The following is a 56,966-nucleotide window of genomic DNA, read 5'->3' on the forward strand; positions in this document are numbered from 1 at the left end:
AATCCATATATCCCTCTTTACGGTAAATTAGCGGCCAATCACTAAAAGTATCAACGTCGCTAGAAGAGGCAGTTAAACCGCGTAGCGGTTTTGCTGTCCTTCTTGCTTGCTTTGTTAAATGACGATCTCGCGGACCTCGTCATTCTCATTTATATATTGAATACCATTGTATGTTCTTTTTGTACCAGACCATTTTGCTTTAGCGACTACTGGCAATTTTAAACCTTCACTAGATAGAAATTCAGATAGCCGTTCAATATCTTCAGATTCAGGCTTCGCAATGCCATACCACAAGGAATACCACTCTGACGGAGTAACGATATTGAAAGATTCCAAGCCATCGTAAAGCCCCCAGACCACCTTTCCGTTTGAAAACTCGAACTCCGCATACTCCAGCTCTAAAACATCTTCTGAGAAATCAGGATGCTCACCGGAAATTACATGTTCGAACGCATCGTAGCCTTCCTCATCGTTTTGATAGAAGCACCAGCGATGAGTTTCCAGATCCTCTATCGTAATATCTTCAATCCGTTTAACTTTGCTCATAATTCTAGTCATTTAACACCCGGCTCTGCGAGCAAATTTTTGATGGCGGCTTTTTTGCGTGTTTTTGCAAAAAAGGTGACAGCGGAAATTTGTCCGCAGCAGCCGCTGGTTAAGTGCCGCCTACTCAAAGCCTAGACTTCCTTTTGATGACAGCATGGTTTTAGTTGGCGTGATCAGCGCCCATTCAGGATCTCCTTCGACTGTAGAGAAGGAGCAAACCCAAATATTTTCACTTAGCTCTAGTACTAATTCTGGTAAACGAGATTGAAACGAAATGCGTTGAAGAGTTAAACCATTTAGCTTTTTTAGTAACACAGGAAACTCTGAATCTTCAGACCAACTACCAAATTCTATTTCTTCTTCGTTTTCTACACGCCAACTCCACTCAATCATGGCTGTAAGCTCACCTTTATTTTCAGTTAGCTCTCCAAACTCAAGAAATATGGCACTACCATTACCCTGCCAAACACGACTAACTCTTTTGCCAATGAATGGCTCAGTGAATTTATTCGCTACTTCAATTGAGATTTTTTGCATACTTCCCTTAGGCATTTAACGCCCGCATTTGCGGCTGGTTTGGAGCACAGCGGAAAGCCAGTCCGACAACATGCGCTTGTTAGCCTTAGCCACACTGCCAGAAAAACCAACCTTCTGGCAACGCTTCTGTTTTTCTAATAAATAGATAGGCGATACCTCCGCCACCGTAATTTGGCCCCTCGCCGTAGTACGTTCGCCCTTCCCAGCGTTCTCCATCTTCGGAAACCCAGCCAACGTTATTCCGTGGTGGATGAATAAAACTATGAGTACTATCCAGCTGGCCGATGAACTCCCAATCACCCGATAGAGCCTCCGATGGGCTTTGTATCCACTCAGGGACGCTACCTAATTTTGTGCCCGATGTAGCGCTCTCAACGATGTCATCGGGAAGGTCATAGAATAATCCTTCATCGAGAAAGCCTGAGTATTGGAAGCAGAAATGCCATCATCGCGCTCTAGCCAACCTACTACACGAACCTCTTTCTCGATCAATGTATTCTCTCCCGATGATTTGCATAGCTCGTCTACTAGTTTTTCAGGTTCGAGGATAAAGCAAGCATTAGCACCGGAACCGCCTTCCCAAGTCGAACACATACCGGGGTCATGATTACACTGAAATATATAAACAACTCACCCCTCTCTTCCTAAATTGAGTCTGTTGGAATCATGCTGAAATTGCGCAAGGAAGCTCTGAGGTTTTTTACATTCTGAACAGGTCGGCCAACGAGACTCTTCTAACCGCCAAGGCAATCCTCCAAATTTATCTTGGTAGGAATTCTGTTGATCAAGATCCTCATTAACTCGAATATCTGGGACAAAATACTTCAAAGCACAAGTACTCCTTTTTGAGGCTAACGCTCTAAATAATGGACTGACGCAAAGCGGCAGAGCCCGTAGGGCGATCATTAATTTTTTTGTTAGAAGGCTGCACGAGTGAATTCCACAACTCTACCACTCACAACAAAGCTGTCTGTGTAAATTAACCATTCAGACCAATCATCGGGTTGCCAGAAGCCATCAAAATGAAAGTACTCCTCTTTCTGAGTTCCGTGCATAACTTCATTAATTGGTGAGCTAGGATTTGGGTGGCAGATTGGGGATTTATCGTCATGCCAAATTAAAGCTTTCTCAGCCTTAACCTTGTTAAATATTACCCTTACTTCCCTTAGTTCGATGACATTGTCCTTTGCGGCCGGATGCTCTGGAGCTACCACCACAAAATCGAACATGATCTCAACGCAATCAGCTTCCCTGCGTACTGATTCGACAGTCGCATCATGAAAGCTTAACTGATTAAAATTATTCGAGATTTCCATCTTGCCTTCTAACGCCCGCATAAAGCGCGCGAGATACGAGCGTCGCCTTTGATGCGATTGTTAAGCTCTGATTTTGGTAGTGCTTGTGACTTCATGAATTATTACTTTCTTGTTCGATCAGCTCGCGAACTGCCTCTTTAGCATAGTGAGCAGTATACTCAAACTGTTCAGTAACCATGTCGTAGTACTTGCTCCCTTTCCCTGCGTACTCCTTCATCATTTTCTTTCGGTCTATTGCTCCAGCTTCTTCTAGTGCATTCAACGATCGATTGAAGCCAGCAGTCATTGCTCCAACCAGTATACCTTCAATTTTTTTGTCCAGATAATCATTCATAGTCTTACTACTTTTTGAAGCTTAACGCCGCGCTTTACGGCTGGTTTGGAGCGCTGCGGAAAACCAGTCCGACAACAACGCCTTGTTACATTTTGCCACGACTAAAGCCCAAATAACGAAAGGACGCGACTGGAATATAACTGTGAATTAACCTTAACCAATTCTTTCACAGTGCTGCCGGTATTGCCAACTTCACTTTCATGTGAAGCACCACTTTGTAATAGTAGTGATATAATTTCCGGTTTATCCGCGACTTTATTGTATGCATGACACGCCGGCCACACAGCGTCTGATGGATTAGCACCTTGCTGTATAAGCTTTTTAGTAAAGCTTAGCCATTTATCGAAATTTGGATTCAGACCATGACCAAATTTTACAGCTAGTTGAATTACGTTAGACTCAGGCCCTACTGGCATTTTGGCACTTACGTTTGCACCTAACTCTATGAGTCTCTCTGAAAGCTCAAAATCCTCACATTGCATAGCAAACATTAACGGGGTTTTGTCTCTGCAATTAGCATTATGGTGACCAACTGCTTCCATTGCATCCTTATCCGTTTCAAGAATGCCAAGCACCGTATCGTGGTCGTGCTTTTCAATTGCAATAAACAGCTTCTTAATTTCTTCTTTGGTCATGCTAACTCTCAAGAAATGTAACGCCCAATTAAGGTGTGAGCCACACCACCACGACACTCAATTTGAGCACCGTAAACATTAAACTTAACCCAAACCAAAAATGCCAAGCGTGGGGGAATCACTCTTAAATTGTTTGTTATGCGTTTTCTAACTTGGCAATGAGATTAGTTTGTATTGTTCTCCATTTTTCATTAACTCCGCCTTCTTCCCAGAGTTCTTGAAGTTCAGAGCACGAGAGTACTTTTTGAACTGCACTTAACGCTTGTTTTGCATGTTCTGCTGTTATTTGAGGCTTACGACCAATTAACCAACCTTGCTTGCGATTAAGCCAATTTCGGGCTTCATCTGGCAACACAGCTTGATCGTTTGTGATCGCCGCCGCAATGACTTCCGAGGCAGCTAAAGCTTCGGAGCAAATATCTGCTTCCAAGTACTCATTCTCATTTAACACCGATTGTATCGGTGACAGTAGAGTATTCAATCCTTTTGACTTCTCCAACTCCCATATCCAATCACTGGCATTATCATTGCCAAAATTGTCTTCACTCCATGCACCCAAACTAAAATTCCTCTTTTACGCATAACGCCCACATTAAGGGGCTAAAAATTGTTTGCTAAAGTGTGTAGAGAAGCGAAACTGAGCAAGCTGTTTTTAGTCCCGCTTAAATTGCTTGTTAGGTAATTTTTACCCACTGACCAAACCTTACTATTTGCTGAGGTGCATATTCCATCACCCACGCTTTATTTGACGCGATAATTAGAACATTTTCTTGGTCTAGGTAAAACTCTAAATTTAACAATAATTTAGACCAATTTATATACCTTAAATTTGACCAAGCTTTATCGGTGATAATTATTTCAAATGCATCCGGAATATTCTTACTCTTTAGCCAAGAAGTTAGTTTCTGTTTATGAGTACTATCTTCGAATGATGCAATAACCCATTCGCTAGTATCGTCAACACCGCGATCCCAGCTTACTTCATGTAGGATAGGCTCAACTAGTTTTCTTAGATCCCTCACTCGTAATGCTGGATTTAAAAGATTGACCATTCGTAGTTACCTAACATTCTTAATAACAGGCCGGCTCGTTTTGTCGCCAGCCTAGGTTTCAATCAATCTATCATAACTCTATTAAAAAAAAACATATTAACCTTGTTTTTCATTTCACCATTACATGAAAACGAGCCGGCCTGTTATCTTTTTTAACATGGCTCGTTATCTTGAGTGCCTTCAAAATAAATACATTGATTAACAATGACTTACTAATTTATCTTTAGACAAAACGAGCTATCACTTCCGACAAAACAAGCCATTTTCCATACTCAAACGGCGTTGTTTCCTAAATAACTGAACTTTTCCCATTCCTAGCGATCAGATCTCTCGTAGGTCAACTAGGGTAACGACAATGGACAAGGATAAACGCAGAATCACCAACTGGAAGCAATACAATCAAGCGCTTGTAAACAGAGGCTCGGTAACCTTTTGGCTCGATGAAGCAGCGTTCAAAGCATGGCGTAGCAAGGAACATCATGGTCATCGCGGACGAGGGTTTCAGTTCTCAGATATGGCCATTGAAACGGCGCTGATAATAAAAGGTATCTTCAAGCTGCCACTACGTGCTTTAGAAGGCTTCATTAACTCCCTATTTTCGTTGATGAAAGTGCCACTCACTTCACCATCCTATAGCTGTTTTAGCAAAAGGGCGAAAACCGTTGAAGTGGCGTATCGATTACCTAGCCGAGGCCCTGTCACCCATGTAGTGATTGATGCCACTGGCTTAAAAGTGTTTGGCGAAGGCGAATGGAAGATGCGTAAACATGGGAAAGAAAAGCGTCGGGTCTGGCGAAAGCTTCACCTAGCTGTCGATGCGTCTACGCATGAAGTGATTGCTGCAGAAGTCAGCTTAGATTCTGTTGGCGACAACGAGGTGCTTCTCATTTTACTTAACCCATTACGTCGAAAGATAAAGCAGGTCAGCGCTGACGGCGCTTATGACACAAAAGCCTGTCACCGATTACTGAAAAGAAAGGGATATCGCCGACCATCCCGCCACGAAGTAATGCAGGGTACTGGGAAGAAGGGCACCCTCGTAATGAAGCGGTTCGTGCGTTAAAAGCGGATAAGTTACCGGAGTGGTAACGCGACAGCGGGTATCACAAATGGTCGCTGTCCGAGACGGCTATGTACCGATACAAACAACTGACCAACGCCAAACTCACCTTGCGCCTATACAACGGTCAAGTCGGCGAAGCGCTGGCTAACGTAAAGGCAATGAACAAAGTCATAAAACTAGGTATGCCTGTTCGTCAGCCAAAGTAAGTGTTACGAAGCAAGGGGATCAGAACGTTGATTTAGGAAACAACGCCTACTCAAACCACTTTCAAACTTAATCAACTGCATAGATACACAGAAAAAAGGAAGTAAAGATGGCAACAAGTTTTTAGACGAAATAGGACGACGAATGCGAATGCGAATGCGAATGCGAGGCTACAGTCTCAAAACAGAAATAGCATACTCGTATTAGATAAAATACTTCATTCGTTTCCACAAACTAAGGCACCCAAGAGATATGGGAGCAAACGAAGTTACGGACTTTCTTTCCACTTGTTGCCTTAGATCCACTTTTGGCACCACCTCTACAGCGGTGGATAGCTGCACTTCATTCCCGGCCAACTCACTGACATCAACTCCTGCCAAATATTTACCTGCTGGCACAGTGTCATGGAAGGTGTAGGGTTCTTTGTCACTCGTCGGGGCTGTAATCGAAGAGGGTGAGAAGAACTACCCACTTGTAGCGAGACTAGCGATCCGAACGAGAGATTAGTCATCTAACGCCACCAATTCTGCATATCCCTCTATTTTGGATATACTTATGACTAACCTAGTCTGTAGTAAGAGGCTCAATGGCACAGATAAGGAACTCTCGGTGGCGATAAATGAAGTGAGTAAGAACAAAGTGTTTGGTGGTTGGCACATGCAATATAGCCATCAGTCCACCTCACTCAAATGTGAAATGCGCTTTGCCGTATTTATTCCTCATTGTGCTGCCCCATTTCATCGTGTTCCTGTGCTTTATTGGCTATCCGGCCTCACCTGCACCGATGAGAACTTCATGCAGAAATCTGGGGCGTTCCGCACCGCTTCACAACTGGGCATCGCTATTATCGCTCCCGACACCAGCCCAAGAGGCCAATTCGTTGCCGACGACGACAGCTACGATTTAGGCCAAGGCGCTGGGTTTTATGTCAATGCAACCGAGCTACCTTGGAGTAACCATTACCATATGTATGATTACGTTGTTTCTGAGCTCCCTCAAATCGTTGAGCAAAACTTTCCAGTCTCGCTCGATCGTTCTATTGCAGGACATAGCATGGGCGGACATGGCGCGCTGACCGTAGGCCTGAAAAACCCTAAACGCTATCAATCTATTTCAGCCTTCAGTCCTATTTGCCACCCTACCAATGCTCCATGGGGCATAAAAGCGTTTTCTGCGTACCTTGGCCATGACAGAGAAACTTGGAAAGCACACGATGCGGTGGAATTGCTTCGCCAAACCTGCTCCCCACTGCCTATCCTTATCGACCAAGGAGAAAATGACTGCTTTCTCACAGAGCAGCTGCAAACCGATACTTTGGTTGATGCCGCCAACCAACAACACTCCCCTGTAGAGGTTAGAATTCAGTATGGCTACGATCACAGCTATTTTTTCGTGGCCAGCTTCATTGACGAACACCTCCGATTCCACGCTAAGCACCTCTTTAACCAGCATTATTGAGGTCTTTACTTACCACTGAATAGATTTATAGTGATGCTAAGAGAATATGACTTAACAGCGATAAAATCATGGATCTAACCAAACTCACAACCGAACAGCGCAATCCAGCAAGCGAGAAAATCGACACACTTTCTACCATTGATATGTTACGTGTCATCAACCAAGAAGATCAAAAAGTTGCCACCGCTATAGAAAGAGTTTTGCCTGAAATTAGCCAAGCGGTTGATCTCATCACACACGCTTTCGCTCATGGTGGCCGTTTGGTTTATCTAGGCGCGGGGACCTCAGGTCGACTTGGCGTACTCGATGCAAGCGAGTGCCCACCCACTTTCGGGAGCGATCCAGAGCAAGTGGTCGGGTTAATCGCAGGCGGCCACCCCGCGCTACTCAAAGCGGTAGAAAATGCGGAAGACAAATCTGAACTGGGCGCGCAGGATCTACAGAGCATCCAATTTTCTGACCATGATATTCTTGTCGCGATTGCCGCAAGCGGCCGGACGCCTTATGCAATTGGTGCAATGGAATACGCGCGCTCGCTCAATGCCCAAGTCATTTGTGTGACCTGTAACCCAAACTCACCGATGGCGAATTTCGCTAATGTCGCCATTACCCCTATCGTGGGCCCTGAAGTTGTTACTGGGTCTTCACGTATGAAAGCCGGCACGGCCCAAAAGCTGGTACTGAATATGCTCACCACTGGGACGATGATTCAGTCGGGGAAAGTCTTTGGTAACTTGATGGTCGATGTGGAAGCCACAAATGCAAAATTAATTGAGCGACAAAAACAAATCGTAATGAGCGCCGCTGACTGCACTCACCAACAAGCGGAGTTCACTCTCAAGCAGTGTGGCAATCATTGTAAAACCGCAATTGTCATGCTGCTAACACATTGCTCACCAGAGCAAGCACGAAAAAGTCTGTCAGATCACAATGGCAAGATCCGTCAGGCGCTCAGCTGAACCGAGCACCCAGCGACGACTTATAGAAATCTAGGTAACGTACTACGCCTGAAGCGACTTACGCATAGGGACACAATCAAGGCTTATCCCGCGTGGTGAATAATACGTTGAGATAATGTCACCAACGAAGCCACACGTTCGATAAAACGCAGCAGCATTAAGAGTGGCTTCTAAGTGCAATTGTGTAAGACAGTGTTCGTGGGCAAGCTTTTGTAAATGTGCCAGCATACACGTCGCGACGCCTTGCCTCAGGTAATCCGGGTCAACGAAAATAGCATCGACCATGCCTGTCTGCATATTCAGTTTTCCTGAGCCCACAATTTGTTGATTTTTCTCAGAAACATGAAAATTCTCTTCAACATCTATTAGAAAACGTTCACTCATGCCGCCCTCGGTCCAGAGTGACAACTGCTGAGGTAAATAATGCGCACTGCATTGATCGATAATAGCTCGATTTCGAAGCTCAATAATCGCCTGTGCGTCCTCTCTCATTGCTTTCCGTATACTGACCATAGCGATTCCTCATACCTGATTGAATTTTCTAAACTTATACGCTGTCATAAGTACACTCTCACAAGCCATTTGTGCTCGCAACGAAAAATTAAACATGAGCTAGAACCATTCTTAGCTCAGTGGTGTACAATCGGAAACACAAACAAAAAAGCCGAGTTAAAAAACTCGGCTTATCAAAGGCTATCACGCTGAGTCTACGCGGCGAGTGGCTCTTGTGAGGTCGGGCCTTGCTTTGCAAAGGCTCGCCATAGTCCAAGCATCGCCAACACAGACATCAATAACATAAGACCACCGACGGGTAATTGGTCTTGCGCAGGAATAACAGACGCCACCAAAGTAGCAATGCCCGCCCCTAAGTTTTGCAAACCACCAAGTAAAGCACCTCCGGTCCCCGCATGATATGGGAACGGGCTTAGTGCTCCCGTCGTAGCTGCCGGATATAAAATACCTGAGCCCAAGAAATAAACACTTGCGCCGCCCACCAATGTTACCGCAGTTGTTAGCCCCATTAGACCCGGAACCAACACTATTAAAGAACCAAGGATAATGGCAACAACACCGACATTCATCGACATTTTTTCATTAAAACGTCTCGCAATAGAATTAGATAAGCTCGCGCCGATTAGGTAACCTGGGATTGGCAACACAAACAGTAAGCTAACTGTGGTTGCAGGCAATTTCAAAACCCCACCTAACAATACTCCCGAGGCCGCTTCAAATACCGCCACACCAGAAAAAGTGGCCACCAAGCAAAGCAAATAGCCTTGGAATCGTTTATCCGACATCACGTACTTGTAGCTCTGCATGACCGGCTGAGGGTTCCGGCGCTCTTTTGGCAACGTCTCCATCATATTAGTCATCATCGCTATAACGACAGCAACAGCGAATAAAGCTAAAAATAGATAGCTCGAGCGCCACCCAAAATGCTCAGTTAAAAATCCGCCTAGCATAGGGGCAATTAAAGGAGAAAAAATCACACACATGCTAATCAGTCCATTGGCACGGTGCAGCTCCGCGCCAGAAAAACAGTCGCGAGTCAGCGTACGGCACATCACACCGCCGCAGCCAATACCTAAGCCTTGAATAAAGCTAGCCGCTAAAAACCATTGATACTGGTGAGCAAATAAGGCCATCACAGTACCTAGCATATACACACATAAACCAACTAAAATAATAGGCTTACGTCCAAGTCGGTCTGATAGAGAGCCATAAATAAATTGCGAAAAGCCGTAGGGTATCAAATAGCACGCCATAACTGCCTGTAATGCTGCTGGTGATACCAAGAATTCACTGGCCATACTTCCAATAGAAGGCACATACATGGTTTGCGTCATTTGACCGACAGCCGTCAGAATTGCGATCAAAAACGTCAACTTCACCAGTGGGAATTTTTCAGACATCGTTATCTCCATGAGAAACAGAAAACAAATACTTAATATGAATTTATTCAATGAATAGCGGCAATGAAGCAGTAGGCTCATTATGCGCGAGATGGTAGTGGTTGGAAGCACTTTAAGCAATGATAAATTCACCGATATAGCGGGATATATTTCTATCTATTGGATTAGAAAAACTAATCTGAAGGGAAAGGTGTAAATCGTAAAAAAGTACTGACACATTGATGTGTTTTTGTGCACTTATTGATACACAAAAGTTGAATAACTCTAAGCTGTGAATTCAGTATGATTCTGATTGAGCGACAAAGAGGAGAGAATAAAGAGAAATTATAAAATGAAACAGACTCAGGACGAGAGCCCTCACCTTAGAAGATAGTGCAAATTAAACAAGAACTAGACGAATCGAAGCTTCTCAAGGCGAGTAATACAGATCGCATGAGAGTGCTTTTGCAAATATTGATCATAATATTGGCACTCTGCAACGCCATTTTCGTTGTCCACAAAAACAACATTCATAACGGGCCTGTCTGCAATCCTACTTTGCTGACTCACATCCTGCACAAGATCACCAATATTCAATATCACTGGCTCTGCCATACCCTCAACCGATAATTACACTTGTCTACTAAGTGTACTACAAATTTTATGCATTGCTAAAAAATATACGCACATAGTTTCTCAAGAAAAAAGAGCAACCACTTATCACTGGTTGCTCACAATCGAAATGTTTGAGAATTACATTTTTATTTTAAATAACAAATTATTAGATGCACTTCCTTTGTTGAAAATAGAACGGCATCATTTGACTCATATGCGAGTTAAAGCTTATAACAATACCCTAAACAGTAGTCATCGCCTGTTTTTGCAATAAACTCTTTATCTTCGCTGCATGCTTTTGGCTGTCCGCTCTTATCACCTTTAATTAAACTCACCCAATGGCGCATGGCTGTCATGGTTTGCGTTTCTGTTCCTTGCGGCAAAGTAGTACAGGTTTCCAACTGAATATCATCGATATCAATAAGCTCAACACAGCCTGTGCCTTTATGACAACCAAACAGCACTTCTACATGGCTACCGGCACCATCTTTAAATAGAATTGATGATGGGTCTTCTTTTTCACCATTGTAAGCCACGAAATGCTTTGGATGTAGCAAGCCACTATGTGTACCATCTTTAAAGTACGCCATTACATGGCGATAATCGATAACATAGGCAGAGACTTCTTGGTGAGAGCCATGTTCCAGAGGGAACAAAGTATCCAGTAGCTGTTTTGCTTTTTGTTGCTTCTCTTTTGTCTGATTCGCACTGATTGTTTCGACAGCAAAAATCTCTTCAGCGATGATCGGCTTTTGCTTTTGAAGCGGTTGGGTATTACCGAAAGTCAGCATATTCATAGATAGTCCCTCGAAAAATAATTCTCAAAATTTGTTTTGAAGCAAATATTCCACAGCGAAATAAAGATACTTCTTAAATTTGTGATTTTGCTTACTATCTAGACTAGCTAATTTTTTACTACAATTTCACAACAAAAATTTTACAGTGTGAATTTTACAAAATGTCGCTATCAAAAAGTCTGGTCCGCCAATCGCATTTCTTAGGTACCAAAATTCGCAACCTAAGAAAACGAAACCATTTAACAATGGAAGATTTGTCTGCTCGGTGTATTCGTTTAAACCCCGACTACGCCCCCTCTGTCTCCTATTTATCAATGATAGAAAGAGGTAAGCGAGTCCCGAGTGTCGACATGTTAGAAGTCATTGCAGAGGTTTTTCAAAAAGACCCTAGATGGTTCCTAGATGATGAGCCCGAGGCACAAGAGCTAACGCCAGACAAAGGCAATCGCGGCGGCATCAGTGGTATGGCTTTAGAGCCGAATTTTTTATTTTCTAACGACATACTCCAGATCGCCATCCCAGAAATGCTTTCTCAAGCAGGCATCACTGGGAGGCAATTCGCACACTTACTGATTCGAGCCCACCAAGAAAGCAATAACAATCACTTCCCAGATCTAGAGCGAGCCGCGGAAGAAGTGGGTCACAAGCGTCTTAACCTGGCCGTTGAGGATCTTGTCGATATCGCTAAGAGTTCAGGGCTGACAATACGCTGGGTAAAGCGAACGCCGCAAGATGTCGTCGATGAGATGGGCATTAGCGCCAAGCAGCTTGTGACGTCATTTTTTGAACCACCAAACACCATTTATCTCAATGAAATTCTCAAGCAATACCCAACTCGCCTGAAATACGATCTCTCGGTCTACATTGGACACAGTATTTTACACAGTAAGGAAGGTTTAAAGAGTGTGCTATCTATCGGGCACACCAATAGCTGGGAAGATACCAATCAAGCACCTTCATCTTCCGAGCTCAACTCCAAAGACATCTTGCAGGCGTGGCGAGATTTCGAATCGAGTTTCTTTGCTGGTGCACTGCTCTGCCCTAAAGTGCCTTTTCGTCAGCTGCTAGACCGTTCTGGCTACGAAATCGCTGTACACAAAAAAGCAGGGGTGTCGCCATCAGTGGCGATGAGGCGCATGACTGTCGTTTCACCTTATCCGCACTGGCACTATTTCGATGCATACGGTCAAAATAAACTAAAAGCCGTATATCGAGGAAATGGTATTCCTCTTCCTTGGGGTAACATGCGTAAAGTCAACGACCCATGCCAACACTGGGCAGTGTTTCGTAAACTCTCAGAGCCTCAGCAACAAAGCTCAGCGCAAATATCTATCCTAAATGTCGGCAATGAACCAAGAATTTATTGCTGTGAGTCGGTCAATATCTCGGATCCTGCAGGCAATAGCCGTGTTCTATGCGCTGGTATCGATCTAAACCCCGCCATCGACGCACAGGGTGGCGATTCTCGCCAAATCGCCGAAGAGTTAAAAAATTCTTGCGTGTCTAACGGGGGGAGCACGACGATTCCACGTCACATCAAGAAAGAATTTACCACTATTGCCAAAATATTGAATATCAATTGGATAGAAAGAGGGATAGAAACAGAAGCCAAATTAATATGCGCGCGAGGCACTGTCTGCCCGAGAAAACCGAGTTGCTATCACAACTGCGAAGTGCAGAGCTACTGAGATTAGAAACTAGTCATACATCTCGAATATAAATAAAAGGACACTAAAAGAGGGATTAGGAAGCAGAAAAAAGAAAGCCAACCACAAAATAGGTGGTTGGCCGATATAGATGTGAACAAATTGGTTCACTAACAACGTCAGTTGGCTAGGTAACCCTCGGCTTAATAAGGGTTGATGTATATAAAGCACAAAGCGTGCCAACATGAATTCTCGCTAAACAACCTGTTATTTGGTGATTTCCATCACAGTACCTCTCGATGCATATGCATTATGCAATTGCATAATGCAAATTTTATGAAATTGGAATTGCAACGAGTTGCAAATGTAGAATCCACCCAATTAGCCAAAAGTGTTGAGCTTGCTACTTGCAACTATTCGCTATGATACCCTTGCTTTGTCACCATCCGCGTACAATGCTTTATTACATTACAACACAAGCCCTTGCATTCTAGGGCCACCAATATTGATAAGTAGGGAATGCATGAGCAAATACCAAATGTCTCTATTACAACCAAGTGATCTTCATGCGCTATACAAATTTGAAAAAAACAACCGAGTTTGGTTTGAAAGCCAAATCCAAGCTAGAGGTCCAGAATTCTACAGCGTTGTAGGTGTGAAACTTCATATCGACGAATGCCTAGCTATGTACCGAAATAATGCGATGTTCCCTGTATTAGTAAAAAGCCAAATTGGAGATATCGTCGCGCGGGTAAACCTGCATAGTATCGATGTCGACAAGCAACGTGCGCTGCTCGGTTACCGAGTAGCAGAAAAGTATATTGGTGAAGGGATAGCCAGCTTCGCAGCCAAAAGTATCATCACCTCTGCAAAGGATAAGTTTGGTATCAAGACGTTTGTTGCCATTGCATCCAAACACAACTTAGCCTCGCAACGTGTCCTAGAAAAAGTGGGGTTTAACCGAGTTAGAAGCTATCCAAACTACGCTGAGGTCAGTGGCAACTCACTGGATTGCTACGAATATGTTCTCGATCTTGAGTAGGCTTTACGTCATTAGATTTACAATTATTGTGGCTTGAAGCTAAAACGACTACCTCTCTGAATTACATAGAACCGCATGATTACCGCTAAAATGTGGCAATCATGCTTGACTCAGCAACTGTTGAGGCCGCAACTTCCGCCACACAAGCGGAGTGAATACGTTCACCACATTTGCGAACACAATCAAAGCCAACCCGCCCAATTGAAATCCATCAAATCGTACATTAAAGAACAATACCTGCCACAATGACGTAAACAGCAAGTTAGTAAAAATCAACGGCGCGAGCTGCGATCCTGACTCCGCCAGTTTATATGCTTTCGCTCGAAAGACTTGGGTATTAATGATAAGCCCAGACAAAACGGCAAAACATAGAACAAGCAGCCATACCCCATGCCCGTCGACAGGAACTGCACTTACGGATGCAAACATCGGGCTCAAAGTGAGAGTAGGCAAGAACCACAAGGCTGCTAAAGTAAAAGTCCATGCGTTTATTTCAACGGGTGACATTTCACCTTTCGTGGCTCGGTATAAGCTTAGCTGCGAACCAGCATTAAAGATGCCAGCGGCCAGCCCGACTAACAGCGCGGGGCGAAATGAAAAACTCGTCATACTCCCAGATAACAGCAAAACTCCAGCAAACGTCAGTAAGAGGCTGAAAATACTCACACGGCGCATCGGTGTCGAAAATATTAATTTTTCTAACACTGGGATAAATAATGGCCCTGTACCAAATAACACCACACTCTCCACTAAACTCAAGTGAGTTAGTGCGTAAATAAAACACATTTGACAGACAAAAATGCACGCTGAACGAGTCAGTAGTGGTATGAGCATTTCCTTACTTGGCCGCTTTACTTTACTCATAGATAGCACGAAAAACAGCACAATTGCCGGTAAGAAAAACCTGATAAACCCTAACCATTCTGCCGTTATCTGCTCAGCGAGGTATTTTGACAATAACCCTGAAATGGATAGACTTAGGGTAGATGAAAGCATAAATAATGCAGGTGAATATTGACGTAACATAAGCACTCCATAAACTGCCGCCATTGTAGTGCAGCGTACGTCGTAAAAAAAACGATTAAAATTAACAGAACAGTTAAGGAAAACTTACAGTGGATACTCGTCCATCACTAAAATCTTTATACGCATTTGCAGCGGTTGCCGAATCTGGCAGCATGAGTGAAGCTGCGGACTTGCTATGCGTTAGCCATTCCGCAATCAGTCAATCGATAAAATCATTGGAGTCCCAGTTGAGTACTAAGTTATTCGAGCGCGCAAACCGAAGCGTTGTACTCAACGCGAAGGGCAAACGGTATTACAAACAGATAGCTCCCGCACTAGAGCAAATCGATAACGCTACTCAGGCGCTCCTTCAACGCAATCACTCTCACCACCTGACACTCAATATGGTGAACTCACTAGCAATGCATTGGTGGATTCCACGCGTCGATAGTTTCAACCAGTTTTCCAACAAGCTTGATGTGAGAATTTCTAACTTAATCGGTTCATTTTCTTTGGAACAAGAAGGTGTTGATGTTGCGTTAATACACGGGTCAATCAAGGAGTGGGGACACTATCACTGTGAAAAATTAGCCGACGACGAATTGGTGATGGTCGCAAGCCCTGAGATCATCCACCCCGATGCCTCTTTAGAGCAATTGATACAGCAACACCCCGCAATCATTGCAAACAATAAACGTCGAGCCAACGATTGGGCTATTTGGTGTCGAAGCCATCAAGTTTCAGTTCCTAAATTTGGTAACAATTTATCCTTTCTCACATCGATTCAAGCCCTACAAGCAACTATCCGTCAGCTCGGTCTGTTTATCACGCACCGAGTTTTTGTTCGTGATTTTGTCCAGCAAGGGCTACTAGTTGAACTCGGTGATCCCGTACCAACTCCTGAGCAAGAAATTCATTTTGTCTGCCAAAAGGAGCAGCTGAATAACGAATATATTTTGCTGCTACGCGCTTGGCTAAAAAAAGAGTTCAACTAGCCCTCATAACACTCATGGACGACTTTCCAATCAAGGGAGATTTGCTAATATCTTGATTTATTAGCTACAATTACATAGCACTCGGCGTACTCATGGAATAGAGTCATTAGATGAAAAACTTAGTCGGAACGCACCTTGAAGAGATGGCGGATATTCGTTCGAATCGAAAACGAAAGATTCTGCTGATCTGCTCTGCGATTGTGGTGTTGATCTTGTTTATCTCTGGAGCATTTAACCTATTAGATGGCCGATATGGATTTGGGCTACTGGAGTTTATTTGCTTAACCATCATTACCATCATTGCATGGTATTCATTACAAAATTTTCAAACTAATAGTACGGATCTCATGTTTAGCGGCGTGCTACTTTTTTTAGGAGCCGCGCTGCTGTTCTACGATGGCCCTGTTCCGGGACGCTTTTTGTACCTCTACCCTATTATTGGCTGTGTGGTATACGTGAATGACTTCAGAAATGGGCTAATTTTCAGTAATACATTTTGTTTACTAGCAGTGATCTCTGTAATGTACACCCCATCAAGCATCCTTCCGCAAAGTTTTTCCGGGGCACATTTCATTATTAGCTTAGGCGCGCTTTGCCTGCTATTTAACATATCATCCTACTATTACTCCAAGGCGATAGAGTACATCCACAGCTTATATGCGGAAGGGATCGAAGATCTCGCTTATATGGATCACATCACGGGACTAGCAAACCGCTGGAGCTTTGAGCGCTGGGCAACAGAAAAATTAGAGGAACTGCTCATCACCCCCACCGACGACTACACCGCATTAGTCTTCCTCGATATTGACGATTTCAAAACTGTTAACGATACCTACGGACATGATGTAGGCGACAAAGTTTTACAGCACTTTTCCCGCAGGCTATGTAATAAAGTGCGTAACAAAGATAGAGTAACAGGCAAGCACGATTATTCCATTGCACGGTTTGCGGGCGATGAGTTTGTTTTATTGCTCTATGGTGTAAAAACGAAAAATGATTTAGACCAAATCCTTGACCGCATCTGCCATCTTTTCATGGATGGCTATCAAGGCTCCGAAAGAATCAATGAAATGACAGTCAGTGTCGGTGCTGCACTCTTCCCACAAGATGCCGATTCATTACCTGAACTGACGCGTTGTGCGGACAAAGCGATGTATGCAGCAAAACATGCTGGTAAAAGCCAGTACTATTACTATGACCACGCTAAACCCACTCAATCATTAGATGATGCCCCGAAAACTGAAAAGGGTGAAACCGTGGTCTCTTTAAATAATCCAACCTAACTGATTAACTTGATGTCATATACATCAGCCAAAGGGACACGGCAGCAAACACAACCAACCAAACCCCATAACGTACAGAATTGAATTTATCCTTCTGAGGTCGGACAACCGGTTTCAACGCTTTATTTCTCATTGAAGAAAGCATCGATGCCTTGCGTAGTTCCCTTCGTTGTTGAGCTTTATTTGCTACCTCAGTGAAGCGATGCCTTTGCTGAGTGTCAAAATCTTGCTCCGGATCATAACGAGGGCTTTGATCAGTATGCTTTGGAACAACCGCCATGCTCTATCACCTTCCTTAACTGAATAGGGCTCCTATAGAAAATTATAGCCAACATTCTTCGTAGGCGGATAAACTAGCTCCAAATGTGACGCAGAATCCAAGAAAAAGTGCCTAGCCAATTCTGTTCACTATATTTAATTCTGTTAACTATACTTAGATTTAGGAGCGCTGCGCAGACAATAAATGCCCGATAACAGCGACTTCACGTGACAAGGAAGTAAGGTAGGAATGCCTAATAACCAACAATCAGTGCTTGGCAGAGAGTAAACCTAGCCTATCAACATATGCTATGGCTCTAAATATATGCGATAGACCCAAATTATATGTGATAGACAAAAATGCTCGGTCACAATCAGTTAGCACAAAATCGGTTAGCAGAAGATGGCACAAATGGATGTTTAGTGATTACTTACTGTTTATTCGGCGGGATATGACCAAAACAGAAGCGATTAAATTAGCTATTGGAGGGGGAGTCAGTGTCCTCGCGATAGGCTTTTCAATATTAATATATTTCAGTTATATGAATTATATAGACCCTAAGCATGTCTACGGCTCATGGGTTGAGATTGGCGCTCCTTCTTACGATACCGACATACTCTTGCTTGGAGAATCCGGTGTATACAAAAACTCTCGTTTAGTCACCACTGAATTTGACTTCAACGGTAAAGAAATCACCATCAAAACAGGTAGTGGCCGTAGTGTGTATCTTTTGACGGGAAAACGAGACTCCCCTCAGCTCAAGCGTATTGAGCCAATGATCCCAAGTAAACGCTTAATAAAAAAAGGGTTTGAGCACACCGTCGATATGGAAGGCGGTATGGCAGGAGCCAAGGCCCGCCGCGCCGCGCTCAGCGATCACTTCCAAAAATAATTTAACCCGTTAAGACTGGTTCTTCAGGGTATTTCACCAAAGAAGATTCTGGTCGCGCTAACATATAAGCCAAAGTTAAAGGGCCTATTCTGCCAATCGCCATCACCACAATCATGATAATCTTACCCGGTTCGCTCAAATGAGCCGTCAGCCCAGCTGACAAACCGACGGTAGAAAACGCCGAAATGGTTTCAAACATTACTTTGGCAAACGTTGCATGCTCCGTTACCATCAAAAGGAACATGGCTAATGTCAGTAAAACGCCACTCACGACAATAATCGCCAATGATTTAGTCACCACTTGCCAACTCACCGTGCGCTTGAACATCACCACATGCTTTTTCTGTCTTAAGAAAGCCCAAGTCGCGACTAAGGCAACCGCAAAGGTCGAGACTTTGATACCGCCACCCGTCGACGTGGAGCCTGCACCAATCAGCATCAAGACAATCAAAACCAACAGGGCTGGGTGCGTAAAATGGGTTAAGTCTACGGTATTAAAACCCGCTGTCCGTGCACTTGCCGATTGGAAAAATGCGGCTAGCCACTGACTCGATGTCGATAACGGTCCTAAAGTATTAGGATCATTGTGCTCCAATGCCCAAATCAACACCATCCCAGAGAGAAGCAAAATCGGCGTGACCACTAACATGATTTTAGTGTGCAGAAGAAGTTGCGAAAAGCCTTTACGCCAGTTGGTTGCCAAGTCAACGATCACCGTAAAACCCAAACCGCCGAGGATAAATAAACCCGCTAGAGTAAGGTTTATTAAAGGGTCGCCCACATAGCTTTCCATGCCATTAGAAAACAGAGAAAATCCTGCATTGTTAAACGCAGAAATGGCATGAAATAGTGCGTAATACATACCGGTCCCCCACCCCAGTTGAGGAACCCATCGAGCAGACAGCAGCAAAAAGCCTATAAACTCAGTAACAAATGCAAAAATAACTATTTGATTAACGAGGCTGCGTATATTGACGGTACGATCTTGGCCCAAAGACTCTTTGGCTAGCGCTTGTTGCTTCAAACTCAATCGAACGCCAAACATATACAGCAATACGGCTGACAATGTCATCTGGCCCAATCCTCCAACTTGCATAAGGAACATCAGCAACACCTGCCCTTCTACCGTGAAGTGGGTTCCAGTGTCCACGACCCCTAGGCCCGTAACGCTGATGGCAGAAGTCGCAGTGAACATAGCATCAACCAGACTCAAACCAGAGACAGAAAATACAGGTAAGGTGAGTAAAAAAGCAGAGGGGACCAGAACGGCCAGAAAACTAAGAAAAATGACGCTAGGTTCTGAGCTTTTCTTTGCGCGAGTGGCACGCTTAAGCGGAAAAATAGCGTTCAATTTGTGATGCAGCTTCATAAAGATTTTAACTTTTTCGCCAAGGTAACTTTAGGTCCAATGATAATAATTACATCGCCGATTTCGAGACGCGTGTCCAATGCGGGCGCTTTCGTCACATTTGAACCACGTTTAAAGCCCAATACCTGTACCGATTCTTCTTTACAGAATGAAAGCGCTGACAGCGTTTTACCCATCAAACGAGAGCTCACAATGATTTCCGTCATCGCAATTCCGCTGCCTAATTCATGGAACTCCAGCACTCGTCTATCCAGCATTTTACGCGCGACCCGAATACCCATATCACGCTCTGGCATAATAATATGGTCGGCGCCGATTTTTTGAAGGATCTTATAATGAAACTTATCGTTAGCCTTCACCCACACCGATTTCGCGCCAGATTCTTTCACCACTAGTGTCGCTAGAATGCTGGAGTTGACGTCTGAACCAATCGATATCATCACCATATCGTAATCCGATAGCTGAAGCTCAGCTATCGTTTCCTCATTGGTACAATTCGCAACGATAGCTTGAGTCGTATACGCCGATGCTTCTTTCACTCGCTCTTCGTTAATGTCGATGGCAAGCACCTGTACACCAGCTTCTTGCAATTCCTTACATACCGACAAACCGAAACGGCCCAATCCAATTACAGCAAATTGTTTTTCACTTGGTCTCATAATAGATCCGTACGTCACATAAACGGAGCACAGTGTGCGCCTATAAATTTTCCATATCAAACTGAGCCAACAAATTCTGACATTAAATTGACATGGAAATATGGCGGACGAAATTTCAATGGGTTAGAGAGAAAAGTAAGTGGTGTTTTTATTAAGACATTGACACGTGATAACCTATAGAAATCAATCAGTCATTTGATCTTCAACAATAATCAAATGGCACACATCAGAAAAGATAAAAAATTATGAACGAGCTACTTCAATGGGTGATGTCGTTATCTGACTCAATGGCATCCAATTGGAACAACAACGCTATTATTATCACAGCACTCAGCTTTATCTGCTGGATGATGTGGCGTCTAATTTATAGTCGCCTGAATTCTCTCGTCGAGAAAACCACCTTCAAGTGGGACGATTTAATCCTCCACGCACTTAAAGCTCCGGTGAGTACACTAATTTGGTGTTGGCCGGCAACTATCTCTCTCGGCATTATTATACAGACGAGGGTCAATTCAGATCTGAACTGGCTAGCCACAGTGAAGCACTTGCTGATCATCGGCATTTTTATGTGGTTTATTGTTCGCTTGATCAGCAATGTCGAGCATCACATTCTAAGCCAGAAACAGCACGACGAAACCACGGTACAAGCAATAGCCAAAATTATACGGCTCGTCTTTATCGTCATTACAGCTTTAACCGCGATGCAAGCATTTGGCTTGAGCTTATCCGGGCTACTCACATTTGGCGGTGTCGGTGGTCTAATTGTTGGTTTGGCAGCGAAAGATTTATTGTCGAACTTTTTTGGCGGGTTGATGATTTATTTCGACCGTCCATTCAAAGTAGGCAACTGGATACGCTCACCAGATCGCGCGATAGAGGGAACCGTAGAAAGGATCGGCTGGCGAATGACAATAGTACGAACGTTCGACAAACGGCCTTTGTATATCCCAAACTCAGTGTTTAGCAATATTGTGGTAGAAAACCCGTCACGAATGTTCAACCGAAGAATCAAAGAAATCATTGGCATTCGCTACGAAGATGGCGATAAGGTCGAGAAAATCACCTCCGACATCAAAACTATGCTGAAGAATCACCCAGATATCGACACTAGCCAAACCATGATTGTCTCTTTTTTGCAGTTCGGTCCTTCGTCACTCGATATAATGGTGTACACCTTTACGAAGACGGTCAACTGGGTCCGCTACCAAGAAGTGAAGCAAGATGTCCTCTTGAAAATTCTTGCCGAAATCAGAAATAATGGCGCGGATATCGCGTTCCCAACGCAAACCATCAAGGTAGATTCGTTACCGAGTGAGATGTCGCCGCCTAGGTTGAGCTAATTGACGTTCCTTTCCCAAAACACAAAAAAAGCCAAGCCGATAAATCGACTTGGCTTTTTTATAACACTGATACCCGAAGGTTAGCCCATTAGGTTGATCAACCAGTAGCTAATAGGGTTATCTGGACATTGATATGGTCCACACTCTACAAAAGTAGACAGTAGGTTCAATGCAACTACAGAGATAGCTAACAGACATGCGAAACGACCGAATGTGCTCATGTCGTAGCTGTCGTTTTTGTTCCACTCGTTGTTCCACATCATAAGCAATACGGCAACACCTAGAACAGTTGCACCAAATAGTACAAATGCCCAAGTGTAGTAGTGCATACCAAGAACTGCGCTACCGTACCCTGGTACGCCAGGAACTACGTGCAAAGAAACTTGACGTAGTGCCGCTACACCACCAAACAAAGCGCCGATAAGAACAACACCGTAGTGACGCTGTTGTGGTCCGTAGACAACGTTTAGCATAAAGCCAAACATCACTAGGCCAAAACCAACGCGCTGAAGCAGACATAGCGGACAAGGAAGTTCGTTAAGAGAGTACTGCATAACGAAACCGATAAGTAGGACCGCTGAGATGCCTACTAAACCCAATGTATTCAATAAAGTAACTTGCGAGCGATTCATAATGTCTCTCCTTACAGTAAAATTGAGAGTGAATCAGTCGCGTGATGTTTTAGCCAGAACAAGCTTAAAACAAGAGCTACTGTGAACAGAATGTACGATAGGGATTTCTTACCTTTGAATGCTGTTAACATTGCAATCAATAAGATAAGAAAGAGTAAACTCATCATGATAAAGAACCTTTTCTTTTACTTTCTTCGATGTATTTGTTATTAAAATATAGACAGAGCTAGATTATTCGGGGGGAATATAATTACAAATGCTTTACAGATCGACCGCCAAAGTTAAGAAATAAGTTTTAAATTTGATCTAGGTCTATGTATTCATATGAATTTGGTGATATGAGACTAATTGATGTAAAAACAAGCACCACTGAGTAAGAAAAGAAAGGAGTTTATGATTGGGCAATCATATATCTTGCTGTAAATTATATTTATTTTTATCATTAAGGGAAAAACAACAGCTTATGCATAATTCATACCAATGAAATAACAGCTCAATTATTAGACCTGTAAGTAATTGATAATCACTTCTGCAAATCGTTTTTAGCCGTCACGATTAAACAAAAAACGACCATCTCCATCAGCCTCTCCCATTAGCGTTAACCTAAATGTACGTATTTTAGCCGAACAGCCAAGGCGTTCTAACATCGATTGCAACTGAACTCATAAGCATTACTGATAATATGGTCTAGTATTAAAAGGCAAGTTCAATTAATAAGGTTGTCGATTATGCTAACAAAAAACAACGGTGATCATGTGCCAATGGCTATTCTATTGAGCATTATCGCGTTAATTTTTTTATCTTCGCCACTTATCGCCAGTATCGCATTTGAGATCCACACTCACCTTCACTTAAGTTCAACAGTCATTGGGGGCTTGGTCTTAGTGTTGGCAGTAAGCTTGTTCTTTATTCGGAAAAGACGTAAAAACGCTAAACGCTAATATTGTAGATAGGTATAGCTCAGTGCTAGCGGCGTTGTTCCTTCTTTATGTATGATGTGCTTAATACATTAAGTGCGTTATCACAGGACCGCTGTCTGAGCCTACAATGTGCTATGAACCTCAAGGAAGACCTGTGAACCTCCAGGAAAGCCATAGTAGAGAGATGATTAGCGTAGGAGCTAACCTTTATCGTATCGGTGTTGGCCGTGCGAATGCCTTTCTTGCTTGCTCAACTTTTGTATAACACCCACATTCTTTTCGGTGATCGTTAACCAAGCCAGCTGTTTGCATAAAAGCATACGCTGTTGTCGGGCCAAAAAACTTCCACCCCCGACGTTTAAGATCTGCGCTGAGCTTTTTTGACTCATCTGTTGCTGAAGGGCGCGCCTCGTTATCATCTGCCACATTGGCAGGCTCCCAAGTCCAAATATAGGCGGCGAAACTGCCGAACTCTTTACCGATAGATTGTGCACATTTAGCATTATTGATTGCCGCTTCAATCTTTCCTCTATGCCGAATGATACCCGCATTCGTCAATAACTCTTCTACGTCAGACTCTACCAGCCCAGCAACTCGATTAAAATCAAACTGGAAGAATGCTTGCCGGAAATTATCTCGCTTGTTGAGAATCGTTCTCCACGATAAGCCCGATTGAAAACTTTCCAGTGTCATTTTTTCAAACAAACGAAAATCATCAGAAACGGGGAGCCCCCAATCGTTGTCATGGTAATGATATAAGTCTTCTGCAGATTTCACTCCCCAACACTTAATCACATTATCTAGATAACTTTTATTTTCCATACGTATCCCTGCTCCACTTTGCCATCCAATTAACTCATTTACCTGCGAGTAACAATCTGTCCGCAGCCTACAGCATCGTACCCAATATCAATAGCTTCCACAAAGGGACGATATCTCCGCTTTCAGATTGCAGTGTAAAAACGAAGCCACATACTCCAATAAAGTATCAAAGCACGAAGGAAAAAGGGAAGCGTAGAAGGAAAGGCTGATAACAGAAACACAACGGATGGCAGGCCTTGCTGCTCTTAGAGTAACAAGCGCCTGCGACTATAATATATAACTTAACCGAACATTTGACTGGCGATGCCTTTACCTTCGCCGCGGATAGTGTTGATGGTGTCAGAAAACGCGGGCACAACGCCAAGTTGCTTGGCCTCATAATTTCCTTCCAAATAGCTCATTTTTTCTTGGTCAGACGCAAAGCCGTCCCAGTCTCTATGAATAGATCGAGCTAAATGTAATATCATCGCGAGCGTTTTTGACAATTCAGCTTTAGCTGGCTCATTAAAAGAGCTAATCGCATTGACCATAAGTTCAGGGAATTTCCAGCTTTGTGCTAACTTAGCGCCCAACGCTGGAGAGCACGTTTCTACTACTTGCTGCTGGGCGATAATCGGGTCAACCCCTGAAGCCACCTGTTCTACGATTTGCTTTGCTTCCTGGGGGGCAAGCGTATGGATCATTAGCTCACCTATGTTGTGTAGCACGCCCGTTGTAAGCGCTTCGTTTTTATCCAAGCCAACCTCTTCGGCTAGTTTGCTGGAAATCACCGACACCTCGAATGTATTTTCCCAATACTCATGCAAATCCAATGTCGGTATTTTAGGAAAAGCACTCGATAACACCGAAGCTACAACTAGCGTTCTAACAGGCCCAATACCCACTCGAATCAAAGCCTCGTTACTGGACGAGATATTTTTCCCGCTACCAAAATAGGCTGAATTGGCCATTCGTAGTAACCGAGCACTTAGCACTTGATCAATTGTGATTTTATTAGCCAGTTTATTAAAGTCGACGTCTTCTTGATTTACCATTTCAAGAAGATCTTGGAGTACCTTATTAATCCGAGGAAGTTCATTTAATCTGTTAATTAATGCCAATTGACTCATGCGAAGTCTCCTTTCATAGCGCGTGCGCGACATGCACAAACAAAAGCTCTAGTCCACTCTGCTAAATCGATTTCGCATGTGCCACATATCAAACAATAGGGATACTGATGCATATTTAGTGTAGGGCATAGCTTTGCTATTTTCACTAATCTAAAGAGCGAATCTCCATCCCAATGAAGACTTCAGATTCTCGCTTTAGCATAACTAAAACACCACTCAATAACGAACCGTTACAGTTTCAGCCAATATTTGTCAGCAATATTTTTGGTTGCTTGGCTAAGATTGGGGTTGTCTATGTTAATAACCGTACGCTGTTCCAATATGGCTTGCTCAAATGTCTTGATCACTAGCGGAGATTGCTCGAAAAACTTAATGAAGGAGCCGTCTTGATAGGCCTTTTCAAAACCTTGATTCAAGATATCGACCACGGCCTTATTCTCTGGTGTCGGTGACACAAACAAAAACATTGGAAAGCGATAAACCAGCATAAGCTTGTTATCAACCAACAAATTGCTGTATTTTTTCCGCTCAGCTAATTCGCTGTACGGTTCTATGACCGCACGGGGAAACAAGTCGGCTCTTCCGTGGTTAACAATCTTGAATATGTTGTCGAAATTTGGGACTTCTTTAACTTTAAACCCTGCCGACTTTAGCACGCCAACGTCAGCCCAGCCTTCCCCTTGAATCATGGTAAAACTCTTAAGATCGTCAACGTTTTTCACGGCACCTAACTTGCTCTCGACAGTCTTGTTAGTGATGAAGATACGGTGGCCTAGCAAACCACGAAATACTGGATATCGGATAGGCGTGAGCTGACTTTCCAGCGTCTTATCCGCGCCGAGCCAGTCTACCGTCATTTTACCTTCCGTCAGCAATTTTACTTTTCTAGACTGAGAACCAACGGTGCGGGTGTATGAGACCACTTCTACATCCTTACCCGACTTCTTAGCTAAGAATTTAATTAATTCAATAGCATATTGGTCGAGCTCTGAACCCTCTCTTGGTATCGGGTGAATAATCTGAGTCGCCGATACCGCCGGATAAGAAATCAACATTAACGCGCACAAACACGCCGTGGACACAAGTCCCTTCATAGTAACCTCCAATGTCACCGAGTTTTAATTTTATAACCTAATATGAACTGCATAAAATTTAGCTCACGAGTCGGTGTTGTCAAAGGCAAGCAGGGTTACTTGCGGCATTATATAAGGCTACTGAACCACGATTTACCCTTCGACAGGAGTAAAAGCAGCTCTAGGGGGACGCCGAGAGAGAGTAAAAATGAGCTGCGCTAGCAGTAATACTCCAGTCACCGCCAAACCGATACCAATCCCTCCCCAAATGCCCGCCAAACCATAACGATCCATCATAAACCAAGCAGAAGGTAGCCCAACCACCCAATAACCAACTGCCGTCACCACAGTCGGAAGATTGACTATTTTCATTCCTCGCAGCAAGTTGATCGCCAAGAGCTGCCAAGCATCCACGACAAAGCACAATGCCACCACCCAAATCACGGAGGCAAACATCTGCGCAAGCATAGAGCTCGGATCTTCAATGCCAAATAGTTTCTCTATTAAGACCGGCCAGCCGATGAAAACGACAGAGAGCCCAGCACTGAGAAGTGTCACAAAGGCAAAGCTTTTTACGCTGGTTGATTTAATACCTTCAAGGTCATCTGCACCAAAATCTTTGCCGACTAAAATAGCCGCAGATTGCGCAAAGCCAAAGTTAATATTCCACGTAAAGGCAAGGCATTGTAATAGGATCTGATGAAGTGCTAGAGCTGCCACACCGATAGTGCCAGCAAGCAAAGTTCCACCATAAATCAATCCATTTTCCAAAAGCGCGGCAAGTGCAATGGGCAAACCCAATGACAGCAAAGGCAATACCAAACGCCATGAGTATTCCTCCAGCTGTTTCCACGGTGAAAAATGATAAAATTCATTGCGCTGGAACACCCAATATCCATACCCAAGCATCACAATCATCGCGGATAGTGCTGAGCCAATTCCCAAGCCAGCCAACCCCATATTCAGGGGGAAAGCCAAGGTGTAGCTAAGTGGAACATTGAGTACCACAGTCAGCAGTGACATCACCATAATAGAACGAACATTGCCAAACGCACTTGTCAGCCCTCGTAGCACCAGCATCAATAAAGAAGGTAGCAACGCCCATTTCATCGCGTTTGCATATTGCATTGCTTGATCAACGACGGCTGGTGGCTGCTTCGCAAGTATCAATAGCTGCGGGATAAACACAAAACCGATAGAAATCAATGCCGTCAAAATACACGAAAGTAAAACCGCCCCTTTGATTAACAGGCGGATTTGCTTTTCAGCAAATCGAGGCTTGCTTGCACTTTGACCATGGGCGATAGCGATCAAATTAGCCACACACCCCACGATGCTACTGAGAACAATAAAAATAAAAGAATACACCGAAGCACCTAAGCCACCAGCCGCTAATGCAGACACACTCATTCGAGACATCATCCACACATCAGTGAGCACTAAAGCGACCGAGATCAGTTGAGAAATAATAAGTGGCACAGCCAAAGAGAAAAGTTTTTTCATACACGCCTCATAAATAATTATGCAAAAGTAAGGCTTTTCTATCTAGCGTTCAATTAACTTTTATGCCATCTTGGTATGCAAATAACTCATGTGAATAAATAATGTACCCTTACCTCAAACTGCCACATTCTCACAACGGGTTACGCGTATTCGAATCTGTTGCACGGCTTTTAAGTTTTAGTCTCGCAGCCAATGAGCTCAATGTGACACAAAGTGCCGTCAGCCGCCAAGTCAAACAACTAGAGCAAGAATTAGATAGCGTTTTAGTAATACGAAAGCATCGAGAAATTGAGCTTACGCAAAAAGGGCAAGAGTTACTGTTTATGCTATCCAAGCATTATCAATCGTTGCATGATACATTCGATACTTGGCAGAGCACCCACAAGAAACGATTCGTCATCAAAGCGAGCCTAAGTTTTACAACACGCTGCTTATTACCCAAGTTGCAAGACTTACACGAACGCTACCCCGAACATGAAATCGTCATCATCCCTTCACTTGATGATGAGTCGAGTATTAAAGACTCTGACTATGATCTTTTGATTTTCAATACACGTAAGCGCGATCACTACACTCACCAAGCTCACATGACTTTTCTACGTGAAGAATATATGGCTCCTGTATGTTCACACGCAGCGTCACCAGCTATTGAGATTAACTCCATTCTCAACTTACCTAGACTACATTCGACGCTCGACCACTACGATTGGACGGCTTGGTTATCAGGACAAGGGTTGAAGAACAACCAAGTGGTACGCAACACCACATTCTACACTTTGGATTTGGCTCTAAGCGCATGTCTATCTGGGCAAGGGGCTACGGTCACGGATTTGTTACTGGTCTTGCCTGAATTGCAACGAGGCTTTCTCCTTTGTCCTACGGCCGCTAAGATCCAATATAGCGCGTGGCAATATTTTTGTTGCCAGCACAACAAAACCGCGATGGCAGATGAAATCGTCAGTTGGTTACATGAACAAACATCGCAAGATATCGACACACTCAGAGCATTAGCACAAACCCAAGGCTGGGAAGGACTCACACCTAATGACGTATGAACAACTCGATGTCATCGCTGATACCTATATACCCGCATTAGCTTTGATAAGCGCGGTATTGTTACGAAAAAGTATCACCTCAAATACTGGTAGCCCTTTCTTATCGCAACTCAGAGAACTCATATCAAATATTGTATTCGTCTACTTTGTATACTTCTTAGATAAATACTTTTCGATTTGGCCTAGCTACCACTTAGACTACAGCACTCATACCGCTTTGGTACTCGTCTTCATTTGCTACCTGAGTACACATGGTAAAGCTGCAAAATGGTTGGCTATCAGCTCATGTTTTGCCTATTTAGCACTCATGCTTTATCAGGGCTACCACACCTTGCTCGACATCGCCTCTACCGCAGCTGTCGTCCTGCCCGTCTTACTGGTTGTTCAGCACCATTTCCACACCAAATCCAAAGTGAATTGAGTAAAGTAAGTTGCGTAAAGACAGATAGCACGCGCCTCCACCTAGGTAGCTCACCGGTACGCGCTGTTTTCGTTTGATCTCCGCAAATTCCGGCGCACTCAATAAGCTCTTCTATACTAAAAACAGTTCTCAAATCGACTCAATGAACAGATATGCAAAATAATCCGCATGGGCGCTACCAGATTGGGACCCAGTATTTAGATGAAAACATAATGATTCTGAAGTTTATGGACCAATGGAATATTCAAACTGCCCACCAATGCGTCGAAGATTGTCTTGCTGCTGCTCAAGAACATTTCTCGGGAGAGCCTTGGGGCAGCGTCGCTGACTACCGAGAATGGGGGCTTTGTACCCCAGATGTAATGGAATACTTCAACCAATCAGCTCACTTATTTGCTCAGAACAAACTCACTTATCAAGCCGTGATCCCCAACAATCAACTGCAAAGTATGATCATCGACGGCTACAGCGAGATCATTAACAACAAGGTCACAACCAAGTATTTCACTAACGAAGCTGAAGCTATTACTTGGATCAGAAAAATGCTGAACCCCAACACATAGAAAAGATCAATGCATGGAGATCTTTTCTTTGCTCTAGGGTAATAATAGCGTTAAAAAACACGAAAGGAATTTGCTAGTGATATAAATAAACAGAAAAAGCATACACAAAAGGCCGAATTCCGACTCAAATTGGTGATAAAAGTCACACTTATAGTTAACATTTTTCACTTTTATTTAATTACCAAGTGATCAGCTGTTAACCTCCATCTTCATTTTTAATCACTGTTACGTGGACAATAAAAGGAATGTTCAATATGAATACCAAAAAGCCGATGTCCTTAACTGGCCGAGTGATACTCGGTATGTTAGCCGGTATTTTGACTGGATTTGTCATTCGCACAATCTTCGCAGACAACAGCTTTGTAGATAACTACATAGTGCATGGGCTACTGGAAGTCGGCGGGAAAATTTTCATTGCCAGCTTAAAAATGCTTGTAGTGCCACTGGTGTTTGTTTCCCTTGTTTGCGGTACCAGCTCCCTAAAAGATATTGCAACCTTAGGCCGCATGGGGGGTAAAACACTTGCCTTTTATATTGCCACTACAGCAATCGCCATTACGTTAGCGCTCACCATGGGCACCATTTTCCAGCCTGGTGCGGGGGCCGACCTCACAGCAGTGTCTACCTTTAGCAGTGCTAACGCGCCATCCTTGGGGCAAGTGATCATCAACATGTTCCCAACCAACCCTATCAATGCGATGGCGGAAGGGAAAACGCTTCAAGTAATTGTGTTCGCGGTCTTATTTGGTATAGCCATCAGCCTTGCGGGCAAAGCGGGAGACCGTATTGCTGCCGTGTTTAACGACCTTAACGAAGTCATCATGAAGTTGGTTGCCATCTTAATGAACATTGCTCCTTACGGCGTATTCTGTTTGATGGCGAAACTCTTCACCGGACTAGGTCTAGACGCAATTTTAAACCTAGCCGCCTACTTTGCCGTACTCGCGGGCACCTTGCTGCTGCACGGCTTTGTCACTTACGGACTCATGCTAAAAGGCTTTACTGGACTAAACCCACTCACCTTCTTCAAAAAAATGGAAGATGCAGTGATGTTCGCATTTTCAACGGCGTCTTCGAACGCAACCATCCCAGTAACGATGGAAACCGTTAAAAACCGTATCGGTGTTGATAACAAAATTGCGTCGTTCACCGTTCCTCTAGGAGCGACTATCAACATGGATGGTACGGCTATCATGCAAGGCGTTGCCACGGTATTTATCGCTCAAGCGTTTAATATCGACTTGTCACTAGGCGATTACATAACAGTTATCTTAACCGCAACCTTGGCCTCTATCGGCACAGCTGGCGTTCCGGGTGTTGGCCTAGTTATGTTGGCTATGGTGCTAAACCAAGTTGGCCTCCCGCTAGAAGGGATTGCGCTTATCATGGGTGTCGACCGCTTACTGGATATGATTCGTACAGCCGTTAACATTACTGGTGACAGCGTGGTCTCGACCATAGTGGCGAAATCTGAAGGTGCTCTAAACTTAGATCGCTTCAACGACCCACATGCAGGCGAAAAAGAAGAAAGGTTGGAAATGAACCTGAAGAAAGACTAAGACTCTAACGCCCCCTGCGACTTTGAGGTCGTAGGGGGCGCTAATGCCGTAGGGGGCACTAATAAAAATTCACTCAAGTTACGAATTCACTCGATGAAATAATTAAATGAGATAGTAATCAACTCTGAGGATCTGCCCTGCGGTGCCACATGTTGGCCATTTTATATTTTGGGCAAGTAACACACGTCAACACTTCCCCTGTACCATGAATACTCATCACTAAATCATCTCTCTGCTCACGAGGAGAATTACGCAAAATAATATGTACTCGCCCTTCCTTCACTTTGAAATTCTTCGTCATTTGGGCAAGCGGGGTAACATAACGCATAACGCCATCTTCAAAACTCAAAAAGCTCCCCTCCGCGCTACTTTGATAAATGCCATTGAAATCATACGTATCACGATCGATCCAACGCTCCAGTTGGTCTTGTAAACAACCTTGAAGCAATACAGAAGATAAAACTACGCCAACTGCCTTTGAGAAATAACCTATCTCCATATCCTTATGACTCCTACTTCAGCTCTTCCTTCCACCCCGTGGGCCATCTTCGAACAGTAGCCCAACATTTTCTTTCTACTCACCTTATCGCCCAAAACCAGAAAATATTTAGCAAAATATTGGTAAGGCTGATCGCACTGCTGATAACAAAAGGCAGCTAGACCGCTACATCCTCACCCTCCCAAAATAGCCATACTCTTGTCTCTCTATCTTAGATAAGCATCTTGAGCTCATTTAGTTATATGTCTAAAATGTGCAAATGTTGTAAAATAATTCTTGCCAACAATTCACAACTTTTACTAAATTTTAAAATACAACGTCATTAATAATAAAAAAGGATACTGGCTATGGTCCTATACACATGCACTATCGAGTTTAATAACAAGCAGACTGTGAGATGCAGCACGGTAGAACAATCGCTTGGCGTCATAGAGGCGCAACCTTCAAACAACATTAGCAGCGTCATTCTTGATGTGGCTGATGGCCAACACATTAAAACCTATCGCGACCTAACTCTTGAGGAATCAATAGAAAGCCTCATGAGCTTATAATCAACATCGAAAGAGGGCGACAGCTGAGCACATTGGCTGTCGCCCTCTTTTTTCTTTACCAACGATAAAAATGAACTCTCCTCACTGAGTGTAACGATCTCTTATCACTGAATTCCCCATTCTCCTTGACCTAAGAATCACGAACTACTGAAATACGCCATACGTTGCATTAACAACTAATGAACAGCTCACAAAATCAAACCAAGCCGCCACTTTCGTAACAAATTTGAAAAACTAACTCGCATAATGGGGACGAAGATAGTGCTTAGTCACTGAATTTCTCTATTTACAACGTCAAGGATTACGAGGTAGCTATGTCTGAGATTGCATTCCGATATGGAAAAAAACGTTTTTACGACAACGTTAAGTTCCCAAGAGGGTTCGCCAAATCTGGTGAGTTTACACTGGCAGAAGAAGAGCTACTCACATTGTATGGGGACACTATGTCCGCTTTAGAAAGTGGAGATCTCTCGCCAGAGAACGCGGATGAAAAACATTTCATCAAGGTGCTATCGCAACCGACTAAAGCAAAATCAAAACTCGAACGAGTTTGGCTGAAATACATCCAACTAGCGAAAGGTCGAAAACGTTTTTTCTCCCTCAGCGGCGCTCAACCAGAATATCGGGCGAAGGCTGATAAACAGCCTTTTTCTATTTCTTAGCTCATATTATCAATATGTTACGCCAAAAGTTGAAATTTTATTGAATAAAAAAAGCCACCAAGAATCTGGTGGCTTTTTCTCTATGAACAACCCTATGGAGCCTAACTTAAGCCTTTATCTGTAAAATCATGGCAAAGATCGCACGCTTAATTTATAATGCAAAATAACATTTTCATACTAACGTAGATCTGAGATAGAGGCTTACATGAGACTGATCCCATTGCAAACGGCCGCCCAAGTGGGCAAGTGGTCCGCCGCTCACATTGCAAAACGCATTAATGACTTCAACCCATCAGCAGAACGCCCATTTGTACTTGGTCTACCGACCGGCGGTACTCCATTAGCGACCTATAAAGCTCTCATCGAAATGCACCAAGCAGGTAAAGTCAGCTTTAAGCATGTCGTGACCTTCAATATGGATGAGTACATTGGTATTCCCGCGGATCATTCAGAGTCGTACCGCACTTTCATGTATACAAATTTCTTTAACCATATCGATATCCTAAACGAAAATATTAACTTGCTCGACGGTAACGCCGCCGACAATGAAGTAGAGTGTCAACGCTACGAAGACAAAATCAAGTCATACGGCCAAATTCAGCTATTTATGGGTGGTGTTGGCAACGATGGTCATATCGCGTTCAATGAACCTGCTTCTTCTTTGTCTTCCCGCACACGTATTAAGACATTGACTGAAGACACTCGCATTGCCAATTCTCGCTTCTTCGACAACGACATCAACCAAGTACCAAAATATGCGTTAACTATCGGTGTCGGCACCCTACTTGATGCGAAAGAAATCATGATCTTAGTGACAGGCCACAACAAAGCACTCGCGCTAGAAGCGGCTGTAGAAGGTTGTGTTAACCACTTATGGACAGTGTCTGCGTTACAACTGCATCCAAAGGCGATGATCGTCTGTGATGAACCGTCAACTCAAGAACTCAAAGTGAAAACAGTCAAATATTTCACTGAGCTTGAAGCCGGCAATATTCAAGGCTTCTAATCCTTAGGGGAAAGCCCTAGGTTAGTACGGTTAATGTATTACATTATTGTACTCGCTGTAGCGCAAGATCCAAAAAGCTGAGCATCTGCTCAGCTTTTTTAATTCCACAGCAAGCGTCTAGTCTTGCTCAATCACCCTCAATAGGCTCAGTAACCTATCTCCACTAATGATGACCGTATTATTTGTATAGGTTTTAGAGAGAGAACCTGTCCGCCCAGTATGAATAAAATAGCCTTTGGTGCGGCGCTGACGACATAAATCATCGAACTCTTTGACATGATTAGCATTAATATATTGAGAGTACCGTTTCGACTGAATCAAATACCATTGCCGACGAATCTTAACCTGCCCGTCAATCCCGCCATCATGGCTATAGGTTTGATTACGTTTGACCTTGTAGCCCTGCTTTTCAAACGCTATTAGCACCAACTCTTCAAACGCATAAGGGCTCATTTTTCTAACGTAGGCGATGACGCGGCTAGGAGCGATCTTACGGATCTTCTTGTAAACTCGCTGCGCTTGGCTTCGATATTCGATATGCCGCTCCGAGTAAACCTCCTGATTTCCCTTACGCCGATACAAATGCCATACGCTGAACGCTGCAAACACGCTACCCAGTATAAGCCAACCTAAATGCCCTAAATAAACCAAGCCTACTACGAACGACAACAAAGCCTTAATAATGACAACGGCCCCTTTTAGCAGCTCGTTGAGCATTAATGACAACCACGCCATATTGTGTATATGAGTTATAACAAAACCTCCTCTCTATTTGGTGTGGATAGTTTCCCGCTTGTTTCAAATGAACACGGATAGAACACCAACAAAAAATACAACCGTCAGAAGACGGCTTTTAATACGTGTCAGCATTCAATTAAGTAATAGGAGCGTCGGCTACCGCACATTCATGGCGTTGGCAAACACTTCTCGCATTCCCGGAATACCTTGAGCTTGAGCCTGCTTCACTAACTCCAACGCTTTACCAATATCGTTTTCAGCAACCGCTTTTTCTATCGCTTTCTGATAGTTATAGGCTGGTGATGCAAAGTGAGGTGAAGAGGCACCACTGACATCATGCAAACTCAACCCCGAACCGTCATTACCAGTAGCAAAGCCACCACCGCTCATAGCGTCCTCAAGATTGACAGTAATAATGCCCTGCGTTGCGTGAGGCACTTGAATGTATTGTTTCTCAGGTAACGGTGCACCGCTAACCTTCGCCTGCCAATAGGCCGGATTTACCACCCGAGAAGAGCGTTCTACATCTGTGGTTTTCGTATAAATCAGCAAATACAGTACACCCTGTCCAAATGGGGGGCGAAACGTTTTCTTGGCAACCAAACGACTGGCTAGCCCAAATTTTGCTGCCTGATAATGAAATTGTTGACCATTAAATGTGGTCAAAATACTGCCTTGGGCATCCATAATGACGGCTGAAGGGTAAAAAACACTGTCTTTAATCGTGCTGGAGATCTTGATACTCATAACACCCTGATCGGATGGGATCTCAAACGCCGCGACAGGGCTATCAATAAAACGACTTTTCAAATATTGAGCATGCTGATTGATTGCAATTGTTGCTGTGCTGGGCACTCTTAGGCTGGTTCGATGCAATTCAAACACCGAATGCACCGTTCTTTCCTGAACCGGGGCACCAGGATCAACAACTGTTGTCACACATCCAGACAGTACCATACACCCAATTAATAGAAGTATGCGGACATTCATAAAAATTCCTTAGCACCGAGGCAGTGACTATAAAAAACAACACCTTAAAGGCAAAGCATGACGAAAGACATAATAATAGAGCTCTAGAGTTAAAGATAGCTGAAAATCGCAACTCAGAAAGTGTTTGCAGGCTTTTTACGCAAAGGCAGTTGCTAGAATTTAAAAATGCTCAGAATGTGGAGTGTTTGGCGAGACCGAAAAGTATTATTCTGCAATAAAGGGATTACACTGTTCGATAACACGTCACTGACATAGGTAAATCATGGCTTGTTCCGGGGCACAGAGTTAGGGTGCTGTCGAATGAACAAACCTCACTAGATAAGCTTCGTCTATTCATAATCAGCGCATTTCTACCTCGAACCGCTCTCTTAGACCATATTTTCAATACAATTGTTAAGTCGATAACTTCGCGATTCTTAAATCAAAAATGCTTTAATAGAGAATATAAATTGGTCAACCTTATTAAGTAGCCATTTTATTTATAAAAGCACTGGCGTATAATCGAGCCTCCATACACCAAAGAGGAAAATAAGCTCAGTGCTAATTACGCCGCCATAAACGCTCCACTCCCCCTTAGCTCTCACTGCTAATCAAAGCACAATACTCTCCCTTAGTATGCTGCTTTCCCTTTGCGCTTGTTAATTATCTGCCATTATTAGGCTATATTTCCGCGCCAAAATTTTACCTTTGAAGCACTGCCTCACACCCCTAGTTTATTCCTGGTGTGGTTTGCCGTGTAAAATTGAGAATTCAATGTTAAAAAATTTCAAATATGATTGGATGTCTAACATCCGTGGCGACCTGATCGCGGGTATCGTCGTTGCCTTAGCTTTAATCCCAGAAGCGATCGCCTTTTCTATCATCGCCGGCGTTGACCCTAAGGTTGGGTTATACGCTTCATTCAGTATTTCCGTCGTGATTGCTTTTACGGGAGCGCGCTCTGGTATGGTCTCCGCTGCCACCGGTGCTATGGCACTGTTGATGGTGACGTTAGTTAAAGAACATGGGCTAGAATACTTGCTTGCAGTAACGATACTCACCGGTATATTGCAATTTATCGCAGGCCACCTAAAACTTGGAAACTTGATGCGCTTCGTATCGCGTTCAGTCGTCACGGGTTTTGTAAACGCATTAGCCATTTTAATTTTTATGGCTCAGCTGCCTGAGCTAACCAATGTAACCTGGCCTGTCTATGCGATGACTGGAGCAGGCCTTGGAATTATTTATCTATTCCCCTATTTACCTATTGTTGGTAATACCATCCCTTCACCATTGGTGTGCATTATCGTCTTAACTATGGTGACTGTATGGCTTGGTATTGATGTACGTACCGTCGGCGATATGGGTAACTTACCTGACACCTTACCGGTTTTTCTATGGCCAAATGTTCCGTTAAATTTTGAAACCTTACTGATAATATTCCCGTATGCCATAGGGCTGTCGATGGTGGGTCTATTAGAATCGATGATGACGGCGACTATTGTGGATGATTTAACCGACACTGATAGTGACAAAAATCAAGAATGCAAAGGCCAAGGTATTGCGAATATATTGACCGGTTGTTTAGGCGGTATGGCGGGGTGTGCAATGATCGGCCAAACCATGATCAATATGAAGTCTGGAGGACGTGGGCGCTTGTCTACCTTATCTGCAGGCGTATTTCTGTTGATTATGGTGGTTTTTCTTGGACCGTGGCTAAAACAAATCCCCATGGCGGCGCTGGTCGCAGTAATGATAATGGTCGCTATCGGAACCTTTTCATGGGGTTCCATAACCGATCTAAGGAAACACCCACTTTCTAGTAATATTGTCATGTTAACTATGGTTATTATTGTGGTGGCAACGCATAACTTAGCCATTGGTGTACTTGTCGGTGTACTACTCGCTTCATTGTTTTTCACCCATAAAACCAGCAAATTAATGGTAATAAAATGCCACACCACAGAAGAGGGAATTCGCCAATATACCGTTGTCGGACAAGTATTATTTGCCTCATCAGATAAGTTTATTAAGTCGTTTGATTTCAAAGAAGTAATAAAATCGGTAACGATAGACTTATCATCCGCTCATTTTTGGGATCTCACTTCGGTCTCTGCTTTGGATAAGGTCGTGGTGAAATTTCGCCATGAAGGAATACAAGTCGATCTTATAGGGATGAATCAATCAACTCGTACCATTGTGGATAAATTTGGCGAGCATGATAAACCAGGAGAAGTTGAGAAATTATTGGCTGGGCATTAGAGAAAGGTATCGCTGGCTACTTTGACCCTGTAAATAATCCGGTAATAGCACCAAGTTATTGAGCTGGCGATCATACTGCTCCTCGGTAAAGGAGCGCACACTCACTTCAGCGCTTCTTAACACTCTCTCGCACCACTAACGATGGTTCAAGTTGCACCAGTTGGTTTTCAGTGGTCTTTTTCTCTAACTTATCGAGCAGGGTTTCGACGGCAGCTTTACCTAGGCGATATTTAGGTTGGTGAATGGTAGTCAGGGCCGGTGTCATGTATTTCGCAATATGAATGTCATCGTATCCGATTAGAGATAGATCGTCGGGAATTGATATACCAAGTTTGTTGGCAGCGTTGATTACCCCCATTGCCATCATATCGTTAGAAACAAAAATTGCGCTCGGCAGCGGACCTTGAGCGACCATCCAATTAAAGGCATCAAAACCTCCCTCGCATTCAAAGTCTCCTTCGGCAATCCATTTAGAACGAATCGGGAGCGATGCTTCATTCATCGCTTTTTGGTACCCTTCAAATCGCGTCGAGGCTTGATGCTTCAATAGCGGGCCGGTAATACAGCCAATGTCTGTATGGCCTTGTTCAATGAGGTGCTTAGTCGCGATATAACCACCCTGAAACGAGTTATCTTGAATTTTATCGCTACTAAAGAGCATCGGCCCCCAATCCATCACGACAACAGGAAGCTCTGGATTGCGATCAAAACCTTCAATATGCTCACCTTCTACGGTCGAGCACATTAATAGCAAACCATCGACCCGTTTTTGCAACAAAGTATCAATCGACGTTTGCATCCGCTGCGAGTCGCCTTCTGTGTTACATAAAATCAGGTTATAGCCTTGATGATAACAACTCCGTTCAACCCCTTTAACCACTTCGCCAAAAAATGGATTGGTTGAGTTAGTCACCAGCATACCAATGGTTTTGGTGCGATTCATTTTCAGGCTGCGAGCCAACGCTGAAGGGGCATAGTTCAGATCTTTTGCCGCCTTATTTACCCGCTCTGCGATTTCATCACTCACATAGCGACTTTTGTTAATCACATGGCTGACCGTAGATGTCGACACTCCAGCGAGCCGAGCTATATCTTTCATCGTTGGCATAATCGGCCTTATTTATTCACTTATCGAGTTAGCTACTTGTAGTAGATAACTATTTGTTGGGTTGAGGGCTTAAAAATCCGTACTTAACAATCAATGCTTAACAATCAGCGCTTAGCAATCGATAGTTAAAAAATTAGAACTGAAAGCTTAGCGATTGAGAAAAGCATCCACTTCATCCCGAGTGGGAATGGACGTTTGCGCGCCAAAGCGTGTCACTGAAATAGCGGCAGCAGCATGCGCAAACTTGATGGCCGATTCTAATGAGCGATCTTCAAGCAAGCCTGTAACCAGCGCACCGTTAAACGTATCACCCGCAGCAGTAGTATCTATCACATCGACTTTAAATCCTGCCACCAATTGGCCTCGACCCCGCTCACTTAACCAGACGCCCTTAGCACCCAGTGTAATTAGCACAGTGGCAATACCTTTGGCGTGCAACGCATCAGCGGCGCGCTGCGCTGATTCGTCGTCACTAACGGCGATTCCCGTCAGTACTTCAGCTTCCGTTTCATTCGGAGTAATGATATCGACGCAATTCAAGAGAGCATCACTTAGCTCGCGAGCAGGAGCTGGGTTAAGAATGACCTTAGTATCATGTTTCTTGGCTTCTTTGAGGGCAAGTTCAATCCCATCAAGCGGCGTTTCTAATTGAGTAAGCAAATAGCGGGCGCCCGCAATCATATGTAGGTGAGGTTTGAGCATGGTGCTATCCAACTTACCGTTCGCCTCTGCTGAGATGCAAATGCTGTTTTCTCCACTGTCGGCTACTTGAATCATCGCGATCCCTGTTGGACAATTTTCGACAACTTGAACCGCATCGATGTTCATACCATCCGTTTGAAAGTCATGACGAATATTAGTGCCAAAAGCGTCATCGCCCACACAAGCAATAAAGCCAACAGCCGCTTTTAGACGCGCAGCCGCTACGGCTTGGTTTGCACCTTTTCCACCTGGGATAACCTGGTAGCTATATCCGTGCAATGTTTCTCCCGGACGAGGAAAAGAGGGAACTTGCAGGACATGATCAGCGTTGACACTGCCCAACACCACTAAATTATTCATATTTCGTTCTCAATCGGTCAAAGGGTGAGAAAAAGGGATCGAACTCGGAAAAGCCTTCCCCAAGAGAAGGCTTCAATACATTTATTTGGTCACTAGCTTCAAAGGCACTGGAATAAACTGAGCGACTTTCTCGCCTTTGAGCACTTTGTCTGCGGTTTCTACGCCAAGTTCACCGATAAGCTCAGGTTGCTGAGCAATAGTTGCACCTAGTTTGCCACGTTTCACCGCTGAGATACCGTCTTGTGTACCATCAAAACCGACAATCAAGACTTTTTTACCAGACGCTTGAACTGCGCGTAATGCGCCCAATGCCATTTCGTCATTCTGTGCAAATACCGCTTGAACGTTTGGATGAGCAGCCATGAGGTTTTCCATTACGTTTAAGCCCTTTGCACGGTCAAAATCAGCCGGTTGACTAGCCAAAAGATCCATCTTACTGCTCTTCACCACATTCATAAAGCCTTTGCCGCGTTCACGCGCTGCTGATGTACCTGCAATGCCTTCCAACTGAATTACTTTTGCCGAAGGACCCACTTGCTTCAAGATGTAATTGCCCGCCATCTCGCCGCCAGCAACGTTATCAGATGCAATATGGCTAACAACTTTGCCTCGACTTGCGCCACGATCCAGCGTTAACACAGGAATATTAGCGCGATTAGCCAAACGAATCGCATTCGATACTGCTTGAGAATCCGTTGGGTTGATTAAAATCGCTTTCACGCCGCGCACGGTGAGATCTTCAACGTTCGAGAGCTCTTTGCTTGGATCGTTTTGCGAATCAAGCACGATTAGGTTATAGCCCAACTCTTTCGCCTTTTTCTGCGCGCCATCTTTCATGCTCACAAAGAACGGATTATTTAGAGTAGAAAGAACAATGGCAATGCTATCTTGCGCCCATGCTGACACCGATAAAGTCGAAGCAAGGACGGCAGTAGAGAATAAAGTGACCAGTTTTTTCATGGTATTGTTTCCTGTGTTTTGGCTAGGGGTTCCCCTAGCTAAGATAGGTTTATTGTTTACTTTGTTTGTCGACTAATACCGCCAGCAGGATGACACCCGCTTTGGCGATCATTTGGTAATAGGATGAAACATCAAGCAGATTCAGCGCGTTGTTAAGGAAGCCAATAATTAAAGCACCCACCAAGGTCCCCATGATGCGTCCTTTTCCTCCCATGAGACTGGTTCCGCCTAATACAACAGCGGCAATAGCATCAAGCTCATAACCTGTGCCTGCCGTTGGTTGCGCAGAAGATAGTCGGGAAGTCACAATCAGGCTTGCCAACGCAGCCAGCAATCCACACAGGGCATAAACACCTATTTTCACGCGGTCGACATTGATACCCGATAAACGAGTCGCCGATTCATTGCCGCCAAGCGCATACACATAACGACCAAAACGAGTGTGGTTAAGAAGATACCAAGCACCAGCAAACGTCAGCGCCATCAGCCAAACGGGAACCGGAATACCCAAGGCATAACCTGTCCCAAACCATGAAAATTGGTCTGCGACATCAGTAAAACCAGTTGAAATTGGTCGGCCATCGGTAAACACCATGGTGACACCACGTAATAAAGTCATGGTCACTAAGGTCGCGATGAACGCTTGCACTCGGCCTTTGGCAATAATCACACCGCTCATTGCACCGAGGGCTGCTCCAACTAGCAAAGTCGCAGGCACTGCGATAATCACTGGTATTTGAAGGCTAATCAAGGTTGCAGCAACCGCACCGCTCAGCGCCAGTACTGACCCAACACTCAAATCGATACCCGCAGTCAAAATGACCAACGTCATACCAACCGCAATAATCGCGTTCACTGAAGTTTGACGGAAAATATTGGAGATGTTTTCAACGGTGAAAAAATTTGGACTTAATAAAGAAACGATAAAAACTAGTACCAACAGCGCGATTAACGACTTTTGTTCGATGAACCAATCTTTAGTGAAATACGTACGTTTTTTCGGGTTGGGGCTAGTAGTCATGGCTTTGCTGCTCATACGGCTTCCTCACTCAATGTTTTACCGACTGCGCAAGCCAAGATTTGTTCTTGGTTGGCATCTTCTGCTAAAAACTGTCCAGTTAATCTGCCTTCATGCATCACGAGGATCCTGTCACTCATGCCAAGCACTTCAGGCATCTCTGACGACACGAGAATGATACTCATGCCTTCGGCTTTAAACTGGTTAATTAATTGATAAATTTCTTTCTTCGCGCCGACATCGACGCCTCGGGTTGGCTCATCTAAGATCAGAACTTTAGGTCGAGTCATGAGGCCTTTAGCAATGGCCACTTTCTGCTGGTTACCACCCGATAAATTGCCAATTATTTGGTCGCGCGATGGCGTTTTAATATTGAAGAGGCGAATAAAATCTTCGACAGCCATGGCTTCATCGGCGTGTTTGATTTGCCAACCTTTACTCAAGCTGTCTAACGCGCACAACGCCATATTTTCTTTCACCGACAAACCAAGTATCAGCCCATCGCCTTTGCGATCTTCTGAAATATACGCGATGCCCTTTTGCAGACCTTCTTGAGGCGTTTTCGGGTTAATCACTTGTCCATCGAGCTTCACTACGCCGCTTTGTTTTTCTAGTGCGCCGTAGATGACTTTCATCAGTTCAGTACGCCCTGCCCCCATCAAACCAGAGATACCCAGAATTTCACCTTGATGTAGCTCAAAACTAACATCAGTAACGCCTGCTCCAGTCAGTCCGCTCACTTCAAGGGAAGTTTGATCATGTTGGCGTTTGATACGTGGGTATTGGTCTTCCAATTTTCGGCCAACCATCAGCTCAATAAGCTGATCTTCATTGATGTCTTGTACACTACGCTCAGCGATAAATTTACCGTCGCGAAGTACGGTAACATCATCACAGATTTCAAAGATTTCTTTTAAGCGGTGCGATATATACACCACACCACAACCTTGGCTGCGCAGCTCATTGATTACCTGAAATAGAGATGCCGTTTCCGTGTCGGTCAACGCGTCAGTGGGCTCATCCATCACGATAACTTTTGATTCAAATGACAGAGCTTTCGCAATTTCAACCATTTGTTGCTCACCTAAGCTAAGCTCACCAAGCAACATTTTTGAACTGTGTTTTACGTTAAGGCGCTTAAGCAGTTTGTCCGCCTCACCGTGCATCGTTTTCCAACAAATACGGCCAAACTTAGTGGTAATTTCACGACCAAGGAATATATTTTCTGCAATGCTAAGCTCAGGGATTAGGTTCAATTCTTGGTGGATGATACTGATGCCAGCCTGCTGAGAGTCCCTTGGCCCTTCAAAGCACGCGGTTTTCCCCTGATATTCAACTCGCCCAGAATCTAGTGAGTAAATGCCCGTCAGAATTTTCATCAAGGTTGATTTTCCAGCACCGTTCTCGCCCATTAAGGCCATGACTCTACCGGGGTAAACATTAAGGCTCGCCTTGTCCAATGCCTTCACCCCTGGAAACGCCTTTTCTATTGAGTCGAGTTGTAAAATGGCTTTCGTCATATTCTGTTCCTCTTGCATGACTCGCAATGACGTTAAAACACGACGCCAGAATGAAAAATGATGTTGGCGTAAGGTGTACATTCGCCAGTGCGAATCACAGCGCGGCTTTGATGAGTCTGCTGCTTGAACAATTCATGGCTAACGTAACTGATGTCAATGGTCTTGCCCGTTGCTCGCTGCTCATGCTCAAGCGCATCAAGTAGCGCGCGGTGATGATCCGGACTCACCGTCTGGAATTCCTCAGCAAGCGTCACGGCTTGAATTTGGCACTCAGCCAACATCACTTGCACCGTATCGATAAAAGCAGGCATGCCATGAGTTAGCGCAAGGTCGATACGCTGCACCGATTCCGGGATCGGTAGGCCAGCATCACAAATGGTCACTTGATCCATATGGCCGAGTGTCGCCACAAGAAGGGATAAATCCGAGTGGATAAGCATGCCCTTTTTCATTTATCACCTCTATTACAGCTCGTATGGTCAGAGCAATTCCGTCACATAAATATGAAAAGACTCAATATATTAATTTGATACTTATATGAATTTGTTTTCATCGATAGTTCGAACAACAATCGAAACGTTTCGATGGAATCCTAATGATAATTATAAAGCCTGCAATTTGAGGATTAGGGATCTGTGAGATCGATCATCGCTTCAATCTAAAATATCAATAAAAGTGAGATCATGCGCAGATCGGTCAATCTGCGAAACAATTGGTGTATTTTTGACAAGCTAAGAGGAAAGTCAGGTATAGTTTATTGTATTTAAATGGAATATTGGGTTAGACATGAAAAAATGGGCGTTGATCCTTATCGCAGCAGCCAGCTTGGCCGCTTGCTCAGATAGCGTTGGCACCAAATCTTGGTGTAAATCGATGGAAAGTACAGCAAAAGCAGACTGGACAGCACAAGATGCGGTCAATTACGCAAAATACTGTGTTTTTGATAATGCCGTTGGCAGTAAAAGCTGGTGCAACAATATGAAAGATAAGCCTAAAGGCGACTGGACCGGCAATGAAACTTTAGATTTTTCAAAATACTGCCTGTTTTAACGGGTGCTCACCCTAGCGCCGTACTAGATTCCCAAAGCGACGAACAAACTTGGGGCCACTCACTCAATTGATGTACCTGTGGCCTCGATCCTCAAGATCAGAGCAAATCTTTATCCATCAAATAGATGGCTTAGATGAATTTATACCAACTTTTACCTCATTTGGCTCTTGACCTTAAATTCAGAAAGTTTTTTACTAATGGTTCGTGATCAAAAATAAACCAATAGATAATGACGAAATGGCATTCACGCCCTTATCCGTTAGGGGCGACATTAGATAATAACGGTTGTAATTTTTCCATACACTCTCCCAATAAACATGTTCAGTTAGCTCTTTTCGATGGTGATGGGGATAAATACCAAACCTACATCCTCAAAGGCGTTGATAATGGAATTCAACATACCTACGTGGAAGGCGTTAAAGCAGGACAGAAATACGGTTATATTGTTGAGCTTGATGGACACAAGCATCTTGTCTCGGATCCGTGTGCGAAAGCGCTCGATAAATCTCTCATCTACCAGCCTCCATTTACCAGTGCACAAAGTTTTAAGCTAGCAAAGTCTGTGGTTATCGATGCTCAATTTGATTGGCAAGATATCACTAAGCCCAACATTCCAAGAGAAGAACTCGTATTGTTTGAAACTCATGTGAAAGGGCTGACGCAACAAAATCTTAAAATAGATAGGCAGCACAGAGGTCGATATTTAGGCCTTGCTAGCGATGCCATGCTCGCCTTTTATCGCGAGCAAAACATCAATGCCTTACAACTGCTACCAATTGCCGCCTGTATGCACGAACCACACTTGCTCAACATGGATAAGGTCAACTATTGGGGCTACAACCCCTATCTCTTTATGACCCCAGACCCAAGGTACGCATACAAAGACGCCGTCAATGAGCTCAAAACCGCAATTCGGACTCTGCATCAAAACGGCATTGAAGTGATTCTTGATGTCGTTTACAACCACAGTGCAGAAGGTGGAGATTCAGGCCCTGTATTTAACCTGAAAGCACTCGATGAACGCTATTACCTCATGCAAGGCGAAGAGTTTGTCAACTTTACTGGCTGTGGCAATACACTTGATCTCACCTATCAACCGACACTCAATCTGGTGATGGATACGCTGAGGTATTGGGTAAACGAATTCCAAATCGATGGATTCCGTTTTGATCTTGCTGCGACATTGGGTCGAAATGTCGAACAATTCGAACCTGATTCCGCCTTTTTCAAAGCCGTTGCCCAAGATCCAGTATTAAGAGAAGTGAAACTCATCGCAGAACCTTGGGATATTGGCCCGAACGGTTACCAAGTTGGCAATTTCCCCGTTGGTTGGAACGAATGTAACGACCGATTAAGAGATACGACTCGCAGCTTCTGGCGCGGCGATCATGGTTTTCTGAAAGATTTTACCACCCGTATTATGGGGTCGCGCGATCTATACAGTGCTTCCACCTGGCCTTATAAATTGACCGTCAACTACATTACCTATCACGACGGTTTCACTATGCAAGATTTAGTCTGTTACAAAAACAAGCATAACGAAGCCAACGGAGAAGGCAATCGCGATGGGCACGGAGACAATCGCTCAGAGAATTACGGTGTCGAAGGGGAAACTAACAGCCCGAGCATTATCGCAATAAGGGAAAAACAAAAGCGTAACTTTATGGCGAGTTTACTTTTTGCATTTGGTATCCCGCACATCTTAATGGCTGATGTACTTTCCCATAGTCAAAATGGCAACAACAACGCCTACTGCCAAGATAATGAACTAAGCTGGTTAGACTGGCAATTAGACACCACCAAACAGCAGTTTAAGCTGTGGTTATCTGGCATGCTGGAGGCAAGGCAAAAATATATGGCGCCCATCATTCGCGCTTTTTGCGGCGAGAAACGTAATCATAACCGAGTGTTTTGGCGACGATGTAATGGCCATATTGTTGAGCAAGAAGATTGGAATCAACTTGACTCAGTAGCGCTGCACATCGCCATAGGTGAACACAAAGAAGGCCCTGAGCTTTTCTATTGCATCAACCAAACCAACTCACCGACTCGTTTTATACTGCCACAAGATAATCAGCAAAACTGGCAAATGATTTGCAATACTGCCTGTTACGATCTAGAGGTCAAAGCTGCAAAACAAACCGCGCTTATCGCTTCACGTTCGATTGCTATTTATCATTTCCAACCGGAAGAGCAATCGGTAGTTGCAAGCTAAACAGGTTCGCTCAACGAATAGTTGTAAAAATAAAAAACGCTGCCAACGCAGCGTTTTTTATTTCAATGCTAAGACTCCAATCGAGATTGACTTAAGCAAAGCTATTTGGGCAGGTTATCCAATGCATCCGCCATCGCGATCAAACGATCGAGAATATTCTCACCATCAACGCCAATACCATTGTGTTCGTATTCATTGGTGATCCATGCCTTCGACATCGGGATTTTAGCCAGAGTCTCGCGGCTGTAATCAAATTCGACATACATATCGTCGGCATACACGGCGCACGCAACTGGCACCGTATTTCGGCTAAGCACGTCTGCGTTGTAGAGTTCGCCCCAATCTGATTTTTCGGCCAAAAGATGCGCCGCTGCGCGAAGAGATTTCAAGGTATCTAACTCGTCAAACATCCACGGATACACCATTTCACCCGTAAACCAAAATGCTTGTCCCGCTTGATAGTTGAACCTAGGATATTGCTGTCTCACTCTATGCGCCGACCACTTAGAAGCATCCCCTTGGCAGTAGATCGACTCATGCAAAATCGCATAAATAGGATTAGTCAGATAACTTTGCTCTTGCTGCATCTGATTCAAAAAGGCATAGCTCAACTGCTTAGTGCCGTTCACTTCAACAAACGCGCTTTCTAGCAAATAATAAAGCGGAAGATTGGCATTGCCTCTGCCTAAATTAATCCCGATAAGTTGGAATTGCTCTACCGAAAATCTTTGTCCATTTGGTAGCGTTACGTCATTTTCCGATAAGAATCGTGCAATATCACCGCACAATTGTTGCGCTTGAGGGAATTGAGCGAAAAATGTTTGGTTCTTATCAGTCACACGCTGATAAGTCGCCTGATACACATCATCTGCGTGACGTGCAATAGAAGGAATGCCCCCCGTGACATAGCAGCGTAACAAGCTTTCTGGAAATAGAGATAAATAAGTTAGCGTACAAAAACCGCCAAAACTCTGCCCCAAAGTTGTCCACTTTTCTATTCCTAATTGGACACGAATCGCTTCCGCATCGCGCACAATGTTGTCGGCGCGAAAGTGAGTTAAATACTCTGCCTGCTCTTCTGGCGATAGATGAGCCAAAGATTCTTGGTTCACGGCTGAGCTGTTACCAGTCCCACGTTGGTCCAACAGTAATACTCGATATTCTTGCAGAGCTCGTTTCAACCACCCAGACTCACCGCTGGCACGCGGCGACTGAAAGCCTGGGCCACCCTGAAAATACACCAACCAAGGCAGGTCTTGCTGATCTTTATTAACATCGACTAACTCACGAGCGAAGACTTGGAGATGCTCTGAATCCTGTTTTGAATAGCTAAGTGGTAGTGAAAAGTAATGCTGACGATACAGCGTTGATCCGTCAATAAAGCTCATTGGCACGTGAAGTTCCTTGCACTTGAATAAGGTGAATCGCAATCGAGGGGTCCCTCAATACATGAAAATACTGTTTGTATTACATGACAAAGTACTCGCTGCAACGAAAATAGCAAGGGAGGATTCACTAACAAATTCATTCCACATTGCTACTACTCACAACACATTGACACTGTATTTACATACAGGTACGATCACTACACAAACGATAAGTAATTGATATTATTGACACTAAATCTTTATCCTATTTTCGGAGAATTAATTTTATGAGCGACCTGCGCCTTCCCTACTACACACTTTCTTCTGAAGCATTTTCTGGCTTCAAAACAATTAAAAATACCCTAGAAAGTAGCAGCCTCAGTGTAGAGCTCATTGAACTTTTATACATGAGAGTTTCCCAAATTAACGGATGCTCATTTTGTCTGGAAATGCATGGCAAATCTCTGCGAAAACATGGCGAAAGTGATGCCAAAATCGATTCACTGTCTGGCTGGCAGGTAAGCTCGCTTTACTCAACTCAAGAGCGCTTAGCATTAGAGTGGGCAGAGTCGCTAACCCATATTTCAGCCACCAGCACCAGTGATGTTAACTACCAAAAACTCAAAAGCGAGTTCTCCGATCAACAAATCTCGGATATGACGATGGCAATATCTCTAATGAACGGGTTGAATCGCATTGCAATCAGTATGCGCCAATAACTCTAGATCCCAATCAAAGTCACTCAGTAAACCAAATTAGGAATAGGCTCATGACAACCCGTCGTTTAGAAAAAGGAGTCCGTGAATTGGTCACTTCGTTCATCAGCTCTGGCAGCCCTTCCGTTTACCAGCAAACACTTGAAGAACGAAGACAAGGTTATCGGGACAGCGCTCAATTAGCTGGCAGTCTCGAGTCGGTATACCAAGTCACACATTTACAGATTGATGGCTCTAAGTTAAAAATCTATAAACCATTCAACGGCACTAATATGACGGTCGCAGTCTACTTCCACGGAGGCTGTTTTGTGAGTGGCGGATTTGATACCCATGAGCAACAGCTTCGAAAGATTGCTAATTCGTCTGGTGCCATTGTCATTGCAATGGAATATCGACTCGCCCCTGAACACACCTACCCCGCAGCGCATGATGATGCCCTGCACGCTGCGCAGATTATTTATAAGCATTGTCAAAGCTGGGGAGGTAACCCAAAAAATATCACATTTGTAGGTGATAGCGCTGGTGGCCACCTTAGCCTAATTACCAGCCTACGACTCCGAGACCTCGGCAATTGGCAGCCAACCAAGCAAGTTCTGATTTATCCCATGATAGACGCGACTGCGGGAAGTAGCAGTTACATTGAAAACGGCGAACACTACCTCATTACTCGGGAAACTTTGCTTAGCGGCTTTGATATGTACCTGAACGAGTTACCACGCAAACACTCTGAAGCAAGTCCATTGTTTCGCCAAGATCTTCATTCATTGCCAGAAACTCATATATTAGCCGCTGAGTTTGATCCCTTGGTTGATGAAGGGAAGCAGTTGTATCACCAATTAATCGAGTCTGGTGTCAACGCGCACTATCAGTTTTATCCAAACGTGATTCATGGCTTTTTCCAACTCTCCGGCATCAGTCAATCTGCGCGAGCATCTATTCAATACGTCGCGCAGGTGATATCTAGTCAGTAGAGTTCATGCGGAGTACTGTGGCCAACGAACCTAGTTAAGCTGTTATAACAACGGATTTTAATACTTCTAGGCATCGCAAGTATATTGACGAACCCAACTCATGTGTTCAGGGTGTAAACTAAGCAGCTCTTGATATGTCGCTAGGGTGCGATCGAAAATTTCCCAGCCAGGGATGACAACTTCACTGACCAACCCAAAGGACCCGCCTTGCTCTAACTCACTTGATTTCCAGACATTGCTTGGACCTACTAGCTGGAGTTTGTGGCCCTTTGTAATATCAGGCCCAAGAACATGTTCTTCAGTTTTGCCATCCGGATAAATAAATCGATAGGTCAACGGACTTCCTCCGTGATAAAAATGCAAAATAGGTGACAGATTTTTATGGAAGAATCCAATAGCACTTTCTTCCGTCAACATATAATAGATACTGCTTGAAAATTGTCTGAAACCACCGTTGTGCTCTCGGTCAGTTTTAACCTCTGAGCTGCTTTGATACGTTTGCCTAAAGTATCCACCTTCTTCATGAGGAATTAGGTCTAGTTGTTCAATAACCTGTTGATGACTTAAATGTAACATAACCAGTCTCTATTGCTGTTTTGTGCACGGTTTCAAAATTAACGCCTGCATTGGTAATGAAATAGATAATACTTCTATCAGAAAAACAAATTAGGTAAATTTCGTTAGGCTGATAAAACTCACATATAGGAATATTTCTGTCAATATAAGCACAGTGACTTACTTCCTGTTTTTAAATAATTAAATATTTATTAAATAAAGCTGTGAGACTTACATCATAACTCAATAGGGTTTATTGTGTTTACCCATAGAATGGCTTTAACTATATCGCTCTGCTTAAAGCACTCACCAAGGATGATTAATATAGTGAAAAGTATTTTAGACTCAAGTGAAGAGAACTTTGCTCATACTCTTAAGCTTGGAAACTCATCAGACTTCCTTAATAATGAAGGCTATGACTTTTTAAAGAAAGTAACAGATAAATTCATTAATAAAGTAAAAGACCAAATTAATATTATAATGGTTTCTCCTTCCTACGATAGTGACATCCCTATGGTTGAAACATTGAGGAATCATTTCAAGATAGCCGCCTTAATCCCTAAGAACTCAACACTAATACGAAGAAAGTACATCATAGAAAAATACGAAACAACTGGTATTGATGTAGTTTACAATATCAACAAAGGTGACCTTCGTGACCCCATAGTAGCTATTAATTTCATACGAACCCACATTCCGGATGGCGAGAAATTCATAATTATGGACCATGGTGGCTACTTCGCACCTAGTAGCGAAGAAATATGCCATGAATTTGGAGTAGATCAATTTCTAGGCTTTACTGAGTACACAGACAACGGGCACAAAAAGTATGAGAAAAAAATAAGAATCAATCGTCCTGTGATATCCACTGCCCACTCCTATCTAAAGGAGCCATCTGATCGCGAGGCTGGAGAGTCCGTCACACATGCCCTTGATCATGTCTTAAGGGACAGCTTTGGGCTAAAAGCAAAAAGTATTCACCAGCTTTCGTTTGGCATCATAGGCTTTGGAAGACTGGGCAAAGGTGTCGCTGAGCAGCTAAGAAGGCGAGGTGTTAGTTATATTAAAGTCTCAGACAAAAGTCACAAACAACTAATCAATGCGCCTAGTCTAGGATTTCATGTTTCATCAACCGATGACATATGCAAGACGTGCAATGTCATAATATCAGCCACGGGATCTGCTGCACTAAAACCACATCACTATTCAGAGCTCAAAAACAACACATTAATCACCACGGTGACTTCTCCTGATGATGAGTTAAAAATAGACGAGTTACTCGATGAGAGGATTTTAGTGGATGGGCGCGAGAAAGACCTGATTACATCCTATAGAGTTAGTAAAAGTGGTAAGAAGATACATTTACTACTTAATGGAGAATCAGCTAATACATTGCTAAGATCTGGTATTGGAGATCCAAGCATATTCCTACCTATCGCAGCCCAATTAGTCGCCAATCTAATATTAGTAAATAATCACAAAACCTTGAAGCCATTCATTCAACCAATTTCTGATGTTTATGAGGAAGAAATAGCGTTTTTTTGGAATCAATGCTTTTATGGTATAGACTGACATATATCCTAACCTTATAACCATGATATTTATAAGCTGAAGTCTCTAAAACTGCATGGCGCTTTTAATACGTACAATTCGTAATTTCATATTTATATGTCGAATACAAAAATAAAAAACACTACGAAGATCGAAATAGATAGCATTGACAGTGATGTTGTATCTGAGATCCTTATATAATTATAATTTAGGTGAGTTTGTGTTAAATATTGACCAAGATGAGCTAATTGAACAACTAGACCTCATTCCACATGAGGAGGGGGGCTATTACAGTCAAACCTATAAAAGTCAGGATGAGGTTAAGACCGAAAGAGAGCACAACAATGGAGTTCGATGTTTTTCAACTTGTATTTACTACATGTTAACCGAAGGTAGTCCTATAGGCTCCTTCCATAAAAATCTCTCTCCTAATTTGCACTTTTACCATGGAGGGAGCCCAATCACTTATCGCTTCATTTATCCGGATGGAAGAGCGGAAGAACAGATTCTAGGGCCAGATGTCAAAAATGGGCACAAACTTCAGCTTATCGTGCCTGCCGATGTTTGGAAGTCAACGGAAATAGGAAAAGATTATCCATTTGGTTTAGTGAGTGAAGTTGTGCAACCTGGCTGGGATGAGAATGACTGCATCCTTGCGGAATATGACACTCTGGTCGCCCTTTATCCCGAGCATAGTGAGTGGATCAAGCAGTACAGCTATGATCGTGAAAAATGATAAAATGCAGCGCCGTCGAAAAATTACTTATTTTAATCTCAATAATGAAGAATTCTGGCTTCCACTAAACTGTGCATCAGAACCAAATACAGATTGAGTCCAAGTCTGCCTACTATCTACTAATAGGTACAATCCCATATCTGTAAGACACTGATTACCGAAACCTTATGAGGGTGATACATACCCTCATATACTCCCTCCCGTATCAGAAGACATGCAATATTGGTCTTAATTTGAAACCATCCGACTCCAACCAAGCCTTACCATTTTTGTTCAGAAACACGCTTAAAAGAGCTCAAACGTGTACGTTATTTGAAGAGACTTCCCCACTTCGCTTAGAGCCAAAATTTAACCTTGAAACATAAACAAACCTTGTCGTCCCCAAAGAGCGTCGAAAATTTAACGCTGAAAATTTAAAGGCTTACTCATTTACATTGCCCACCAAGGGATCACATTTGGAATAAAAGATTTCAAAATTGGTAGTTAACTTGCGTGACTCAAAATTAGAATCAAACCTTAATTGTTGTATTTCAACTAGTTATACCAATAAATATGATAGAAACAGATTCTTACAGTTACTTACAGTTCGAAAAACATAATTGTAATGAGAATTATAGTCATTTAGGATTGCATTCTCAGTAAAGGGTAGGGTCCATGATGACAAAGAAAATCTCTCTGTTTTTTGTAGTGTTAATCGTTATTTTTATTTCAGCAAGTTTGTATATATTTAAGACTAATGACCAAGCTGTCTCCAATAGCCAACCACAAAGCACTGACAAGCACTCCTCTGGATTGCCCCCTCATAGCACTGATTCAATATACACTCAAAAAGCAAAGCAAATATGTAACATGATGGTTCAATCCTATGCCCTATTGGGGAAAGGAAAAGTAGAAGACGCTCAAAGCATGTCGTCGAACGCATATTGGGACATCTATGATGGTGTAATCGAAATAAAGTATCGCTCATATGCGTCACCATCAGAGATTTACGATGTAGAGCAGAAGTTCCACACACTCACCAACCTCATTACCAATCCGATGACTCAGGAAAAAGAAGTGCGTATTAAGAAGAAAATGGATGATGTTTGCAGTGAAGTAATGAGAGAAGCAGATCTACTTAATACCGAGTTGAATGGAACAACACAGGTGGCTAGCTAATGCTTGATGTGAATTTCATTTCCGCGTTGTCTTCTTCTTTTTGGATCATACCTCGAGAAGGAACGGAGGCGTTGCTTGTTGTCATCATGTTGGTTTCTGCTTTGAATGAATCTGGTAGAGAAAATAAGGTCGGCATAATTTATAAAAACTGTATAGCAGCTCTAGTCGCTGGATTGTTCCTTGCCATTGGATGTATTTATTTAAAAACTATTTTCACAGGACAAGCCAGAGAAGTCAGCGAAGGAGTCGCCAGTTTAATCGCGATGAGCATGCTGCTATATGTAAACTTTGAAACCTTCTCCAAACCTGAACAGCTGCATAAACTGAGTTTATTTGGGCTGGGTTCGCTAGCGTTTGTCAGTGTATTTAGAGAATTAGCAGAAACTATTTTATTTTACTATGGCCTTTTTCAAGGGAACGCATCTCAGCAATTTGGAACCTTATCTGGTTTGATGCTAGGGGTAGTATTGCTGTCTATATTATTGCTTCTTTATAAACATTCTTCAGATAAATATAAGAAAGTGAATAAAGTGATATTCTCTTTGACACCTTGGTTCATCTTTATCTTGGCGGTGATGTGTGTCGGAAATGCTGTTAATGCGTTTCAAGAAGCCAACTTGTTAGGCTTTACTCCGACGAAATGGATGTTTAACAACGATATTCTAAAATCCCAGTCGAGTGTTGAATACCTGATCAGTATTGGTATGTTTTTTATTTCAACCGGCTTCTTATTCCTTAAGCAGTTTAGTAAATCAACCAAAGATTTGGTTTTATATTTAGCAAGCAGTCGCTAGGTATTCGTATGAATGTTGGCGATCGAATCGATATCAGTGATATCACAAGTACAGGGTTTCAGAAGAATCGACTAGTCTGGTTGGAAGCAATCTTTATAAAAACAAGAAAGTACTTCTTCCTTATACAAGCTCTAATGTTCATCGTGTTTTTATACCTCAGTATCGGGCCCTTATATGCACCAATACCGAAATCACATGACACTATTTTTACTAACTTAACGTTACTAAGCCAGTTTGCGTTTTGGGGCATTTGGTATGGATTTACCCTGCTGTCGGTAATCTTTGTCAGTCGGTTGTGGTGCGGCTTACTGTGCCCGTTGGGGGCACTATCTGAATGGGTGGGGAAACTGGGTCTGAAGAAAACCACACCATCATGGGTGAAATGGAATGGTTGGCTTGTGGTCATGTTTGTGGTCGTGACGATTCTTGGACAAACCATGGATGTACGCGATGATCCTAAGGGCTTGGTTTTACTTTTCCTCTATATATTTACTCTAGCAATCATAATAGGCTTGATCTACGGGAAGAAAGGAAGCCGCCCTTGGTGTCGGTATTTCTGCCCGATAGGAAAAATATTGGGTGTGGTGTCTAGAGTTGGCATATTGGACTTTCGCCCGAATAAAAAAAGAAAGAACGTCGATGACTTACCTGAATACGTCGAAAAAGGGCTATGTCCGACTGATTATAATTTGTCGATAAAATCATCAACATTGAACTGCATTGCTTGCGGGGCATGTGTTCACGCCAAGCCAAAAGCCATGTTAGGGCTATATATTAGGCGACCAGGAGATGAAGTTAAGGACATTGATAATCGTGGCTCCAATTGGTCAGAAGTTTTGTTTATCTTACTGGCACCCGGCCTAGCCGCTGGAGGTTTTTTATGGACGATTCTCAATAATTATACGGATCTTCGGGAGTATATTGGCGGGTATTTATTAGATGAGAATATGCTGTCTTGGTTTAACGAGGCTTCACAGTTAGTCTCCTCTCAAACTTGGAATCAACACTATAACTGGTTAGACGTCGTAACAATTTCAGCCTACATGTCTATTTACGGGATTGTGATTGCATTATTTTTAGCAATATCGAATGCAGCTGTTGCTAAATTACTCACCCGAAATAGGGATGACTTTATTACTTGCTTTAAAGGTATCGCCTACCAGTTGATCCCAATTTCTATATTGTCAATAGTTATTGGTCTGTGCGGTAAGTTTTTCTCCGTATTAAATTCAGATTTTCATGTACCAAATAATGTGGATGTCTGGATTAAAATATTGATGCTCGGCTCAAGCATGATTTGGAGCTTAGTCTTAAGCTGGAAGTTTATTCAGAGTTATAAGCAAGTAAACACAATTAGCAGAATGGCGTCATATTGTATTCTAATTTTTAATGTCGGCGTTATTTTATATTTATGGTGGCCCGCGATTTTAGGCCAAGGCCCCATGTCAGAAGTAGAAATGATTAGGCAGCACATCATTGTGCCTAGTTAATAATTAAATAAAAAAGGTTTCTAATATGAAAAAGCTCTTAAAGCCAGTAACGTGGGCCGCACCGCTATTAGCGTTGGCCTCCACGGCGGCTTACGCAGATCACCCAATAACCAAGCCAACAGTTTACCAAAACAAAGTCGAGACGGCGTTAATTTGGGTTGAGCCTGTCACTATGGCACCAATGCCAACGATGAATAAAGAAAAGTGGGATATCCACAATGAAGTGGATATGCATGAGATTCGTGGCTCTTCAATGGGCTTTGGCGCTGGCGGTTGGATCCCGGGTGCGAATATCGCGTGTACCATTAGCAAAAAGAACTCTGACTGGAGAATCGTATTCTCTATGATGCCGATGGTTGCAAATGATGGACCGCACTACGGAAGAAACGTCAAATTAGACGGTCCAGGCGTTTATGAAGAAATGTGTCATATTGATCCGCCAGATTGGACTG

62 protein-coding genes and 1 pseudogene (2 of these 63 cut by a window edge) are annotated in these 56,966 nt (G+C 43.4%); 28 read left to right on the top strand and 35 right to left on the bottom strand.

All coding sequences use genetic code 11. The features are described from left to right. From L4C34_RS14335 to L4C34_RS14375, 9 genes are all read right to left on the bottom strand, one after another. Positions 1 to 7, bottom strand: partial view of a DUF6988 family protein gene (locus L4C34_RS14335; RefSeq protein WP_428790034.1) — the start only. 602 nt of this gene lie to the left of the window's left edge; 7 of the gene's 609 nt are visible here — the first part of the coding sequence; the start codon lies at positions 5 to 7; its stop codon lies beyond the left edge, outside the window. Between the two features lie 107 nt (positions 8 to 114). Continuing rightward, a complete protein-coding gene (locus L4C34_RS14340; RefSeq protein WP_428790035.1) occupies positions 115 to 558 on the bottom strand; it encodes a hypothetical protein in 444 nt (147 codons plus the stop codon). 108 nt (positions 559 to 666) lie between these two features. After that, positions 667 to 1,083 carry a hypothetical protein gene (locus L4C34_RS14345; protein ID WP_428790036.1) on the bottom strand — a complete coding sequence of 139 codons (417 nt, stop codon included), beginning with the start codon at positions 1,081 to 1,083 and terminating at the stop codon, positions 667 to 669. 345 nt (positions 1,084 to 1,428) lie between these two features. Then, a complete protein-coding gene (locus L4C34_RS14350; RefSeq protein ID WP_428790037.1) occupies positions 1,429 to 1,677 on the bottom strand; it encodes a hypothetical protein in 249 nt (82 codons plus the stop codon). A gap of 323 nt (positions 1,678 to 2,000) precedes the next feature. Continuing rightward, positions 2,001 to 2,399 (bottom strand): hypothetical protein, encoded by a 399-nt coding sequence (locus L4C34_RS14355; protein WP_428790038.1) that lies wholly within the window; start codon positions 2,397 to 2,399, stop codon positions 2,001 to 2,003. Positions 2,400 to 2,490: 91 nt separating this feature from the next. After that, positions 2,491 to 2,733, bottom strand: a complete 243-nt coding sequence (locus L4C34_RS14360; protein WP_428790039.1) for a hypothetical protein — start codon at positions 2,731 to 2,733, stop codon at positions 2,491 to 2,493. Between the two features lie 101 nt (positions 2,734 to 2,834). Continuing rightward, entirely contained in the window at positions 2,835 to 3,368 is a 534-nt protein-coding gene (locus L4C34_RS14365) for an ankyrin repeat domain-containing protein (RefSeq protein ID WP_428790040.1), read from the bottom strand. A 136-nt stretch (positions 3,369 to 3,504) separates the two neighbouring features. After that, entirely contained in the window at positions 3,505 to 3,927 is a 423-nt protein-coding gene (locus L4C34_RS14370; protein ID WP_428790041.1) for a DUF4259 domain-containing protein, read from the bottom strand. Between the two features lie 115 nt (positions 3,928 to 4,042). Further along, complete coding sequence (locus L4C34_RS14375) at positions 4,043 to 4,420, bottom strand: hypothetical protein (protein WP_428790042.1); 378 nt, start codon at positions 4,418 to 4,420, stop codon at positions 4,043 to 4,045. Positions 4,421 to 4,775: 355 nt separating this feature from the next. On the opposite strand from L4C34_RS14375, the pseudogene L4C34_RS14380 reads away from it, so the two are divergent. The 3 genes and pseudogenes from L4C34_RS14380 to murQ all read left to right on the top strand — a co-directional run bounded on the left by L4C34_RS14380 (position 4,776) and on the right by murQ (position 8,104). Beyond that, a pseudogene (locus tag L4C34_RS14380) lies at positions 4,776 to 5,689 on the top strand (IS5 family transposase). A gap of 607 nt (positions 5,690 to 6,296) precedes the next feature. Then, positions 6,297 to 7,145 (top strand): S-formylglutathione hydrolase, encoded by an 849-nt coding sequence (fghA, locus tag L4C34_RS14385; protein ID WP_428790106.1) that lies wholly within the window; start codon positions 6,297 to 6,299, stop codon positions 7,143 to 7,145. 68 nt (positions 7,146 to 7,213) lie between these two features. Then, positions 7,214 to 8,104 (top strand): N-acetylmuramic acid 6-phosphate etherase, encoded by an 891-nt coding sequence (gene murQ / locus L4C34_RS14390; RefSeq protein ID WP_428790043.1) that lies wholly within the window; start codon positions 7,214 to 7,216, stop codon positions 8,102 to 8,104. A gap of 42 nt (positions 8,105 to 8,146) precedes the next feature. Here the strand turns inward: murQ and L4C34_RS14395 are convergent, their stop codons facing one another. From L4C34_RS14395 to L4C34_RS14410, 4 genes are all read right to left on the bottom strand, one after another. Next, entirely contained in the window at positions 8,147 to 8,617 is a 471-nt protein-coding gene (locus L4C34_RS14395) for a GNAT family N-acetyltransferase (protein WP_428790044.1), read from the bottom strand. A 194-nt stretch (positions 8,618 to 8,811) separates the two neighbouring features. Continuing rightward, positions 8,812 to 10,017, bottom strand: coding sequence for a multidrug efflux MFS transporter EmrD (emrD, locus tag L4C34_RS14400; RefSeq protein ID WP_428790045.1), 1,206 nt, complete (start codon positions 10,015 to 10,017; stop codon positions 8,812 to 8,814). A 390-nt stretch (positions 10,018 to 10,407) separates the two neighbouring features. Then, positions 10,408 to 10,611, bottom strand: a complete 204-nt coding sequence (locus L4C34_RS14405; RefSeq protein WP_428790046.1) for a hypothetical protein — start codon at positions 10,609 to 10,611, stop codon at positions 10,408 to 10,410. Between the two features lie 221 nt (positions 10,612 to 10,832). Continuing rightward, positions 10,833 to 11,408, bottom strand: coding sequence for an aldolase/citrate lyase/malate synthase family protein (locus L4C34_RS14410; RefSeq protein ID WP_428790047.1), 576 nt, complete (start codon positions 11,406 to 11,408; stop codon positions 10,833 to 10,835). Between the two features lie 161 nt (positions 11,409 to 11,569). On the opposite strand from L4C34_RS14410, the gene L4C34_RS14415 reads away from it, so the two are divergent. Both L4C34_RS14415 and L4C34_RS14420 read left to right on the top strand, forming a co-directional pair. After that, the gene (locus tag L4C34_RS14415) at positions 11,570 to 13,096 is read left to right on the top strand and encodes a DUF3612 domain-containing protein (protein WP_428790048.1); all 1,527 of its coding nucleotides are present in this window, start codon (positions 11,570 to 11,572) and stop codon (positions 13,094 to 13,096) included. Between the two features lie 481 nt (positions 13,097 to 13,577). Then, positions 13,578 to 14,096: a GNAT family N-acetyltransferase gene (locus L4C34_RS14420; RefSeq protein ID WP_428790049.1), complete on the top strand. Its 519-nt coding sequence runs from the start codon at positions 13,578 to 13,580 to the stop codon at positions 14,094 to 14,096. A 99-nt stretch (positions 14,097 to 14,195) separates the two neighbouring features. Here L4C34_RS14420 and L4C34_RS14425 read toward each other — a convergent pair whose 3' ends face one another. Beyond that, a complete protein-coding gene (locus L4C34_RS14425) occupies positions 14,196 to 15,122 on the bottom strand; it encodes a DMT family transporter (protein WP_428790050.1) in 927 nt (308 codons plus the stop codon). Positions 15,123 to 15,211: 89 nt separating this feature from the next. On the opposite strand from L4C34_RS14425, the gene L4C34_RS14430 reads away from it, so the two are divergent. Continuing rightward, a complete protein-coding gene (locus L4C34_RS14430; RefSeq protein WP_428790051.1) occupies positions 15,212 to 16,096 on the top strand; it encodes a LysR substrate-binding domain-containing protein in 885 nt (294 codons plus the stop codon). A 110-nt stretch (positions 16,097 to 16,206) separates the two neighbouring features. Beyond that, on the top strand, positions 16,207 to 17,379 hold the full coding sequence (locus L4C34_RS14435; protein ID WP_428790052.1) for a diguanylate cyclase: 1,173 nt from the start codon (positions 16,207 to 16,209) through the stop codon (positions 17,377 to 17,379). 4 nt (positions 17,380 to 17,383) lie between these two features. Here L4C34_RS14435 and L4C34_RS14440 read toward each other — a convergent pair whose 3' ends face one another. After that, complete coding sequence (locus tag L4C34_RS14440) at positions 17,384 to 17,659, bottom strand: hypothetical protein (RefSeq protein ID WP_428790053.1); 276 nt, start codon at positions 17,657 to 17,659, stop codon at positions 17,384 to 17,386. A gap of 430 nt (positions 17,660 to 18,089) precedes the next feature. Between L4C34_RS14440 and L4C34_RS14445 the strand changes: the two genes are divergently transcribed. Next, complete coding sequence (locus tag L4C34_RS14445) at positions 18,090 to 18,530, top strand: DUF2850 domain-containing protein (protein WP_428790054.1); 441 nt, start codon at positions 18,090 to 18,092, stop codon at positions 18,528 to 18,530. Position 18,531: 1 nt separating this feature from the next. Here the strand turns inward: L4C34_RS14445 and L4C34_RS14450 are convergent, their stop codons facing one another. From L4C34_RS14450 to L4C34_RS14460, 3 genes are read right to left on the bottom strand one after another with little or no spacing between them, the layout of a single operon-like run. Beyond that, complete coding sequence (locus tag L4C34_RS14450; protein ID WP_428790055.1) at positions 18,532 to 19,899, bottom strand: TrkH family potassium uptake protein; 1,368 nt, start codon at positions 19,897 to 19,899, stop codon at positions 18,532 to 18,534. Beyond that, a complete protein-coding gene (locus tag L4C34_RS14455; RefSeq protein ID WP_428790056.1) occupies positions 19,896 to 20,558 on the bottom strand; it encodes a potassium channel family protein in 663 nt (220 codons plus the stop codon). Before L4C34_RS14455 ends, L4C34_RS14450 begins: the two co-directional genes overlap by 4 nt. A 56-nt stretch (positions 20,559 to 20,614) precedes the next feature. Then, complete coding sequence (locus L4C34_RS14460; protein WP_428790107.1) at positions 20,615 to 20,749, bottom strand: homogentisate 1,2-dioxygenase domain-containing protein; 135 nt, start codon at positions 20,747 to 20,749, stop codon at positions 20,615 to 20,617. Between the two features lie 54 nt (positions 20,750 to 20,803). Here L4C34_RS14460 and L4C34_RS14465 point away from each other — a divergent pair, with 54 nt between their 5' ends. Next, a complete protein-coding gene (locus L4C34_RS14465) occupies positions 20,804 to 21,898 on the top strand; it encodes a mechanosensitive ion channel family protein (protein WP_428790057.1) in 1,095 nt (364 codons plus the stop codon). A gap of 80 nt (positions 21,899 to 21,978) precedes the next feature. On the opposite strand, the gene L4C34_RS14470 is transcribed toward L4C34_RS14465, so the two are convergent. Together L4C34_RS14470 and L4C34_RS14475 are read right to left on the bottom strand one after the other, a co-directional pair. Continuing rightward, positions 21,979 to 22,530, bottom strand: a complete 552-nt coding sequence (locus L4C34_RS14470) for a disulfide bond formation protein B (RefSeq protein ID WP_428790058.1) — start codon at positions 22,528 to 22,530, stop codon at positions 21,979 to 21,981. Between the two features lie 11 nt (positions 22,531 to 22,541). Further along, positions 22,542 to 22,697, bottom strand: a complete 156-nt coding sequence (locus L4C34_RS14475) for a DUF5993 family protein (protein ID WP_428790059.1) — start codon at positions 22,695 to 22,697, stop codon at positions 22,542 to 22,544. A 561-nt stretch (positions 22,698 to 23,258) separates the two neighbouring features. Here L4C34_RS14475 and L4C34_RS14480 point away from each other — a divergent pair. Next, on the top strand, positions 23,259 to 23,471 hold the full coding sequence (locus L4C34_RS14480; RefSeq protein WP_428790060.1) for an LPXTG cell wall anchor domain-containing protein: 213 nt from the start codon (positions 23,259 to 23,261) through the stop codon (positions 23,469 to 23,471). A gap of 186 nt (positions 23,472 to 23,657) precedes the next feature. Here L4C34_RS14480 and L4C34_RS14485 read toward each other — a convergent pair whose 3' ends face one another. The 4 genes from L4C34_RS14485 to L4C34_RS14500 form a co-directional block, all read right to left on the bottom strand. Beyond that, positions 23,658 to 24,272 (bottom strand): DNA-3-methyladenine glycosylase I, encoded by a 615-nt coding sequence (locus L4C34_RS14485; protein WP_428790061.1) that lies wholly within the window; start codon positions 24,270 to 24,272, stop codon positions 23,658 to 23,660. Positions 24,273 to 24,553: 281 nt separating this feature from the next. After that, positions 24,554 to 25,381 carry an HDOD domain-containing protein gene (locus tag L4C34_RS14490; protein ID WP_428790062.1) on the bottom strand — a complete coding sequence of 276 codons (828 nt, stop codon included), beginning with the start codon at positions 25,379 to 25,381 and terminating at the stop codon, positions 24,554 to 24,556. A gap of 230 nt (positions 25,382 to 25,611) precedes the next feature. Further along, positions 25,612 to 26,475, bottom strand: a complete 864-nt coding sequence (locus L4C34_RS14495; RefSeq protein WP_428790063.1) for a hypothetical protein — start codon at positions 26,473 to 26,475, stop codon at positions 25,612 to 25,614. 132 nt (positions 26,476 to 26,607) lie between these two features. Continuing rightward, a complete protein-coding gene (locus L4C34_RS14500) occupies positions 26,608 to 27,957 on the bottom strand; it encodes an MATE family efflux transporter (RefSeq protein WP_428790064.1) in 1,350 nt (449 codons plus the stop codon). Between the two features lie 101 nt (positions 27,958 to 28,058). On the opposite strand from L4C34_RS14500, the gene L4C34_RS14505 reads away from it, so the two are divergent. The 4 genes from L4C34_RS14505 to L4C34_RS14520 all read left to right on the top strand — a co-directional run bounded on the left by L4C34_RS14505 (position 28,059) and on the right by L4C34_RS14520 (position 31,555). Then, complete coding sequence (locus tag L4C34_RS14505; RefSeq protein WP_428790065.1) at positions 28,059 to 29,012, top strand: LysR family transcriptional regulator; 954 nt, start codon at positions 28,059 to 28,061, stop codon at positions 29,010 to 29,012. Continuing rightward, positions 29,002 to 29,433, top strand: coding sequence for a hypothetical protein (locus L4C34_RS14510; RefSeq protein ID WP_428790066.1), 432 nt, complete (start codon positions 29,002 to 29,004; stop codon positions 29,431 to 29,433). The genes L4C34_RS14505 and L4C34_RS14510 overlap by 11 nt, the downstream gene beginning before the upstream one ends. 152 nt (positions 29,434 to 29,585) lie before the next feature. Beyond that, a complete protein-coding gene (locus L4C34_RS14515) occupies positions 29,586 to 29,996 on the top strand; it encodes a DUF7793 family protein (protein ID WP_428790067.1) in 411 nt (136 codons plus the stop codon). Between the two features lie 254 nt (positions 29,997 to 30,250). After that, positions 30,251 to 31,555 carry a dicarboxylate/amino acid:cation symporter gene (locus L4C34_RS14520; RefSeq protein WP_428790068.1) on the top strand — a complete coding sequence of 435 codons (1,305 nt, stop codon included), beginning with the start codon at positions 30,251 to 30,253 and terminating at the stop codon, positions 31,553 to 31,555. Between the two features lie 118 nt (positions 31,556 to 31,673). On the opposite strand, the gene L4C34_RS14525 is transcribed toward L4C34_RS14520, so the two are convergent. Next, on the bottom strand, positions 31,674 to 32,054 hold the full coding sequence (locus tag L4C34_RS14525; protein ID WP_428790069.1) for a hypothetical protein: 381 nt from the start codon (positions 32,052 to 32,054) through the stop codon (positions 31,674 to 31,676). Positions 32,055 to 32,401: 347 nt separating this feature from the next. On the opposite strand from L4C34_RS14525, the gene L4C34_RS14530 reads away from it, so the two are divergent. The 3 genes from L4C34_RS14530 (at position 32,402) to nagB (ending at position 34,273) form a co-directional block, all read left to right on the top strand. Continuing rightward, entirely contained in the window at positions 32,402 to 32,605 is a 204-nt protein-coding gene (locus L4C34_RS14530; protein WP_428790070.1) for a hypothetical protein, read from the top strand. 314 nt (positions 32,606 to 32,919) lie between these two features. After that, on the top strand, positions 32,920 to 33,267 hold the full coding sequence (locus tag L4C34_RS14535) for a MaoP family protein (RefSeq protein ID WP_428790071.1): 348 nt from the start codon (positions 32,920 to 32,922) through the stop codon (positions 33,265 to 33,267). Positions 33,268 to 33,472: 205 nt separating this feature from the next. Continuing rightward, positions 33,473 to 34,273 carry a glucosamine-6-phosphate deaminase gene (nagB, locus tag L4C34_RS14540; protein WP_428790072.1) on the top strand — a complete coding sequence of 267 codons (801 nt, stop codon included), beginning with the start codon at positions 33,473 to 33,475 and terminating at the stop codon, positions 34,271 to 34,273. Between the two features lie 117 nt (positions 34,274 to 34,390). Here the strand turns inward: nagB and L4C34_RS14545 are convergent, their stop codons facing one another. Together L4C34_RS14545 and L4C34_RS14550 are read right to left on the bottom strand one after the other, a co-directional pair. Then, a complete protein-coding gene (locus L4C34_RS14545; RefSeq protein WP_428790073.1) occupies positions 34,391 to 34,990 on the bottom strand; it encodes a restriction endonuclease in 600 nt (199 codons plus the stop codon). A 177-nt stretch (positions 34,991 to 35,167) separates the two neighbouring features. Next, the gene (locus tag L4C34_RS14550) at positions 35,168 to 36,001 is read right to left on the bottom strand and encodes a MalM family protein (protein WP_428790074.1); all 834 of its coding nucleotides are present in this window, start codon (positions 35,999 to 36,001) and stop codon (positions 35,168 to 35,170) included. A gap of 753 nt (positions 36,002 to 36,754) precedes the next feature. Here L4C34_RS14550 and L4C34_RS14555 point away from each other — a divergent pair. Then, positions 36,755 to 38,242 carry a SulP family inorganic anion transporter gene (locus tag L4C34_RS14555; RefSeq protein ID WP_428790075.1) on the top strand — a complete coding sequence of 496 codons (1,488 nt, stop codon included), beginning with the start codon at positions 36,755 to 36,757 and terminating at the stop codon, positions 38,240 to 38,242. Positions 38,243 to 38,348: 106 nt separating this feature from the next. Here L4C34_RS14555 and L4C34_RS14560 read toward each other — a convergent pair whose 3' ends face one another. From L4C34_RS14560 to rbsD, 6 genes are all read right to left on the bottom strand, one after another. Continuing rightward, positions 38,349 to 39,350, bottom strand: a complete 1,002-nt coding sequence (locus L4C34_RS14560; RefSeq protein ID WP_428790076.1) for a substrate-binding domain-containing protein — start codon at positions 39,348 to 39,350, stop codon at positions 38,349 to 38,351. A 147-nt stretch (positions 39,351 to 39,497) separates the two neighbouring features. Then, positions 39,498 to 40,412, bottom strand: a complete 915-nt coding sequence (gene rbsK / locus L4C34_RS14565) for a ribokinase (protein WP_428790077.1) — start codon at positions 40,410 to 40,412, stop codon at positions 39,498 to 39,500. Positions 40,413 to 40,493: 81 nt separating this feature from the next. Further along, the gene (gene rbsB / locus L4C34_RS14570; RefSeq protein ID WP_428790078.1) at positions 40,494 to 41,372 is read right to left on the bottom strand and encodes a ribose ABC transporter substrate-binding protein RbsB; all 879 of its coding nucleotides are present in this window, start codon (positions 41,370 to 41,372) and stop codon (positions 40,494 to 40,496) included. A gap of 49 nt (positions 41,373 to 41,421) precedes the next feature. Further along, positions 41,422 to 42,408, bottom strand: a complete 987-nt coding sequence (gene rbsC, locus L4C34_RS14575; protein ID WP_428790079.1) for a ribose ABC transporter permease — start codon at positions 42,406 to 42,408, stop codon at positions 41,422 to 41,424. Beyond that, a complete protein-coding gene (gene rbsA, locus L4C34_RS14580; protein WP_428790080.1) occupies positions 42,405 to 43,910 on the bottom strand; it encodes a ribose ABC transporter ATP-binding protein RbsA in 1,506 nt (501 codons plus the stop codon). The genes rbsC and rbsA overlap by 4 nt, the downstream gene beginning before the upstream one ends. 32 nt (positions 43,911 to 43,942) lie before the next feature. After that, positions 43,943 to 44,362 carry a D-ribose pyranase gene (rbsD, locus tag L4C34_RS14585; RefSeq protein WP_428790081.1) on the bottom strand — a complete coding sequence of 140 codons (420 nt, stop codon included), beginning with the start codon at positions 44,360 to 44,362 and terminating at the stop codon, positions 43,943 to 43,945. Positions 44,363 to 44,696: 334 nt separating this feature from the next. Here rbsD and L4C34_RS14590 point away from each other — a divergent pair, with 334 nt between their 5' ends. Together L4C34_RS14590 and glgX are read left to right on the top strand one after the other, a co-directional pair. Next, entirely contained in the window at positions 44,697 to 44,960 is a 264-nt protein-coding gene (locus L4C34_RS14590; RefSeq protein WP_428790082.1) for a DUF3012 domain-containing protein, read from the top strand. A 230-nt stretch (positions 44,961 to 45,190) separates the two neighbouring features. Continuing rightward, positions 45,191 to 47,176 carry a glycogen debranching protein GlgX gene (gene glgX, locus L4C34_RS14595; protein WP_428790083.1) on the top strand — a complete coding sequence of 662 codons (1,986 nt, stop codon included), beginning with the start codon at positions 45,191 to 45,193 and terminating at the stop codon, positions 47,174 to 47,176. Between the two features lie 101 nt (positions 47,177 to 47,277). On the opposite strand, the gene L4C34_RS14600 is transcribed toward glgX, so the two are convergent. Beyond that, positions 47,278 to 48,570 carry an alpha/beta fold hydrolase gene (locus tag L4C34_RS14600; protein WP_428790084.1) on the bottom strand — a complete coding sequence of 431 codons (1,293 nt, stop codon included), beginning with the start codon at positions 48,568 to 48,570 and terminating at the stop codon, positions 47,278 to 47,280. A gap of 260 nt (positions 48,571 to 48,830) precedes the next feature. On the opposite strand from L4C34_RS14600, the gene L4C34_RS14605 reads away from it, so the two are divergent. Together L4C34_RS14605 and L4C34_RS14610 are read left to right on the top strand one after the other, a co-directional pair. After that, the gene (locus L4C34_RS14605) at positions 48,831 to 49,262 is read left to right on the top strand and encodes a carboxymuconolactone decarboxylase family protein (RefSeq protein ID WP_428790085.1); all 432 of its coding nucleotides are present in this window, start codon (positions 48,831 to 48,833) and stop codon (positions 49,260 to 49,262) included. 50 nt (positions 49,263 to 49,312) lie between these two features. Continuing rightward, positions 49,313 to 50,230: an alpha/beta hydrolase gene (locus tag L4C34_RS14610; RefSeq protein WP_428790086.1), complete on the top strand. Its 918-nt coding sequence runs from the start codon at positions 49,313 to 49,315 to the stop codon at positions 50,228 to 50,230. 66 nt (positions 50,231 to 50,296) lie between these two features. On the opposite strand, the gene L4C34_RS14615 is transcribed toward L4C34_RS14610, so the two are convergent. Continuing rightward, a complete protein-coding gene (locus tag L4C34_RS14615; protein ID WP_428790087.1) occupies positions 50,297 to 50,806 on the bottom strand; it encodes a cupin domain-containing protein in 510 nt (169 codons plus the stop codon). 306 nt (positions 50,807 to 51,112) lie between these two features. On the opposite strand from L4C34_RS14615, the gene L4C34_RS14620 reads away from it, so the two are divergent. From L4C34_RS14620 to L4C34_RS14645, 6 genes are all read left to right on the top strand, one after another. Continuing rightward, positions 51,113 to 52,357 carry an NAD(P)-dependent oxidoreductase gene (locus tag L4C34_RS14620; protein WP_428790088.1) on the top strand — a complete coding sequence of 415 codons (1,245 nt, stop codon included), beginning with the start codon at positions 51,113 to 51,115 and terminating at the stop codon, positions 52,355 to 52,357. A gap of 199 nt (positions 52,358 to 52,556) precedes the next feature. Further along, complete coding sequence (locus L4C34_RS14625) at positions 52,557 to 53,072, top strand: cupin domain-containing protein (RefSeq protein ID WP_428790089.1); 516 nt, start codon at positions 52,557 to 52,559, stop codon at positions 53,070 to 53,072. 654 nt (positions 53,073 to 53,726) lie between these two features. After that, positions 53,727 to 54,230, top strand: coding sequence for a hypothetical protein (locus L4C34_RS14630; RefSeq protein WP_428790090.1), 504 nt, complete (start codon positions 53,727 to 53,729; stop codon positions 54,228 to 54,230). Beyond that, a complete protein-coding gene (locus L4C34_RS14635) occupies positions 54,230 to 55,024 on the top strand; it encodes an FTR1 family protein (protein ID WP_428790091.1) in 795 nt (264 codons plus the stop codon). The genes L4C34_RS14630 and L4C34_RS14635 overlap by 1 nt, the downstream gene beginning before the upstream one ends. A gap of 8 nt (positions 55,025 to 55,032) precedes the next feature. Next, positions 55,033 to 56,514, top strand: a complete 1,482-nt coding sequence (locus tag L4C34_RS14640) for a 4Fe-4S binding protein (protein WP_428790092.1) — start codon at positions 55,033 to 55,035, stop codon at positions 56,512 to 56,514. A 25-nt stretch (positions 56,515 to 56,539) separates the two neighbouring features. Continuing rightward, positions 56,540 to 56,966: the 5' portion of an iron transporter gene (locus L4C34_RS14645; RefSeq protein ID WP_428790093.1), read on the top strand. Its footprint extends 110 nt past the window's final position; the window shows 427 of its 537 coding nt (coding positions 1–427); its start codon is at positions 56,540 to 56,542; its stop codon lies beyond the right edge, outside the window.

The sequence above is a fragment of the Vibrio profundum genome, from assembly GCF_050337555.1.
In the GTDB taxonomy this organism is placed as follows: domain Bacteria; phylum Pseudomonadota; class Gammaproteobacteria; order Enterobacterales; family Vibrionaceae; genus Vibrio; species Vibrio profundum.

Bases quoted from the DNA above. Each gene is read 5' to 3' on its own strand.
- L4C34_RS14340 (WP_428790035.1), bottom strand. From the start codon at position 558: ATGACTAGAATTATGAGCAAAGTTAAACGGATTGAAGATATTACGATA.
- L4C34_RS14345 (WP_428790036.1), bottom strand. From the start codon at position 1,083: ATGCAAAAAATCTCAATTGAAGTAGCGAATAAATTCACTGAGCCATTC.
- L4C34_RS14350 (WP_428790037.1), bottom strand. From the start codon at position 1,677: ATGTGTTCGACTTGGGAAGGCGGTTCCGGTGCTAATGCTTGCTTTATC.
- L4C34_RS14355 (WP_428790038.1), bottom strand. From the start codon at position 2,399: ATGGAAATCTCGAATAATTTTAATCAGTTAAGCTTTCATGATGCGACT.
- L4C34_RS14360 (WP_428790039.1), bottom strand. From the start codon at position 2,733: ATGAATGATTATCTGGACAAAAAAATTGAAGGTATACTGGTTGGAGCA.
- L4C34_RS14365 (WP_428790040.1), bottom strand. From the start codon at position 3,368: ATGACCAAAGAAGAAATTAAGAAGCTGTTTATTGCAATTGAAAAGCAC.
- L4C34_RS14375 (WP_428790042.1), bottom strand. From the start codon at position 4,420: ATGGTCAATCTTTTAAATCCAGCATTACGAGTGAGGGATCTAAGAAAA.
- murQ (WP_428790043.1), top strand. From the start codon at position 7,214: ATGGATCTAACCAAACTCACAACCGAACAGCGCAATCCAGCAAGCGAG.
- L4C34_RS14395 (WP_428790044.1), bottom strand. From the start codon at position 8,617: ATGGTCAGTATACGGAAAGCAATGAGAGAGGACGCACAGGCGATTATT.
- emrD (WP_428790045.1), bottom strand. From the start codon at position 10,017: ATGTCTGAAAAATTCCCACTGGTGAAGTTGACGTTTTTGATCGCAATT.
- L4C34_RS14405 (WP_428790046.1), bottom strand. From the start codon at position 10,611: ATGGCAGAGCCAGTGATATTGAATATTGGTGATCTTGTGCAGGATGTG.
- L4C34_RS14410 (WP_428790047.1), bottom strand. From the start codon at position 11,408: ATGAATATGCTGACTTTCGGTAATACCCAACCGCTTCAAAAGCAAAAG.
- L4C34_RS14415 (WP_428790048.1), top strand. From the start codon at position 11,570: ATGTCGCTATCAAAAAGTCTGGTCCGCCAATCGCATTTCTTAGGTACC.
- L4C34_RS14420 (WP_428790049.1), top strand. From the start codon at position 13,578: ATGAGCAAATACCAAATGTCTCTATTACAACCAAGTGATCTTCATGCG.
- L4C34_RS14425 (WP_428790050.1), bottom strand. From the start codon at position 15,122: ATGTTACGTCAATATTCACCTGCATTATTTATGCTTTCATCTACCCTA.
- L4C34_RS14435 (WP_428790052.1), top strand. From the start codon at position 16,207: ATGAAAAACTTAGTCGGAACGCACCTTGAAGAGATGGCGGATATTCGT.
- L4C34_RS14440 (WP_428790053.1), bottom strand. From the start codon at position 17,659: ATGGCGGTTGTTCCAAAGCATACTGATCAAAGCCCTCGTTATGATCCG.
- L4C34_RS14445 (WP_428790054.1), top strand. From the start codon at position 18,090: ATGACCAAAACAGAAGCGATTAAATTAGCTATTGGAGGGGGAGTCAGT.
- L4C34_RS14450 (WP_428790055.1), bottom strand. From the start codon at position 19,899: ATGAAGCTGCATCACAAATTGAACGCTATTTTTCCGCTTAAGCGTGCC.
- L4C34_RS14455 (WP_428790056.1), bottom strand. From the start codon at position 20,558: ATGAGACCAAGTGAAAAACAATTTGCTGTAATTGGATTGGGCCGTTTC.
- L4C34_RS14465 (WP_428790057.1), top strand. From the start codon at position 20,804: ATGAACGAGCTACTTCAATGGGTGATGTCGTTATCTGACTCAATGGCA.
- L4C34_RS14470 (WP_428790058.1), bottom strand. From the start codon at position 22,530: ATGAATCGCTCGCAAGTTACTTTATTGAATACATTGGGTTTAGTAGGC.
- L4C34_RS14475 (WP_428790059.1), bottom strand. From the start codon at position 22,697: ATGATGAGTTTACTCTTTCTTATCTTATTGATTGCAATGTTAACAGCA.
- L4C34_RS14480 (WP_428790060.1), top strand. From the start codon at position 23,259: ATGCTAACAAAAAACAACGGTGATCATGTGCCAATGGCTATTCTATTG.
- L4C34_RS14485 (WP_428790061.1), bottom strand. From the start codon at position 24,272: ATGGAAAATAAAAGTTATCTAGATAATGTGATTAAGTGTTGGGGAGTG.
- L4C34_RS14490 (WP_428790062.1), bottom strand. From the start codon at position 25,381: ATGAGTCAATTGGCATTAATTAACAGATTAAATGAACTTCCTCGGATT.
- L4C34_RS14495 (WP_428790063.1), bottom strand. From the start codon at position 26,475: ATGAAGGGACTTGTGTCCACGGCGTGTTTGTGCGCGTTAATGTTGATT.
- L4C34_RS14500 (WP_428790064.1), bottom strand. From the start codon at position 27,957: ATGAAAAAACTTTTCTCTTTGGCTGTGCCACTTATTATTTCTCAACTG.
- L4C34_RS14505 (WP_428790065.1), top strand. From the start codon at position 28,059: ATGTACCCTTACCTCAAACTGCCACATTCTCACAACGGGTTACGCGTA.
- L4C34_RS14510 (WP_428790066.1), top strand. From the start codon at position 29,002: ATGACGTATGAACAACTCGATGTCATCGCTGATACCTATATACCCGCA.
- L4C34_RS14515 (WP_428790067.1), top strand. From the start codon at position 29,586: ATGCAAAATAATCCGCATGGGCGCTACCAGATTGGGACCCAGTATTTA.
- L4C34_RS14520 (WP_428790068.1), top strand. From the start codon at position 30,251: ATGAATACCAAAAAGCCGATGTCCTTAACTGGCCGAGTGATACTCGGT.
- L4C34_RS14525 (WP_428790069.1), bottom strand. From the start codon at position 32,054: ATGGAGATAGGTTATTTCTCAAAGGCAGTTGGCGTAGTTTTATCTTCT.
- L4C34_RS14530 (WP_428790070.1), top strand. From the start codon at position 32,402: ATGGTCCTATACACATGCACTATCGAGTTTAATAACAAGCAGACTGTG.
- L4C34_RS14535 (WP_428790071.1), top strand. From the start codon at position 32,920: ATGTCTGAGATTGCATTCCGATATGGAAAAAAACGTTTTTACGACAAC.
- nagB (WP_428790072.1), top strand. From the start codon at position 33,473: ATGAGACTGATCCCATTGCAAACGGCCGCCCAAGTGGGCAAGTGGTCC.
- L4C34_RS14545 (WP_428790073.1), bottom strand. From the start codon at position 34,990: ATGCTCAACGAGCTGCTAAAAGGGGCCGTTGTCATTATTAAGGCTTTG.
- L4C34_RS14550 (WP_428790074.1), bottom strand. From the start codon at position 36,001: ATGAATGTCCGCATACTTCTATTAATTGGGTGTATGGTACTGTCTGGA.
- L4C34_RS14555 (WP_428790075.1), top strand. From the start codon at position 36,755: ATGTTAAAAAATTTCAAATATGATTGGATGTCTAACATCCGTGGCGAC.
- L4C34_RS14560 (WP_428790076.1), bottom strand. From the start codon at position 39,350: ATGCCAACGATGAAAGATATAGCTCGGCTCGCTGGAGTGTCGACATCT.
- rbsK (WP_428790077.1), bottom strand. From the start codon at position 40,412: ATGAATAATTTAGTGGTGTTGGGCAGTGTCAACGCTGATCATGTCCTG.
- rbsB (WP_428790078.1), bottom strand. From the start codon at position 41,372: ATGAAAAAACTGGTCACTTTATTCTCTACTGCCGTCCTTGCTTCGACT.
- rbsC (WP_428790079.1), bottom strand. From the start codon at position 42,408: ATGAGCAGCAAAGCCATGACTACTAGCCCCAACCCGAAAAAACGTACG.
- rbsA (WP_428790080.1), bottom strand. From the start codon at position 43,910: ATGACGAAAGCCATTTTACAACTCGACTCAATAGAAAAGGCGTTTCCA.
- rbsD (WP_428790081.1), bottom strand. From the start codon at position 44,362: ATGAAAAAGGGCATGCTTATCCACTCGGATTTATCCCTTCTTGTGGCG.
- L4C34_RS14590 (WP_428790082.1), top strand. From the start codon at position 44,697: ATGAAAAAATGGGCGTTGATCCTTATCGCAGCAGCCAGCTTGGCCGCT.
- glgX (WP_428790083.1), top strand. From the start codon at position 45,191: ATGACGAAATGGCATTCACGCCCTTATCCGTTAGGGGCGACATTAGAT.
- L4C34_RS14605 (WP_428790085.1), top strand. From the start codon at position 48,831: ATGAGCGACCTGCGCCTTCCCTACTACACACTTTCTTCTGAAGCATTT.
- L4C34_RS14610 (WP_428790086.1), top strand. From the start codon at position 49,313: ATGACAACCCGTCGTTTAGAAAAAGGAGTCCGTGAATTGGTCACTTCG.
- L4C34_RS14615 (WP_428790087.1), bottom strand. From the start codon at position 50,806: ATGTTACATTTAAGTCATCAACAGGTTATTGAACAACTAGACCTAATT.
- L4C34_RS14630 (WP_428790090.1), top strand. From the start codon at position 53,727: ATGATGACAAAGAAAATCTCTCTGTTTTTTGTAGTGTTAATCGTTATT.
- L4C34_RS14635 (WP_428790091.1), top strand. From the start codon at position 54,230: ATGCTTGATGTGAATTTCATTTCCGCGTTGTCTTCTTCTTTTTGGATC.
- L4C34_RS14640 (WP_428790092.1), top strand. From the start codon at position 55,033: ATGAATGTTGGCGATCGAATCGATATCAGTGATATCACAAGTACAGGG.